Source organism: Streptomyces aculeolatus (assembly GCF_020400605.1).
GTDB lineage: Bacteria > Actinomycetota > Actinomycetes > Streptomycetales > Streptomycetaceae > Streptomyces > Streptomyces aculeolatus.
The window spans coordinates 1-57,120 of record NZ_JAINRD010000034.1 but is presented as its reverse complement, the minus strand read 5'-3'; the positions used below and the strand labels follow the sequence as shown (position 1 = coordinate 57,120).

Sequence of the window (57,120 nt, the reverse complement as noted above, 5' to 3'; positions counted from 1 at the left end):
TCCGGCGGCCGGACCTACTACGTCCCGTACGGCTTCTACGGACTGAGCCTGTTCTACCGCACCGACCTGATCGAGGAGGCCGGCTTCGACAAGCCGCCGGCCACGTGGGACGAGCTGCTGGAACAGGCATCGGCCGTCCACGACCCGGGCGAGCGACGGTACGGCTACGCCTTCCGCGGCGCCGCCAACGCCAACAGCAACGTCACCGCCGTGGTCGGAGCGTACGTCGCCGACAAGATCGACCCCGCCAACGCCTTCAAGGTGAAGGACGGCAGCACCATCTTCGCCGCCCCCGAGGCGCAGGACGCCGTCGAGACCTACTTCCGGCTGTACGAGCAGGCATCCCCCGACTCGTCGGTCTCCTGGGGCTATCCGGAGATGGTCGAGGGCTTCTCCAACGGTTCCACCGCCTTCCTGCTGCAGGACCCCGAAGTGATCGCCGCCGTCCGGGAGTCCCAGGCGATCTCGGAGGAGCAGTGGAGCACGGCCCCGCTGCTGACCGGCCCCAGCGGGAAGACGGTCCAGCCGCTGGCGACCGCCGGATGGGGCGTCGCGGACGCGGGCGAGCACAAGGCCGAGGCCGTGAAGCTGGTGAAGTTCCTCTCCCAGGGCGAGGCATCGCTGACCTTCACCAAGGAGAACAGCCTGGTGCCGACCCAGAAGTCGGCTGCCGAGGACGAGTTCTACACCAGCGGGCCGTGGGCGACCTACGTGACGATGACGGAGCACCCCGAGACGTACCTCAACGTCACCCAGCCGCGCGGGGTCGCCTGGTGGACCGAGTGGGAGCAGAAGGCCGACGCCGACGTGCAGAAGGTGCTTCTCGGCAAGATGACGCCGAAGGAGCTGCTCGCCGAGTGGGATGCGTACTGGACCGAGAAGTGGGCGAAGGAGAAGTAGCCATGCCCGCCGCCTCCCCGACGAAGCAGCCCCACGAGCCGAGAACGCGGCGCCCGTTTCGCACCGGGGGCGGTGGCCGACCCGCGCACCGCGGGGCCCCGCGCCGGGGCAGGCCGGTGTTCACCACCCGGCGCGGGCTGACCATCGCGGCCTTCATGGCGCCTGCCGCCCTGTTCGTCGCGGTCTTCACGTACTACCCGATGATCGCGGGCAGCCAGATGGCCTTCCGCAACTGGAAGCTGTCGGACCTCACCGACAAGTCGTTCGTCGGGTTGCAGAACTTCCGGGACGTCTTCGCCGACCCCGCCTGGGGCACCGTGCTGTCCAACACCGCCGTGTGGGTGGTCGCCTCGATCGTGCCCCAGCTCGTGATCGGCTTCGCCCTCGCCCTCTGGCTGCGCCGCCGTTTCCGCTTCCGGGGCCTCTACCAGGCGTTGATCTTCTTCCCGTGGGCCATCTCCGGGTTCCTCATCGGCATCCTCTTCCGCTGGATGTTCAACAGCGAGTTCGGCGTCGTCAACGACCTGCTGCAAAGGGCCGGGATCATCGACGAGCCGGTCACCTGGCTGGCCGACCCGGACACCGCGATGGCCGCCGTCATCGTCGCCAACGTGTGGTACGGAGTCACCTTCTTCGCGATCATGATCCTGGCGGCGCTGCAGTCCGTCCCGGACGAGCTGTACGAGGCGGCGGCCCTCGACGGCGCCGGGAAGGTGCGCACGCTCTTCCAGATCACGATCCCCTACATCCGCACCACGCTTGCGCTGACCGTACTCCTGCGGATCATCTGGATCTTCAACTTCCCCGATCTGATCTTCGGCATGACCGGCGGCGGCCCGAACAACGAGACGCACATCGTGACCACCTGGATGATCCAGATCACCCAGCAGGGCGACTACGGCCGGGCCTCCGCGATCGGCCTCCTCATCGTCGCCTCGCTGCTCGTGTTCGCGGTCTTCTTCCTCTTGGCGACGCGCGAGAAGAGCGAGAAGAAGAGCGCGAAGAAGGGGGAGAGGTCGTGACCGGCAAGGAGACCGCGGCCGGCCGGGCCGTGAAGTTCGCCTTCCTGGGGCTGTGGCTGGTCTTCACCGTCTTCCCGCTCTACTGGATCATCGTCACGTCGCTCAAGGCACCCGGCGACATCTTCGCCTTCCCGATCGCCTACTGGCCCGAGACGTTCTCGCTGGAGAACTACAGCGAGCTGTTCAGCAAGGCCGACTTCGGCACCTACCTCGCCAACAGCCTGATCGTCGCCACCGTCGCCGGCGCGACGGCCACGGCGATCTCGATGCTCTCGGCGTACGTCCTGGCCCGCTTCGAGTTCCGCACCAAGTCCGCGCTGCTGATGGCCGCGCTCGTCACCCAGATGATCCCGGCCTTCATCGCCCTGGGCCCGCTGTACCTGCTGATGACCGATCTGCGCCTGGTCGACAACCGGCTCGGGCTGATCCTGGTCTACGTCGCCGTCTGCATCCCGTTCTGCACGGTGATGCTCCGCGGGTTCTTCGAGAACGTACCGGACGCGCTGGAGGAGGCGGCGATGATCGACGGCCTGTCCCACTTCGGGGCGCTGTTCCGGGTGCTGCTGCCCGTGATGCGGCCGGGGATCGTGGCCGCGTTCATCTTCAACTTCGTCAACTGCTGGAACGAGCTGTTCCTGTCCGTGACGCTGATGAACAGCGACTCGAACAAGACCGTCCCGACGGCCCTGAACGGGTTCATCTCCAGCTTCAACATCGACTGGGGCTCCATGTCCGCGGCCGCCGTCCTCACCATTCTGCCCACGATGGTGCTCTTCGCCTTCGCCAGCAGGCACATCGTCCAGGGACTCACCTCGGGCGCGGTGAAGGGTTAGGCCGGGACTTGTCAGACAGGGCCGGGAGGGACAGCCGGTGCCGCGCACCCCGGCCACCGGGCGGGCGTCAGCGGGCGAGCGGCTTCTGGAACCAGGCCACGTCCCAGAACCTGCCGAACTTCCGCCCGACCTCCTCGTACACGCCCACGGACCGGAACCCGAAGCGCAGATGGAGCCGCTCCGACGCCGCGTTGGGCAGGGCCACACCGGCGAGGGCCAGGTGCACGTCCTCCTTTTCCAGCACCTCGAAGAGCGCCGTGTACAGCAGGCCCCCGAGACCTCGCCCCACGTGCTCGGGGGCCAGGTAGACGCTGGTCTCCACGGACGTCGAGTACGCCGGCTTCGGGCGGAACGGGCTGCTGGTCGCGTAGCCGAGGATCTTGCCGCCCTCCTCCGCCACGAGCAGCCGGTGCGGCCCCCGGTCCGGGTGGGACGTCAGCCACGGGCGGCGCTGCTCGACGGTGAGCGGCTCGATGTCGAAGGTGATCGGCGTCTCGACGACGTAGTGGTTGTAGATGCGGGTCAGCTCTTCCAGGTCGCCCTCGGTGCCCGACCGCACCCGCGTCTCCACGTCGCCTTCCCTGTTCACTCCGGTGCCCATGCGGCGATCGTAAGAAGCCCCCGTTACGCCGATGTTTCCTTGCCTGCTGCCTGCCGGCCGTCGAGCCGACGACACCCGCCGCCGGCCGGGGCCGACCCGGTCGGCGAAGGCCCCCGGCGCATCCGGTACAACGTTGTTCGCAGTGGAACGCGACGGCGCCACCGGGCGCGGTACTGAGGGGGCAGTGTGCGGGTCATCGCCGACAGGTACGAACTGGTGGCGTTCGTGGGCCGGGGCGGCATGGGGGAGGTCTGGGAGGGCCGGGACCGGGTCATCGGGCGCCGCGTCGCGGTCAAACTGCTGCCGGACCACCAACACGGGCCCAACGCCGACCTCTTCTTCCGCGAGGCGCGCACCGCGGGCGGCCTGAACCACCGCGGCGTCGTCACCGTCCACGACCTGGGGCGCGACCCGGGAGACGGCACGCTCTACCTCGTCATGGAGTTCGTGGCCGGGCGCGACGTCGCCGCCGTGCTGCGGGAGGACGGCCCGCCGCCGCCCGCGACGGGCGTCGAGTGGGCCGCCCAGACCACCGCCGCGCTGGCCGCCGCGCACGACGCGGGCGTGGTCCACCGGGATCTGAAACCCGCCAACCTCATGCTCACCGCCGGCGGCGAGGTGAAGATCCTCGATTTCGGCATCGCCCGCTTCATGGCCGCCACCGACAAGTCCAGCCAGGTCATGGGCACCCTCGCCTACATGCCCCCGGAGCGGTTCGCGCAGCACTCCGGCGATGCCCGCAGCGATCTCTACGCGATCGGCTGCATCCTGCACGAACTGCTCACCGGGCAGGTGCCGTTCGACGCGGACGACCCGGTGTCGCTGATGACCGCCCATCTGACCAGGGCGCCCGAGGCGCCGAGTGAGCGGCGCTCCGGGCTTCCGGTCGCCCTCGACGACCTGGTGCTGCGGCTGCTCGCGAAGGAACCGGCCGACCGCCCGCAGTCCGCGGCCTCGGTCCATGACGAACTGCGGGCTCTGGACCTGGCTTCGTTGCGGGCGAAGGACCCGGACCCGGCCCGGCCGAAGGCGACGTCCGCGCCCACCCCCACCCCCACCCCCACAGCCACGCCCACCGTCACGCCCACCGCCCCCGACGCACCCCCGGCCCCGGCCGACCGGCCCCCGCATGTGCCGCCGCCCCCCGGACAGCCGCCCGCGGCCCACCAGTTGCCGACGCGGACGGCCGCCCCTGCTGCACCCGGGAGCACCCGGGGTGCGGGGGGCGGTCCCGCCGCGCCGGGGCGCCGCCGTGCCCTGCTGTACGGCCTGGGCGGAGCGGTGGCGGTGGCGGCCGGCGGCACCGGGCTCGCACTCGCCCTGGCCACGGACGACGGTGACAAGGGGCCCGACGGGGGCGGCTCCGGCGCCACCGGGCCGGAGGCGGACGCCGCCCCGAAGCGCAAGGTCCGCCCGTGGCGCTACGACATCACCAGCGAGCCGCCGACCGCATGCGCGGTGGCCGACGGCGTCCTGTACGTCTCGGCCGACTTCAAGATCACCGCCCTGGACGCGCGCACCGGACAGAAGCGCTGGGAGGGCCCCAGGTTCTCCTTCCTCCCGGACCAGCCCGTGGCCGCCGACGGGACGGTGTACGTGGGCGGCGGCGAAGAACTGTGGGCGCTGGACGCGGACGGAAAGAAGAAGTGGACCTTCCCCACCGGTGACCGGATACGCAGCCGGCCGACCGTGGCCGGCGGAATCGCCGGAATCGTCTACTGCACGAGCATGGACACGAACGTGTACGCCGTGCACGCGGACGGAGGCCGGAAGGCCTGGAACTTTCCCTGTGGGGACGCGCTTTACTCCTCCCCGACGGTCGCCGACGGCACCGTGTACGTCGGCTGCGAAGGGAAGGACAACACCCTCTACGCGCTGGACGCGGCCAGCGGCGACCTGAAGTGGACCTTCCCCGCGGACAAGGGTTTCCCACAGGCGCCCGTCGTGTCCGGCGGCCTCGTGTACGCCGGTGCCGGCGACGGGAGGCTTTACGCGATCCACGCCGACGAAGGCACCGAGAAGTGGTCGGTCGAGGGGACCACCACGACGAACCAGACCCTCTACCTCGCGGACGACACGGTCTACGCAGCAGGTGACAACGGACGCGTCCATGCGTTCGACGCGTCGTCGGGTGACAAGAAGTGGACCAACGAGGGCATGCCGACGGTGAATCCCACGCAGCTCGCGGTGGCGGGGGGCCTCGTCTACTTCGGCGAGACCCTGAGCGACGTGGGCAGCATCCGGGCCCTCGACACCGGCGACGGCTCCGAGCGCTGGACCGCCTCGACCCTCTCCAGCCTGTCCCCGGGCAACCGGGAGAACGGCCCGGTCACGGCGTACGACTTCGTGTACATCACCAACGAGAAGGGCGTGGTGGCACTCGACGCGACCACGGGCGCGACCCCGGACCTGGGCCCGGCCTAGCGCCCGGGGAACTCCTCGCGCTTGACGGCGGCGACGAAGGCGTCCCAGGCGGCGGGGGTGAAGGCCAGGTGGGGCCCGTCGGGGTCCTTCGAGTCGCGCACGGGGACGGCGGTTGGGGTGGTGGCCACCTCGATGCAGTCGCCGCCGTTGTCGTGGCTGTAGCTGCTCTTACGCCAGGTCATGGCCATGCTGCCCGTATCCCTCCATGAACTCGCCGATCAGGGCGGCGGATTCGCGAGCCGACATGGCGTCAGCCCTGAGCACATCATAGGTCCGCAGGTGTTGCTCGAAGGCCGTTGGATTCCCGCTGAAGTACCCGCGGTCAAGCGCCTCTGCATAGGCCCATTTCTCGTCGTCGGGCAACGTGATCAGCGACATCGAGCCGCGCGGGCGGATGAGCTCCGGTCGGTCAGCGGGTGCCACCTGGATCAGGATGTTGGTCCGCTGACCTGCGGCGAGCAGGTGTTCGCACTGTTTGCGCATGACCTCCGGACCGCCGACGACGTTGCGCAGACAGCTCTCATCGATTACCGCGATGAACAACGGGCCCTCCGGCGAGAAAAACCTCTGCTGGCGGCTGAGCCTGGCTCGTACGCGTTCCTCGACCTTCTCCTCGTCTTCCGTGACGCGCGCGAACAGCGCGTGGGCGTACCGTTCGTTCTGGAGCAAGCCCGGCACGACGCCTTCCTGGTAGGCCCGTAACGCCACGCACTCCGCGTCCATCTGTGCTCGGCGTTCGAACCAATCCGGATGGGCGACGTCCGGGTACCAGTCGACCTTCAGCCACAGCCGCGCTAACAGTCCGTTACCACCCAGCACCTCGTCGCACTTCTCCGCGAACGTGTCCGGCGGGACGCTCGTCCCCGTCTCCACCCTCGCCACATACGACCGGTCGCACGGGATCTGCCTCGCCAGCTCCGCCTGCGTCATGCCTGCTGCCTCGCGCAGGTGCTTCAGCACGTCGCCGAACATCTCCGCCGTCGTACCGGTCGCGCGGTGGGTGGCGTTCCGTGGGGTCATGTCTGCCTCCCAGTTCAAGTCACGTCTGTCACGTGCCGGGCCTTGCTCTCGGCCGCTCCACTCCGAAAGCCTTTCACCACGCAGCGTAACCGAGCGCTACGACAATACAGCCGTAAATCCCAAAGTGTCACTGTAATTCTGGAGTTGGTGTGAATGGCCGAGCATGGAGCGTGCAGTACGGAGGGGATGGCGCGCGAGTGGTCGATGGGGTACGTGATGGGCTACCGGTCCGTGCCGATGGTCCGGGTGCACGTACGGCGGCAGTTGGCGCTCTGGGGGTGGCGCGGGGACGCGCACGACGCGGCGGTGGTGGTGTCGGAGCTGGTGACGAACGCGATCCAGTACGGACGGCGGATCGGGCGGCGGGTGTGGGTGCGGCTGGCCGTACGGGAGGACGGTTCGCTGGTGATCGACGTATCGGACCCGCAGGCGGCGCAGCCGCCGCGGATGCCGGATGGCTCGTTGCCGGGGCCGGAGGAGGAGCGGGGGAGGGGGTTGTTCCTGGCGCGGGGGCTGGGGGCAGAGCTGTCGTGGTTCCCGCGCGAGTTCGCGGGCAAGACGGTGCGGGCGACGCTGGAGCCGGGGCGGGGTCCGGTGGCGGGGGAGGCGGATGAAGTCGGGGGAACCCTGAGACTTCCGTAGGGGTGCGGCTGGCCCCTGGGTCGTAGATACGGGGCGGTGGGATTCCGCCCGCGGGCCGAGGCTTTCGGCAGGTGACCCGCGGCACGCTGGAAACATGAGCAGCGCTTCCATCGCCCCGCCGCGCGGGGCAGCAGACACCCGGCGGGCCACCGACGCCCCGCAGCCCGACAGCCCGCACATCGCGACGGTGGCCGCGCGTGCGACGAGGAACCACCTCAACACGGCGTGGCGGGCGGTCACCGCCTTCGGCGGCGCGGTGGTCTCGGTGGTCGTCCTGGGGGAGTACGCGGACCGCTGAGCGTGCACTGGAGCCTTTCACCGATCATCCTGCGGGACTACGGTGAGTGCCCGCATGCTTGCGGCGGCGGAGCGGAGGACCGGTGCGTTTCTGGAGACGACGCGAGTCCGAGCCGCCGGAGCGCTCGGATCCGCCTGGGCGTACGGACCGCCCGGGCCACCCGGACCCCGCCGCGCGGCCGGCTGTGGCCGAAGGCGACGACCCGGCCTGGCTCCGGCACTGCGCGGCCTGCGGCTCGCTCGCGGCAGGCGGGTACGTCTTCCACCTGCCGCACGGGCCGGAGGGGCTGTGCCACAGCAGCCGCGGTGTCGACTGCGCGAGGGAGCAGGTGACGGTACGCCGGGCCGTGGCCGAGACGGGCATGAGCGCCGAGGACCTCTTTACTGAGGTCTACGCGGCCATCGGCGATCCGGACAACGCCATGCGCGTCGAGGCCGCGAAGCGCCTGGGGATGGCGCCGCCGCTGCCCACGGGGGCGGAGTTCGACGAGGCGCGGACCGGGAGTGCGGCGGAGGCGCTGGAGACGGTCGTCGGGCAGGCGATCCCGGCGGTGCCGGTCATCGACGGGCCCAGGCTGAGGGCCGAATTCCGCAGCGTCGCGAGGGCGTGGTCGAGCAAGGGGCTGTGGAGCGGCACGGAGCAGGAGGCCGCCGGCATCCTCCGGGTCAATCTCGAACGGGACGTGCTCCGGGAGCGCTTCGAGTACTTCGCGATCGACGTGCTCGCGGATGCTTTCTGCGCGCAGGTGTCGACGGTCTACGACGGTGTGTTCTCGGGGTACCGGATCTGGCGGACCGCCGATCGCCTCCACCTCTGCGGAGGCGGGCAGGCGATCCTGGGCCACGGCTCGCCCGAGGCCCACGGCGGCCGGGCGGCGATGTGGCGGGAGCGGGGCCTGCTGCCCCGGCCGCACGCCGAGGCGGCGAGGGGGAAGAAGGCCCGTACCGGCCAGCTCCTGGACGAGCTGTTCGCCATCGGGGTCAGCCGCGGGTTCGTGCCGGGAGGCGAAGCGGACGCGCGGACGCGGGAGATCGGGGCCGAGCTGGACAGGATGGGCGGGCTGCGCAGCATGCTCGGGGCGCACGAGGTCGTGCGCGCGGAGCTGGACCGGACGCATGCCAGGCGCCTGGAGTTCGCCTGGGAGCGTATCGGACGGTGGCTCGGCTAGGTTCGCGCGTGCCGGCGAACGACGTCGATCGGTTTCGTCCGACTCCGGGGGAAGGTGACGGGGCGGCGTATCAACCCTGTGCGGCGCGCGCGAGGGCTGCGGCCGCCCGGCGGATGTTCTGCACGGTCCAGGGCGGGCAGTCCGCGGCGGCCTCGACCTCCGGCCGCGTACGCCACAGGACTTCGGACACCTCGGCGGGTGCGGCGGGGTGGGGGGTCGCGTCCGGCGGCAGGTGGGCGGCGAAGAGGACGTTGACGACGGGGTTGCCGGTGTCGGAGACGAAGAAGGTGCTCTCGGCGTAGTGCAGGGGGACGCCGGTGAGGTCGACGCCGACCTCCTCGGCCAGCTCGCGGCGGGCGGTCGCTTCCAGGATGTCGTCGGCGGAGGTGCCGGGGGCTGCTCCGGCGGGGGTTTCCGCCTTGCCGCCGGGTACGGCGAGGGTGCCGCCGGCGTGGCCGAGGTCGGGGTGGCGGACGATCAGGAGCCAGTGATCGCCGCGCAGAAGGGCGACACAGACGTTGACGACGTACATCTGCGAACTCTTTCCGCTATTGGACGGAAGGCTGGACGGGGGCGCGGCCGGCTGAGACCGACGGCGGTCTCCGGGTGGAGCCGACCGGCAGGAGCCCGGAGCGGGCACCGCGTCGGCGGGAAGACCCCCCGCTGCGACCGCAGCCCCCCAGCCCACGCCCCACAACACGCAACCCACAACCCGCAATTCGCCACCAGCACCCCACCTCCCCTCACACCCACCCAAGGGTAGGCGCCGGCTCTGACAACGCACCCGGGTCACCGGCGCGGTCGGCGGGCCTGTCGCCTACGCGGTCCGGATCGGAGGCCCGCGACGCCGGGCGGGTGGTCGGTACGTGCGGCGGGTCAGGCCCGGGTCACCGGCGCGGTTGGCGGGTCTGACGTGTGCGCGGGCCGGGTATGGGGGCCGGCTTCGGGCGGGCGGTGATACGTGGGGTGGCCCGGGTGCCGGGAGTTGCGGCGCGGGGAGGCGGCCCACCGGAGCCGGACCGGCCCGATCGCCGAGACGCCCCCCCCGCGCCGTGACGGGCCGGTGGAATGCGTGCCACCGGGAAAAGTTCGCGGCCTGCCGCCCTCGAAATCAGTGCAAATCGCCCATGGGGCCAGACTTTTGCCCCGTTGCGCCACCGTCCACCAGGTGCAGCCGTCGGCCCCCGGGCGGGCCGGACCGGCCGGAGGGCACGGTCGGGATCCCTGCGCGGGGGAGGGGCTCCCGGCGACCGGAGGACCGTGGGAGTCGAGGCCGGCCGCCGGGAGGTCTGCGGTGGGAGGGCAGGGCTCAGATCTGGCAGGCGCTGCTGCTGGTCTTGTGCGAGAGGATCACCTTGGCTTCGAAGAAGGTGGACTTGGATCCGTCGGCACCTCCGTCGGTGCAGCCGACGCGGTTGGAGTATCCGGCACGGCTGAAGTACGTCACCGACCCCATGGAGTTGGGCATGACGCGGACCGAGCGGACATTCGGAAGGTAGCTGGCCCACGAGCACTGCACGTCGCCGCCTTTCCAGTCTTTGTCGTCGGTCCGGGCCGGCCACGCGCACCGCTGGCCCTGGCCGCCGGTGCCGCTGTAGAAGCAGACGGAGTTCGACGGACAACTCCATGCCTTCGCGTCGGCGGCCGACGCCTGGGCCGGCACCGCCGGTCCGAGGGCGACGGCAAGGCCGACAGTGCCCAGGGCGGCAAGAATCTTTCGCATGACTTCTCCCGTTGTCGGATCCCGGTGTGCTCCCGTGCTGCTCAGGTGAGGTGGAAGGCGCCCGGGCGCGGTTGTTTCCCGTCGTGCTCGGTGGAGCAGTGGGCAGCCGCCTCGAAGCACACCGTTTCCGGGAAGACGTCGGTTTGCCGCGAATGCGAGGCGGATGGCTCGTATGCGAAGGACTCTAAGAGCACCGCGCACCGACTCGACAGTTGTCACCTTGCTCAGTGCGGCGCAGGTGACCGTGCACGGTGCTCATTGGGCGGAGCGCGGACCGCACGTGCCCGCGGGAACGGTGCCACGCGCTCACGGGCCCCGGGGTGTGTCGTCCATCCGCTGGTCTCCGTGGTCCACGGCGGTGTGTTCACGGGCTACCGGATCCGGCACGGCCCTCACGCGGTGGGATCCACGTTCCATTCCGCGGGCAGATCGCTGCCGCAGAAGACGCAGACGAAGTCGCCCTCACGCACGATGGCGCGCTCCTGGCAGCCGGGGCACCGCCGGAAGACGACCTCGTGGGTGAAGCCGGAAGGGTGCCGGAGCCCCGCGGCGTCCAGAGCACGGGCGACCTCCGCCCAGGAGCCGACGTCCGGACAGTACCCGGTGGACTGGTTGCTCACCTCGCTCACGGCCCACCCGTCCGCCTCGCGCACAAAGCTGATCTCACCGGCACCCAGCACCCTGTCCCCACCGGCACAGGCCACGTGCTCGCTCCGCCGCGGGGCCAGCCGCAGCACACCGTCCATACCGACGACGAAGGTGAACGGCTCGGCCGTCTCCGCCGGCGACTGCTCCACGATCCAGCCGCCGAAGTCAGCCGCCGAGCCGATACGACGCCCGCCCCCACCGGGCCGGACCGCGGCCTTCAGCTCCACGGGTCCGACGTACAGATAACCCCGCCCCGTCATGTCGGCCACGCAGAACCACCTCCGGCACGCGTTCTGAGGCCCTGACGGTAACGGGTGCCCGCGGGGCTCTCGGGCGGCGTACCCGACGCACATGGTGTGACTTCATGGTGGAAGATAGGGCGCCCCCCGACTTCCCGCCCCAGGAGTGGTCATGAGCGCCTTCACCCGTGAAATACGCAGATCCCGCCACAGAACCACCGGCTGTCTTGCCGCGGCCGTCTTAACCGTCGCCCTGGCCGGCTGCGGGACCAGGAGCAGCGCCGAGGAAATGCTCATCGACGAGGCGCTGGACGCCACCTTCGAAGAGGCGGACACACTGACGTCGACGAAGCGGATGTCGGCCGACGAGGTGGCCGTGATACGCACCGCCGTCACCGACGACACCGAGCGGTGCGATATGCGGATGGAGATGGGCGAGGTCCGCGCGGAGTTTCTGATAACCGACTCGGCAGCCTATTCACGCAGCAACAAGGTGGCCGTCCGGCTGGCTGCGTCCGAAGTCGAGGGTCTTCCGCCGGAGGCGATCGAGATGATGGGCGACCGCTGGGTGAAACGCAACCAGCTCACGTCCGACCTGGCGCGCAAGACCCTGTGCGATCGGACGGGGTTGCGAGACGAACTCGAAGACACCTTCCTCGCCCCGGAGAACCGCGGTGACGGGAAGGAGCAGGACGCGACCCTGAACGGGCGTCCGACCACCAAGATCACCTTTACGGGCGGACCGAAGCCGGTGGAGGTCCACGTCGCCGCCGAGGGCCCGCCGTACCTGCTGAAGATCACCGAACGCGGCGGTGTGGTGTGGACGTTCAGCGACTTCGACAAGCCGTACCGCACGAGCGCGCCCGCCGATGCGCTCGACGAGGAAGAGCTGCCGGAGAAGCTCCTGGCCGTCTTGATGTGACGTCCTCCTCTCCGTTCCAGCGACGGGGCCCGGAGGCTGCCTCGCCTCCGGGCCCCTGCCCTTGCGGGTCGCGTCGCGGTGATCGGAGGAGTATCACCCCCGTCGCGTCCCGCCGTCCGGCCTTACTCCGCGGCCTCCGCCGCCGTGCTGCGCTCCCGTACCTCGTCCGCGAACCTGCCCCGCTGGTTGCTCCTCGGGAACGGCTCGTCCGGGACCGGGACATCCAGGAAGTCGCACAGCGGCTCCCAGCCGTCGCTCACCCGGAACACCAGCAGCCGGTCCGCGGGGATCTCCTCCCGTACGGCCGCCTCGTGCTCCGCGAAGACCTTCAGCGCGTGCTCCTTGTCGGTGAACCGGCCGTCGAACACGCCGTCCCAGACGACCTCCAGCGACATGTCCCGCAGCCGCAGGAACCCCTCGCCCGCGTCGGGCGGGGGCGGGGCCACCGCGGTGGCGTGGATGCTGCCCGCCGCGCTCGCGTACCAGCTCTCCGGGGCGCGTACCGTCAGCACCACCTTCGCCTCCGGGAACGCCCCGGATATCTCCCGCCAGAAGCGGGCACCCGGCCAGTCCACCGTGGAGCGGTACTCCGCGTACACCCGGTGCCAGTCCACGGGCTCGCCGCGCGACGCCGCCTCCCACAGCGGGATCTGCTCCGGGTCCTCGAAGAGGCCCAGCATGTGGTGGCACGGGCCGAAGCCCAGCCGTTCCAGCGCCGTCTTGAGCGACAGCGTTCCCGTACGGCCGACTCCCGCGCCTATGACTTCCAGCATCGTCTTCTCCTTCCGGTCCCTGTTCCTACGTGCCGCGCAGCAGCAGCGCCCAGACCGTCGCGCCCGGTCCGCACGCCAGCACCACCCCGTGCTCCCCCCTCGCCAGCGGCTGCGTCTCCTGGAGCCGCCGCAGTACGCCCAGCACCGCCGGGGCCGCGGTGTTGCCGTACTCCCGCATCACTTCCCGTGCCGCCGCCATCGACTGCTCGGGCAGCTCCAGTGCCTCGTCCACGCGGTCGAGAATGCGCCGCCCGCCCGGGTGGACGGCCCACCACCCGACATCGGCCCAGCGCACCCGGTGCCGGGCGAGCAGGGCCCGCGCGGGTATCGCCACCGACGAGGCGACGACGTCCGGCATCGACGGCTTGAGCCTGATGCGCAACCCGCTGTCGCCCATGTGGACTTGCAGGTCCTCCGCGTACGCGGGCGCCGTGAGCTGTTCCGAGTCGACGACAGCGACACCCGGCCGAGCCGGGTCACCGCCCGGCCCCGGCCGCTCCTCCGGCAGCAGCACCACCGCCCCCGCCCCGTCCCCGAACAGCGTGAGGACCACGGCCTGTTCCTTGTCGTACGGCGGCGGCTGCACATGCGGCGAGAAGAGGTCCACCGCCAGCAGCACCGCCGGGCGCCGCTTGGCCGCGACCCAGTGCGCGCACGCGGACACCGCCGGCACCGCCGCGTAGCAGCCCATCGGGCCGAGCGACAGCATCTCCACGTCCGCGCGCAGCCCCAGTTCGGGGGCGAGAGCGTCGAGGCCGGGGGCGGAGTGGGTCGTGGTGGTGACGGTGGCGAACAGCCCCACCTCCTCGGGGCGCAGGCCGGCCTCGGCGAGCGCCGCGGTGACGGCGTCGCGGCCGAGGCGGCGGGCCTCGGCGAGGCTGCGGTCCATCCGCCGGCGCGTGGTCCAGCGGCGGGGGTCTTCCAGCAGGGCATTGACGGCCATGCCCTTGGTGGTGATCGCCGAGTTCCGGATGACCTGGGCGACCGTGTCGCCTCCGGGGTCGGCGGCGACGAGGTTGGCGAACTCTTCCATCTTGACCAGCGGTGGGGATCGGAAAGTGACAGCCACGATCCGCGCTTCGGACATGGTGTTCTCCTGACTCTGCAAGGCGTCGGCAGTCGGCAGTCGCGCAGCCTTCTGTCAGTGCTGGGCGGCCCCTTCTCAGGGGGCGGTGGCCTCGACGGCCTCGACCTCCGAGGACCCGATGACCCGCCCGCGCCCGTCGAGCGCCTGCACCTTCACGTACGCGATGTCCCGGGCCTCCGGCGGGAGTCGCACCTCGGTGTCGAGTCCGTCCCACCCCGCACGCGCTACGGGCCGCAGCCCCGACTCCGTCCCGCCGCCGAGGACGCGCCAGCCCCTGACCTCGGTGGCCCCGTTCCACACTGCGTCGACCGCGGTGACGGTGTCGTTCACCTCGACGTCGGGTGCGGTGTCCGGGGTGCTCTTCCAGGGGGCGCGATAGCCCCTGTAACTACTGATGTCCTTCGGCAGCGTGCCGTCGAAGACGAGCCGGCCCGAGGGCGCGAACTCCGAGATGCGGCCCGACGGCGAGCCCCAGCTCACGAACGTGTTGCCGTTGGGCAGCGCCTGGCTGTTGCCCTCCAGGCCGGTCGTCAGCCGGTCCGGGTGGACCTGCTGGCGTACCAGCTCCGCGGTCATCCGCCGCTCGTCGATACGCAGCCACGCGACCCGCGACTCGTAGCCGGGGCTGCCCATGTTCTGGTTGTCGAAGACGCGGTACGTGTCCTCGCCGGCCGGCTCGATGTTGTGCTGGCCGATCGTGCGGGCGCCGGCGCCCAGGCGGAAGTCGCTGCGCTTGCCGCCGAGCCGCCAGATGACCTCGCCGGTCTCGCGGTCGACCTTGTAGATGGTGCTGGTCTCGCGGCCGGAGAAGAGGAGGTTGCCGTCACTGTCGAGGCTGACTGCGTTGAGGTGCATGTACGGAAAGGGGCCCGGCATGCCGGCGTCGAAGCGGCGGTCGGAGTCGGTGATCGGGATGTGGTCGAGGCTGTGCCAGTCCATGACCTTCTCGCCGGTGGCGATGTCGATCTCCTGCACGACGTAGTCGAGGACTTGACCGTCTTTGGGGCCGCCGACCGGGGTGAGGTCGTACGGCTCGTCGCGGTAGCTGAGGATCAGGGCCGTGCCGTCGGGGGTGAGGCGGAACTCGTGGAAGTCGGTGCGCTCGCCGGCGTCGGGCGTGCTGACGGTGGCGATGATCTCGTAGTTCTCGTCGGCGATGTAGCCGGTGCCCGAGCCCGTGCCGGTGGGGGAGCTTTCGCCCTCCCACCAGGTGAGGACCTTCTGGCCGCGGTACTCCTGGACCTGGAAGTCGGCGGCGACGAAGCCCTCGGGGATCCGGTGGTACCAGACCGGGCGGCCGCGGTCGTCGACGATCTGAGGGCCGCGGGGCGTCTCGTGGCGGCCCTGCGGGGTGAGGAAGAGCAGGCCGGGGGCCATGCCCTGGCCGCGCTTGAGCACGTCGAGACCGGGCGGGGCCTCGCCGTCGACGGCGGCGGCCTGGTCGGCGTCGCCGCCGGGGGCCGCGTCGCTGCCGGGGGCCGCGGCGCCGCCCCGGGCAGTAGTGGCGCCCGGGGCACCGGTGGCCGGAGCAGCGGCGCCCGCGGTGGCCGGGGCCGCCGCCGTGAGCGTGGCCGCCGTTACTCCGCAGAGCACCATCGCGGTGTACGTACGCGCTAGGTGTGGACGGGTCATCCGTAGGTCTCCTGTCGGAGGTGGAGGGTCCGGAACACCGGCCGGCCGGCGTACGGCGACGTGGTGGGCCGCAGGGCCACTTGACCGGCGATCTTGCTCAAACGTTGTAACAAGCGTGCGGTTACAGCGTGGTGACGCCGGAAGGGCTTGCTGACCAGCGCCGTCGAGCAGTTGGACGCCGCGGCGGAACCTCCGGAAGACCGCACGATGCCGCCCTGCTCAGGGCGGACATCTCTTGTCACAGGTGTGCTGCAAACGGTCTTCTGGGTGTGCTGGTGTGGTGAGGAAACTCCCTATAGTGTCGGCGACTTGAGCACCCGTGAGCACGCCGCTCACTCGGGGAGCACGTTGCTCAACCCGGCGCACACACCCGACCTGGGACAGGCCACCTGCCCGGAGGAGCCCGTCGATGACCGCGCACCAGGATGCAGCCCCGCCCCGGGCCTCGCGTTCCCGACTGCCCGCACCCCTGTCGGCCCTGTTCGTCAGCGTGCCCGCGACCGCCGTCGCGGTACTGGCCGCGGCGGTCATGGGACCCGACGACCACACCAAGCAGATCGTCTACGGGGGTGGCGCCGCCGCCGTCCTGCTGTGCATAGCCGTCGCCGCCGCCGCCGGCTACCGAGCCAAGGCCGCCCGCGCCGACGAGCGCGCCGCCGCCGCGGCCGGCGCCGCCGCCGTCTTCGCCGACCGCGTCGTACCCGAGGTGCTGCGGAAGATCAGCGCGGGTGCGCCCGTCGACGAGGCGCTCGCCGCCGCCCCGCAGTTGGACAGCCAGGCGTACCGGCGAGTCGTCCAGCAGGTCGCCGAGGAGGCGCGGCGCAGCGAGAACCGCCGCGCCGCCGCCATGGCCTCCTGCGCCAACGCCGCCGGGCGGATGCAGGCCATCACCACCAGCATGCTCGCCGACCTGCGCGACATGGAGCACCGGCACGGCGACGCCGACGTCCTCGGCGACCTCCTCCACCTCGACCACCGCACCGCGCAGGCCGGCCGCGTCGCCGACAGCATCGCGGTGCTGAGCGGCGCCCGCTCCGGCCGCCGCTGGGCGAAGCCGATCGCGATGGAATCCATCCTGCGCGGCGCCATGGGCCGGATCGCCGGCTACCAGCGGGTGCGGCTGCGGGCCGTCTCCGAGGTGGCCGTCGCAGGACACGCCGCCGAGGGTGTCATGCACGCGCTCGCCGAACTCCTCGACAACGCCTGCAACTTCTCGCCGCCCACCACCGAGGTGCACGTCTACGTCTCGGAGGTGCCGGCCGGCGCCGTCGTCACCATCGAGGACAGCGGCCTGATGATGAGCGAGGCCGCGCAGCGGCGCGCGGAGCGCGCCGTCTCGGGCACCGCCACCGACCTGTCGACGCTGACCGGCACCCGGCTCGGCCTGCCCGTCGTCGGGCACCTGGCGCAGAAGCACGGGCTGACCGTCTCGTTCCGGCCCTCCGCCATCGGCGGTACGGGCGTGGTGCTGATGATCCCGCAGGAACTGATCTCCCGCGCCCGGCCGAGCGAGCCCGTGCGCCGCCCAGGCCTGCCGATGCCCGAGGAGGACACCGGCAGCACGCCGCTCCCGGCCCCGCTGCCGCGGCAGCGGGACGTGGCGTCCGGCGAGGACGCCGACCAGCGGGCCGCGGACGGGCAGGCGGGTGACGGCGAGCACGACCCGTTCGCGCTGGCTGCGCTGCCGCGGCGGCGCCGCGGACGCACACTCGCCGGGGCGCACCCGGGCGGAATGCCGGAGGACGGCGCGCCCTCCGGTACGGGCACGGGCGCCGCGGGTACGGGCACGGGCGGCCCCGGTGCCGCCGGTGCCGCCGGTGACGACACCGGGTCGCACCGCCGGCTCGAACCTGCCGGCTCCGCCGCCCGGTTCGGCGCCTTCCGGCGCGCGATGACCGGCCAGGAGCGCGGCACGGACCCCGCGGGCACCGCGGGTACCACCGACACCGCAGGCACCACCGACACCGCGGACGGCACGGGTACCGCGGGCACCACCACCGACGCCGCCGACGGCACGAGCACCGCGGACAGCACCGGCACCGGCACCGGCACCGCAGGCTCAGCCAAGAGCACCGCAAGCACCCCCGGCACCCGCGCCGCCGTCAACGGCCGCAAGCGCGGCGCCGGCCGGCCCGGCGGCGGACGGGACGCAGACCGCGTACCCGACCGGCCCGGCGCGTCCGTACAAGAAGAGCAACCCGCGGCAGAACGCGAGGAAACCGCGGCGCCCGACGACGGCCCCGACTCCTCCGCCGCACCGCCCGCACCCCCCGCACGCAATGCCGCATCACCTTCGGAGGACGACAGATGACCCAATCCCCCGCCGAGGCCACCGGGCTGACCTGGCTGCTGGAGGGGTTGCTGGAGCGCACGCCCGGCGCCAGGCACGCCCTCGTCCTCTCCCGCGACGGGCTCAAGCTCTGCCACACCCCCGAGCTCTCCGAGGACAGCGCCGACCAGCTCGCCGCCATCTCGGCCGGCATCCAGAGCCTGTCGCACGGCGCGTCCGTCGAGTTCGGGGACGGCAGCGGCGGCGTACGGCAGTCGATGACCGAGTTCTACGGCGGCATCCTGTTCATCGCCGAGGCCGGTTCCGGCAGCCATGTCGCCGTGATCGCCGCGGAGACGTCGGACCCCGGGCTCGTCGGGCACAACATGCTGGAGCTGGTCGAGCAGCTCGGCGACCACCTCAGTGCGCCGGCGCGCGGGCCGGTGCCCGCGGCCGAAGGGGCTGCGGCGGAATGAGCCGCGCCGGCCGGGACGACGATCCGGACCGGCTGTACACCCTGACAGGGGGGCGCAGCCGGCCCGCCACCGACGAGTTCGACCTCGTCACCCTGGTGGTCGCCGAGTGCGAGCCGACGCCGGGCATGCAGTCCGAGCACGCCGCGATCCTGCGCATCTGCCGGACCCCGACCGCCGTCGTGGAGCTGTCCGCCGACCTCGGACTGCCCGTCGGGATCACGAAGATCCTGCTGTCCGACCTGCTGGCCGCCGGCCGGATCACCGCGCGCCATCCGCGGTACGCGCCCCCGCGCACGCCGGGCGGCGTCCGGTTCGCCGATCCCGAGACTCTGGAGAAGGTGCTCGTTGGACTCCGCCACCTCTGACACGCGCGCGACCTCCGCGCCGCCGGCCGGCGCGGCCGAGCGGGTGCCCCTGGCCCGTACGGCCGACAACGGGCTGAAGATCGTCGTCGTCGGCGGCTTCGGCGTCGGCAAGACCACCATGGTCCGCTCCGTCAGCGACATCCGGCCGCTGAACACCGAGGAGACCATGACCCTGGCCGGCCGCGGCATCGACGACCGCAGCGCCGTGCCCGGCAAGACCGCCACGACCGTCGCCTTCGACTTCGGGCGGATCAGCCTCGACGCGCACACCGTGCTGTATCTCTTCGGGGCGCCGGGCCAGGAGCGGTTCTGGTTCCTGTGGGACCGGCTGTTCTCCGGGACGCTCGGCGCGATCGTGCTCGTCGACCACCGCAGGCTCGCCGACTCCTGGTACGCCATCGACCGGCTGGAGCACCACGGCACCCCGTTCATCGTCGCCCGCAACGACTTCGGCGGCCCGCCGTACACCAGCGCCGAGGTGCGCGACGCGCTCGACCTCGACCCGCACGTCCCGCTGGTCGACTGCGACGCGCGGTCCCGCGAGTCCAGCAAGGGCGTGCTGATCGCCCTCGTCGAGCACTTGCAGCGCCTCGCCGCCGCCACCGCCCCCACCGCACCGGAGACCGCGACATGACCCCGACTCCCGACGACCAGGCCGTACATGAGGGGAGCGGCGCGGAGGCGCCGGGCGACGCCGCAACGCCCCCCGCCGGCTGCCCCGCGCACGCCGGTGCCGCCGGGGCCGTACCGCTCAGCGGCCCCCGCTTCCACACCGACCCGCGCGACCTCTACCGCGAGATGCGCCGCGACCACGGGCCCGTCGTCCCCGTCGAGCTGCCCGGCGACATCCCCGCCTGGCTCGTCATCGGCTACCGCGAGCTGCACCAGGTCACGTCCGACCCCGACCTGTTCCCGCGGGATCGCGGGCTGTGGAACCAGTGGGAGAAGATCCCGCCCGACTGGCCGCTGCTGCCGATGGTCGGCCAGGTCATGCCGTCCATCCACTTCACCGCCACCGCCGCCGACCACCGCCGGCACGCCGTCATGGTCGGCGCCGCGCTGGAGAGCGTCGACCCCTTCGACCTGCGCCGGCACTGCGAGCAGCTCGCCGACCGGCTCATCGACTCCTTCTGCTCCCGCGGCAGCGCCGAACTCGTCGGCGACTACGCCGCCCCCCTGCCCGTGCTCGTACTCGCCCGGCTCATCGGCTTCCCCGACGCCGAGGGGCGGCAGCTCGCGCAGGTGCTCAACGAGCTGGCGGACGGCGGGCCCGGGGCGCTCAAGGCGTACGAGACGTTCGTCGACCACATGACGCGGCTGGTGGCCGAGAAGCGGCTCGCGCCGGGCCAGGACGTCGCCTCGCGGATGCTGGCCGACCCCATGCACTTCACCGACGAAGAGGTCATGCTCGACCTCAAGGACACCACCGCAGCCGGCTTCCTGCCCACCGCCGACTGGATCGGCAACTCCATCCGGCTCATGCTCACCGACGACCGCTTCGCCGCCGCCCTCGGCGGCGGGCGGCACAGCGTCGGCCAGGCCATGAACGAGGTGCTGTGGGAGGACACCCCGACGCAGATCCTCGTCGGCCGCTGGGCCGCCCGCGACACCCAGCTCGGCGGGCGCCCCGTCGGCGCCGGCGACCTGCTGCTCCTCGGCCTCGCCGCCGCCAACGACGACCCGCAGATCCAGCAGGCGCTGGGGGGCACGGACGGCATGGGCGGCGGGTACGCGTACGGCGGGGGCGTACCGGCGCAGGCGGGCAACAGCGCCCACTTCGCCTTCAGCTACGGCGACTTCCGCTGCCCCTTCCCGGCCCAGGAGATCGCCGAGATCATCGCCAGGACCGGCCTTGAGGTGCTCCTCGACCGGCTGCCCGACCTGGACCTCTCCGTGCCGGCCCACACGCTGGTGCGGCGGCCGTCCGCGTTCCTGCGCGGCATGACGGCCCTGCCGGTCACCTTCACCCCCGTACGTGCCGCAGGAGGCCACCCGTGAACTGCCCGCACGCCGCCGGCTCCGCCGCCGCCCCGACCGGCCCCGGGGGCGCCCTCCCCGAGCCGCTGGCCATCGACCCGCTCGTACGCGACCTCGCGGGCGAGACCGCGCACCTGTGCGCCGCCGCCCCGCTCACCCGGATCGAGCTGCTGGGCGCGCCCGCGTGGACCGTCACGCGGCACGCGGAGGCGCGGCAGCTGCTCACCGACGCCCGGCTGGTCAAGGACATCGGCGCCTGGCGGCTGTGGCAGAGCGGCGAGGTCACCGCGGAGTGGCCGCTGATCGGGATGGTCAACCCGGGCCGGTCGATGTTCACGGTCGACGGCGCCGAGCACCGGCGGCTGCGTACCAAGACCGCGCAGGCCATCACCCCGCGGCGGCTCGACGCGCTGCGGCCGGTGGTCGAGCGGGTGACGGCCGAGCTGCTGGACTCCCTGGCGGCCGCGGCGGCCGGGGGCGACGGGGTCGTCGACCTCAAGGAGGTCTTCGCGCAGCCGCTGCCGATGCGGGTGGTGTGCGCGCTCATGGGCGTCGCGGAATCGGAGATACCGCGGCAGATGCGGCTGTGGAAGGCCTTCTTCTCCATGCTCACGCCGCAGGACGAGCGGCTCGCGGTGATGGCGGAGCTGGACCGCGTGTTCACGGACATGGTGCGGCACAAGACCGCCGAGCCCACCGACGACCTCACGAGCGCGCTGATCCTCGCCGACGAGGGCGGTGAGCCGCTGACCGAGGAAGAGGTCGTCGGCAACCTGAAGTCGATGATCGCCGCCGGGCACGAGACCACGATCACCCTCCTGCTCACCACCGTGCGCGGCCTGCTCACCCACCCCGAGCAGCTCGCCATGGTGCGCGAGGGCCAGGTGACGTGGGAGACCGCGATCGAGGAGGCGCTGCGCTACGACCCGCCCGTGACGCACCTGCTGATGCGGTTCGCCACGGAGGACATCGAGATCGCCGGCACGGTGATCGAGAAGGGCGAGGGCGTCGTCATCTCGTACCGCGCGATCGGGCGGGACGCCGGGCACCACGGGGCGGACGTGGACGCCTTCGACGTGGCCCGGCCGACGCCGATCCGGCACATGACCTTCGGGCACGGGCCGCACATCTGCCCCGGCGCGGCGCTGTCGCGGCTGGAGGCGGCGGTGGCGCTGCCGGCGCTGTTCGCCCGGTTCCCGGGGCTGCGGCCGGCGGTGCCGGTGGCGGAGATCCGCAACCTGCCGGTGCTGACGCAGAACGACCTGGAGTCCTTCCCGGTACGGCTCACCTGACGACCGGTGCCGGAGTTGCCGGGGCGCTGTCCCGCGCCCCTCCGGCCGCCTGCCCGCTGCCGCAACCGCAACCGCCGCCGCCGCCGCTGCCGGGACGCAGGCTGCGGCATCGGCCGCGGGGCTGCCTGTAACGCCGCCCCGGCGCTGCCCGTAACCCGCCCGGGCCCCGCCCGGTCGCCGTCCCGCCCTGGACAGGGAACCCTGAAGGACGACGGCAAGGCCCGCATGTCGGCCGCAGAGGGAGGACAGCGCAGGAAGGGCAGCGTGCAGGAGAGGGCAGGTGCAGCCGGTGCGGGAGGACGGCACGCGAGGCGCGGGGCAGGACGGGAGACGGAACGGGCACGGGCAGGCCCCGTACGGCAACGGGCGCGCCTATCGCGTGGGCAGCCATGCGCTTGAACCGGCCGCCGGGGGTCGCCGCGCCGACGTGGCCAACGCCGGCGAGCGGCGCGTCGGGTGGGCCCTGCGGTGGCTTCCGGCGACGCTGATCGTCGTCGGGGCGCTGTTCTACTGGGCCACGCCGGAGGGCCTGACCTCGTCGCCGTTCTTCGAATCGGCACCGCTGGTCGCCGCCGGGCTGCTGTCGCTGCGCGCGACCGTGGTCACCGCCGTCACCGCGGTCGTCGTCGACGTCCTCCTGGAGGTCGGCAACGGCACCGCGGACTACTCCGAATCCATCATCGAGATGATCTCGCAGTGCGTCATCGGCGGGCTGGCGATCGGCATGAACGTCCTCATCCAGCGCAACTACCGCCGGCTGACCTCCGCCCGCCACGTGGCCGTCGCCGCGCAGCGCGCGGTGCTGCCGAACCCGCCGGACGGCTTCGGCACCCTGCGGGTCGCCGCCCGCTACCAGGCCGCCGACGCCGACGCCCGGATCGGCGGCGACCTCTACGCCGTGCAGGAGGGCCCGCACGGCGTGCGCTGCATCGTCGGCGACGTACGCGGCAAGGGGCTGGAGGCGGTGGAGTCCGTGGCGGTCGTCATCGGCGCCTTCCGGGAGGCGGCCGAGGAGGAGGCGGGGCTCGCCGGGTTGGCGCGGCGGCTGGAACGCGCGCTGCAGCGCCAGGAGACGGGGCGCAGCGGCCTCGACCGCGTGGAGGGGTTCACGACGGCGGTCCTCGCGGAGGTGGACCGCGAGGGCGGCGCGCTGCGGCTGCTCAACCGCGGCCATCCGGCGCCCGTGCTGCTGGGCCCGGACGGCGCGGGGCGCACGCTGCAGCCGCACGAGCACGCGCTGCCGCTGGGCATGGGCGACCTGGGCACGTGGCCGGACGAGGTGATGGAGGTGGCGTTCCCGCCGGGCGCGGTGCTGGTCCTGTTCACGGACGGCGTGACGGAGGCGCGGAACAAGGCGGGCGTCTTCTACGACCCGCTGACCCGGCTGGACGGGCAGGTCTTCGACGGCCCGCACGAGGTGCTGGACACGCTCCTGGCCGACGTGACCCGCTATACGGGCGGACGGGTCGCCGACGACATGGCGCTGTTCGCCCTCGCCCGCTCGCGCGCACCGCTCGGGGTGCCGCCGGCCCCGCCCACGTCCGAACACGCTCCGTAGCGGAACAGCGCCCCTCCGCATAACAACTGATGCACGATCAGCTAACGACCGGACCTCACGCCGCGTAGTCGAGGCGTCAACTTGTCCGTTTCCGCTGGTGCATGCCCGGATCGTCCGCGGCGAAGCACAACTGAATAACGGGAACGACTTGGAATCGAACGCCGTCGTCCGCTAGCGTGCGGTAACGCAGCGCGGTCGTAACTGCCGCCGCAAGAGGCGGCACCGTGCGCCGTCGCCGAATCCCGCACGCGAAACAACTGCAGCAACGGCAACACCTAGGGAACCGGGGAACCACCACCTTGGGGTGAATCGGGCCAACCTCCGCCAGGAGGCGGCCCGTAGGAGACCTTCCTGCTCCGAACCCGTCAGCTAACCCGGTAGGCGAGAAGGAAGGAAAGGAGTACGCCTTCGTGGCGTCCTACAGGTCTGGGCCTGGCTACGGCCATGGCTACGACGATTACGGCTACGACGGCTATGCGTCCGGCGGCAACGCCCCCGAGGGGTATGCGCCGACCGGCTACGCCGCCGAAGAGCCGGTCGACGAAGTCTTCCCCGAAGACGACCTTCCCTCCCGCGGCCGCCGGCGCCTCGCGAAGCAGCGCGGCGGCAGCATGGCGCGCAGCGGTGCCGTACTGGGCGTCGGCGTCTTCGCCGCCGTCGGCGCGGGCAGCATGGCCACGGCGCAGGAGAAGCCGCCGGTCGCGATATCCATGCCCGACCAGGTCGATGCCGTCGCGAACCAGATAAGCGCCCAACTCCCGGACGCGGAGAGCCTGCCGGGCGTCGGCGACCTGATGCCGAGCGAGGAGCCCGCCTCCGACTCGGTCGTCACGACGGCCCCGCTCACCCAGGTCAGCTACGCCAGTGACGCCGGGACCGAAGCCCCGGCCACCGACTCCGGCGAGGCCCTGCGGGCCCGCATCCTGGAGCAGGCGGAGCAGCAGCAGGCCGAGGCCGACGCCTCCGCCCGCGCGGCCGCCGAGGCCGAGGCCGCCAAGCAGGCGGCCGACGAGGCCGCCGAGGCGAAGGCCGAGGAAGAGGAGCGCCAGCGCCGCCTGGAGGAGGAGCGCCGCCGCAAGGCGGAGGAGGAGGCCCGCCGCAAGGCGGAGGAGGAGCGCCTCGCCAAGCTCGCCGCCAGCTACGTCGCGCCGCTCGCCAACTACACGCTCACCTCGATGTTCGGCGAGTCCGGCGACATGTGGGCCGCGGGCCACACGGGCCAGGACTTCGCCGCCTCCACCGGCACCCCGGTCAAGGCCGTGCACGGCGGCACGATCACCGAGGCCGGCTGGGCCGGCTCGTACGGCTACCGCATCGTCCTCACGCTCGAGGACGGCACCGAAGTCTGGTACTGCCACCTGTCCTCCATCATCCAGTCCTCCGGCGAGGTCACGACCGGCGACGTCATCGGGCGCGTGGGCGCCACGGGCAACGTCACCGGCCCGCACCTGCACCTCGAAGTACGACCCGGCGGCGGGGACGCGATAGACCCCCTCGCCTGGCTGCGCAACAACGGCGCCCCGGTCTGACCGACGCGGCGGGCCCGGTGCCCCGGCCCCTGGCGGCCAGGACGTCCGCGCCCGCCGACCCGGCGACCGCAAGCCCCCATAAACCCCTTCCCCACGTCTCCGGCGTGCCCGGACGCACCTTCCCCCGTGGCGTCCGAGCGCGCAACGAGACCGCCGGCGGCCCTGGTGGCCGACCCCCCGACACCAGGGCCGTCGGCTTTTTCCCGGAACCTACTCCCCGGGCCCGCAGAGGCAGAACGGATGCCCGGCCGGATCCGCGAACACCGGACAGGTGCCACCCGCCTCGGAGAGCCGCGTGGCCCCGAGGCGCAGCGCCAGATCCCCGGCCGCGACGGAATCCTCGACGCCGAAGCAGATGTGCATCTGCTGGGGATAGGTGCGGTCGAGGTCGGGCCAGAGCGGCGGCCGATAGTCGGCGACTTCCTCGAATGCCAGTCGGGGAAAGCTGTCTTCGTCCTTGGCGATCACCATCCAGTCGTCGCGGATGACCCGCATGCCGAGCAACCGCGTGTAGAAGTCGGCGAGCTCGCGGGCGTCGGCGCAGTCGAGCACGATGTTCCTGACGTAGGCGTCCATGGCGGCCACCCTGCCACGCACCGGGACGCTCAAGCAGCCGCGGTAGCGGAGGCGGACGCAGCGGCACTGGCAGCGGCACCAGCACCAGCACCGGCACTGGCAGCGGCACCGGCGGAAGAGCCGGCACAGGCACTGGCGGCGGCACCAGCCCGGGCCCGGGCACCCGCCTCTGCCGCCGCAGCAGCGGCGGAGCGGGAACCCTCGGCGGCGATCTCACCCAGGGCGGCGCGGATGGTGTGGAGCATCCGCTGGGGTCGCTCGAAGACGTCGGCCGCGGCGAACCGCAGTATGCGCCGGACCTCGGGACAGCGCCCCAGATCGTTGAAGCGCTCGACGTCGGCGAGATGAGCGGCCCGGCTGCCGTGGAAGCCGTAGCCCTCGATCTCCACGACGAGCCCCGCGACCGGGAAGAAGAAATCCACTCGTATCCGCCGGCCGTTGGGCGCGGTGAACGGCACTTGGCTGAGCGGCCGCAGCCCGGCGTCGTGCATCCGCAGCCGCGCCACCGTCTCCGCGGGCGACCCGGAACGCGGATCGACGAGCGCGAGCCGCTGCCGCGCGGCGACCACACCCCGCCGCTGCCCGGCCCCGGCGACGGCTTCGGAAACCGCATGCAGATCCGTCACCTGCTCCCGCCACCGCCGCGGGCGCTCACCCGCGGGCCCCAACGGCCGTCGGCTCAACGCCGACTCCACGGCCACGAGCGCCGCGTCCCGGTCGGCGGTACGCAGCAGATCGACAAGAGTCCGCACCGCACCGGTCACCCGCAACCCGGCAACGCTGACAACTTCCCCGTCACCCAACGGGGTCCGATGCAACACGCACCCGTCCGGCGCCCGCCCCCGCCCACGCACGTGGGTGAACTCGGGCCGCACGGCCGGCACTTCGATCCCCAGCAGATGGGCGGCCGCGCTGTGACTCACGACCAACCCGGGCCGCCCGGCCTGCGCCACCCGCAACCGCAGTCGAAGATCGTCAACCCGCCCCGGCTCCACCCAGACCCCGGCCCGAACCTTCCGCCACCCCTCCTTCCGCAACCGCCGCACCAACACCCCGGACGACCACCCGGCCCCCAAAGCCTCGGCACACACCAACACCCCACCGTTCACCGCCGCCAACGCACCCAGCGACTGCCGTTCCCCCGTCATGCCCCAAGCTTCCCCCGGACCCCCACCCTCCGCTTCCCCCTGTGGATAACTCCCGCCCGCTCGGCCTTCTCGCAGGTCAGAGGTGCACGGGGAACTCCCCGGCTTTGAAACCCGCGACGAACGCCCGCCAGCCCGCGGCAGAGATCGCCAGCGCTGGCCCGTCAGGATCCTTGCTGTCCCGCACGGGAACAACGCCGGACACGGTAAGCATCGGCGCCCACTCGACGCACCCGCCGCCATCACCGTTGCTGTAGCTGGACGTGACCCAGTGGATGGTGCTCATGGGGCGAGCGCCTCCTTCATCGACTGGATGAGCTCCGCGGAATCCTTGGGTGACAGTGCGTAGGCCCTGAGTAGATCGTAGGCGCGACGGCGCGCGTCGACTAGCTCCGGATCCTCCAGGAGCTGCCCTGTCCCGATGCTCTCTTCGTACGCGACGAAGATCCCGCGCTCCAAGGTGAACAGTGCTAACGAGCCACCCAGCAAGGCGTGTTCTTCGTGCGCGGACGGAAGCACCTGCACCACCGTGGCTCCGTGGGCGTCAACTCGCGCAGCCGGTCCAGTTGCTGGCGCATCACTCTGTTCCCACCAACGGGACGCCGCAGCACTGCTTCGTCCAGAACGGCCGAGAACTCGGGTGGCCGATCGGATGTCAGCAACGTCTGCCGCCCCATGCGGGCGGTGACCATTTCCTCGACCTGGTCTTCCGTGGCCCGGGACTTCTGCGCCCGGAAAATGGCCCGCGCGTAGTCCGCGGTTTGGACGATCCCCGGCACGAGAATCCCCGCGTACTCCCCGATGGCACGCGCCTGAGCCTCCAGTTCCATCCTTCGCCGGTACTTGTCCGGGTGCACCTCGTGCCTAGCCAGCGCGTAAAGCCGCTGGAAGATGCCATCCGTCCCGAAGGCCGCGTCCAGCGCCCAGCCAGGTCCGGCGGCGGCATGTACTCGGCCACCTCGATCCGCGCCAAATGGCTACGGCTGTACTTCACCACCTCGGCCAGCCCTTCGAGGCTCATGCCCGCCAGCTCGCGTCTGCGGCGCATTTCGAAGCCGAAGAAGTGTCGTGCCGAACGGTCGGGAGTCAACTCGCGTAGTCGTTGTGCCATGGGAGGTCCTCGTCTCTCAACGGTGGTCTTGGGACACCCATCCCCTTCAGACCGTACGCACGTTGGGCGACTGCGCAGATGCGGAGAGCGACGATCGAAGGAACGTGACCGGAGGCCCACAAGACCGACCACCCCGACCACACCGTGTGCGGCAGGTGCCTGCTGCGCGCCGGGAACTGGACTTTCCCGCCTATCCCGAGGAGGTCGCCGTACTGCGCCGCGTTCTCCAACGCCATCTGCGGCTCTGGGGCTTGCCGCACGTGGTCGACGCAGCCCAACTCTGCGCGACCGAACTCGTCACCAACGTCATCTGCCATGTCGGCACCGGCGGCCCGGTCACACTGGCAACCTCGTTGCGAGACACCCAGCTCCGGCTCGAACTCCGCGACCCTGCCATGGACTCGGTCCCGATCCCGGCCAAACCCACCCCCGACGACGAGACCGGTCGCGGCCTCCTCCGCGTCGCCGCCACGGCCGCCAACTGGGGCGTGGACCTCCGCGACAACGGCAAGACCACATGGGTGGAGCTGGCCACGGGCCTCGACTCCGCCACCGCCCACGCCGGAGGGGGCCGCGTCACCGCCGCCGAAGCCCTCCTGATCCTCTACCGCCAGCAGCAGCATCGCACCCTCCACGTCGACTCTCCGCTGAGTGTCGCCATGCTCGAAGACGTCGCCACCCACCTGATCCATGACGTGCTGCACTGGCTGGAATCCCACGGCTTCGACCGGGACACGATGCTGGCTCGGGCGGAGGCTTGCCTCGAAGACGAGGTGGCTGCCACGCCACGCTGATGGCAGGCGTCGGTCACCACCTCGGGGCGGCGGGGGCAGCAATCCGCCAGATCGGAGGGCGCGGCGCCGAGCGGCGTAAGACACGTCGAACGTCATGTGCGAGAACGGAGACGGACGAGGGTTCCCTCGGTACACTGGCCCTCACCCACTACCTTGAGACGTGCGCCGAAGCAAGAGCGATGGCGCCCTGAGAATTTATGACCGCAGACCGCAGCGAAGACGCCGTTTCGTGGGCATCGTCACCCGCCAATCGGCGAAGCATGCAGGCCAATAAAGGGCGAGATACAGAGCCTGAGCTAGCGCTACGCCGTGCAGTGCACGCTTTGGGGCTTCGCTACAGGGTTTCGGTCCGGCCCTTGCCCAAGGTCAGACGCACCGCTGATTTGGTTTTTACAAGGGCGCATCTCGCCGTCTTCCTGGATGGCTGCTTTTGGCACGGTTGCCCCGAACATCACACATTGTCGCAAACGAACACGAGGTACTGGGTAGACAAACTTGAAACCAATCGCCGGCGAGATCGTCAGACAGACGAATGGCTCAACGAGGCAGGCTGGGAAGTGCTCCGTGTGTGGGAGCACGAGAACCCCTACTACGCAGCATTGCGAGTGCGCGAGGCCTATAGGAGGCGGCTGGGTGACTCATAGAGCGCAGTCCCGATGTCCTGCGGAGTGAGCACTCGTTGAGGACCGCCGGTGCCACGTTCCGTGATCGAGCATGGGCATGACGGACTGAGGTCGCTCGGGAGCGCGGTGATAGATCACCGCAGTCGCTGAGGGCCCGGCGGACCTGAACCGATGAGACGGGGCGTGCGCGGAGGAACCGCCTGCGCGACCGTGGACCGGTCCGCTCGTGAGGGCTGGTGCGGGCGGCAATCCGCTGAGGGGCGTCTGCGTCGACCGGGCGTCGAAACAAGCGCACCACGGTGGCTAGCCACCACCCGAACGAGTTAGTCTCTCGGTCGACGAGGGTGAACCCTGGAAGCAGAGCCGCTGTGGGTCGTGGCATCTTACTAGACCGCCCCGCGGTCTCCTTACAACCTGGAGATTTCGTGCACGACGGCCAGATCGTGGATCTCTTCGCCGGGCCGGGCGGACTGGACGTCGCTGCAAGCTGGTTGGATGTACCCGCGATCGGTGTCGAACTGGACGCGAGCGCTTGTGCCACACGTGACGCAGCAGGGCTGGCGACTAAACAAGGTGACGTCAGCTCATTCGGTCCTGCCGATTTTCCGGATGCCACCATCCTTGCGGGCGGGCCCCCTTGCCAGACGTATGCCGTAGCGGGTGCGGGTGCCGGGCGCCGAGCTCTTGCGAAGGTATTGGATTTGGCCGAACTCATGGTCAAGGGTGAGGACGAGCAGGTCGAAGCGAAACTCGCCCGTCTGGCGAAGACGCCAGGTGACAACGGTAGGACGGGATTGGTCCTGCAACCCTTGCGGTGGGCGTTGGAGGCGGTGAAGGCGGACCGCCCTTATGACGTGATCGTGCTTGAGCAGGTTACGACTGTACTGCCGGTGTGGCAGGCCTTCGGCAGGATTCTCAGACGGGTGGGCTACTCGGCGGTCACGAAGGTGCTGCATGCCGAGGAGTACGGGGTGCCGCAGACCCGGCGCAGGGCTGTCCTGATCGCGCGACTGCAGAAGGACGGCAGAGGAGCCACGCTTCCGATTGAGACTCACCGGCCGTTTCGGAAGCGTCTCACGGTCGAGGAGACGCACCGACAGGAATGGGTCGCCATGGGTGACGTGCTCAGCCGCGAGCAGCCGTTCGAAGTCGTATCCAACTATGGAACCGGGGGGGACCCTAAGGTGCGTGGCAAGCGTCGACATGACGAGCCGGCGTTCACGGTCACAGGCAAGATCAGCCGCAACCGCGTGGGGCCGCCGGGGCTTCCCGATTCGCGGTTCACCAACTCCGAAGCAGGTCAGCTGCAGAGCTTCCCCGCTGACTATCCCTGGCGGGGTCGTGACGTCTCGCAGCAGATCGGCAACGCGATCCCTCCGGTTCTCGCCGTCCACGTGCTCGCCGCGGCGCTCAAGTTGGGGGACGAAGCCCGGGATGCCGCTGTGGAGAAGGCGATCACCGTCCGAGCCGCCGCGCCCGAGGCGCTGCCGTCGGTAGAGCGGCGTACGACGGGCTCCACAGTCCAAGGCGCACTAGCCATCTAGACGCCTTCTGAGCGCGTTTCACGTCATGTGTACCCCTTCTTTTCCCATCACCCGTCGATGTCAGCGAGTAGCGTGATATTCGTACCTCATCGACACATCGAATCACGACGTGGCGCGCGAATCGATCATGATATTACAGTGAGGCGTGATGGGCGATCCGAGGACGGAAGCGGCTTGGAAGCAGTTCCAAGCCATGATCGATGGCAGGCTGCCCCACGAGGCCACGCAGGCCTTACGCGACCTCTCGGTGCCCGGTGAGCTCATCGAGGAGTTGCTCCGGCGGCATGAGTCCGAGACCACTAAGATCGCTGGCCTACGGTCGCCGCTCGCCCTGGGCCGTGAGGACATGCCGCGGTGGTACTCGGGAGTGCGCGAGGATGACAAGAACTGGCCGGCCTACGAGAAGCGGCTTCTCCGCTCGCTCGGTCCGGAGGCGGTCAAGAAGATCGACGATGCTTCGGACCGTGTCGTCGCCATGCTCGATCACCCGGCGAACTACAGCTTCCGCTCGCGCGGACTCGTCCTCGGCCACGTTCAGTCCGGGAAGACGAGTAACTTCACCGCGGTGATCTGCAAGGCCGCAGACCGTGGATACCGGATGTTCATCATCCTGTCAGGGGTGACCAACTCCCTACGGCGGCAGACGCAAACGCGACTGATACGTGACGTCGTGAACCTCAACCCGCCGTTGTGGCACCAGATCACCAAGCCGGAGCATGACTTCGTCCCGCCTGCCAACGCGCAATCCCTGATCGCATCCAGGAGTCAGTGGCTGCTACTGGTCGTCAAAAAGAATGGACCTGTGCTCCGGAAGCTACGGGACTGGCTCGAGGAAGCTCGCGAGCAGCTTGGACACTGCCCTACGTTGATCATCGACGACGAGGCGGATCAAGCGACCACGGCGACACGTAAGATCAACCCTCTGATCCGAGACGTCATGGGCCGGCTTCCCAGGGCCTGCTACATCGGATACACGGCGACGCCGTTCGCGAACCTTCTCATCGACCCGTCGGACGATGAGGATTTCTATCCACAAGATTTCATTCTCAGCCTTGAGCGTGGCAACGACTATCAAGGGCCGGAAGCCCTGTTCGGCCGCAATCCGTTGGACGGAGAGGATCCTGCCGACGTCCCGGGCGGACTCGACATGATCAGAACGGTGCCGGTGCACGAACTCGACTGCCTTAGGCCGGCGACCAGAGCCAGCGCATCCGAGTTCGCCCCATCGGCGACCGTTTCGCTGCGTCGGGCTGTGATGTGGTTCTGGCTCGCCACCGCGACTCGTCACCACCGTGGTCAGGGAGATCAGCATTCTTCTATGCTTGTGCATGCGCATTCCGACACGCGCGTTCACGAGGCCTACCGCCCTGTACTTGAGTCCCTACGCGCCGAGTTCGACGCCGGATTGCGTGCCAATGACCGGACCATCGACGACTTGCGCGATCTGTGGGAGGAGGAGACGCGACGGGTCGATGCCGGGGAATGGGGCAAAGAAACACCGGCTTTCACCGAAATTCTTGAGTGCTTGCCTCAGGTCGTTTCGGATACGAAGATCGTAATGGACCACTACCGGAGCAGCGAACGGCTCGACTACGACTCCGGACCGGTAAACGTCATCGCCGTCGGTGGCAACACCCTTTCCAGAGGGTTGACCTTGGAAGGGTTGGTGGTCAGCTATTTCGTGCGCTCCTCCAATATGTACGACACTCTCCTGCAGATGGGCCGCTGGTTCGGTTATCGCTCCGGGTATGAAGACCTTCCCCGCATCTACATGCCCGAGGAGACCCGTCAGTGGTTCACCCACTTGGCAACCGTCGAGGCCGAGATGCGGGTCGAGATCGATCGATACCTCATCGAACATCACACGCCCCTTGAACTGGCCGTTCGCATCCGCTGTCATCCGAAGATGAGGGTGACGGCGCCGACGAAGTCCAGGAACGCCGTGCGGGCTTCAGCATCATACGGTGGGCAGCTTGTGGAAACTCGATACTTCCCGTGTGAGCCTGAAGACACGGTATGGCACGCAGGGAACGAGACTGCGGTGACGAGCCTGCTACAGCAGGCTCACGGCGACGGGCGGCTTGACAGCTCGGTGGCCGATGGACGTGTGTTGTGGCGCGATGTCTCCCTGGAGCACGTTCTCGCGTTCATCGATTCCTATAGGTTTCACTCCAAGTCCGTTGACGCGCCGCGAGAGTTGATGCGTCAGTACATCGAGAGTCGGAGCAAGAAGGGCGCGCTGACACGCTGGAACATCGGCGTCGTGGGCAAGGCGGTCGAGGAGGGGAAGCGCAACGTCGTGCTGCCGAGCGGCGACGCAGTGGCCCCGGTGACCCGTACTCGCCTATCCACCAGCCACCGCGCACCCGTAGCGGACATCAAGACACTCACGGGTTCTCGTGACGAGGCGTTGGATCTGCACATCCCTCCAGGTGAAAAGGAGATCAATCGTTCCAAGCTCAAGAAGTGGCGGGTTCAGCAAGAGCCGGAACGTGGCCTTCTCCTGTTGTATCCGATCGACGCGGTTTCGCCCGTGCCTCTGCGTCGGACGGGCGGTGTCGAGATCCCACTGCAGGGCCGCGCACCGCTTGATGCCCCGGGTGAGATCGTTTGGGGTGCGGCGATGGTCTTCCCGGAGCCGACCGGTGGCAGGGACCTCGCAGTCGAGTACGACTTCGTTCAGGCAGACCTATCAACGGTCTTTCCCGCGGCTGCGGAAGACGACGAGGAAGACGACATCGGTGTCCTCGATCAGGATCAAGATGTCGAAACGTGACCACTTCATGACTTACCTTAAGCAAACCGATGAAGGGCGACCAACGATGACGGTCGCCCTCGCTGAAGGTGACTGCATTGCCGTACGTGGAGGACACCCCACGCTAGTCGCTCGCGGAGCTGTCCTGAACAAGATCGGAGGCGATGTGTGAAGCAACCTGGTTGGTATGCCCAGCCGTTTCGGGCGGACGGGGGCATCACTGCTGACGGCCTTTTAGATCAGCTCGGTCGGCCACGTCTCAGCCGTCTCACAATGCTCGTCCGAGAAGCAGCGCAGAACTCCTGGGATGCCCGCCGGCCGGATCGATCCCTCGTCAGCTTCGATCTCAACCTGGGGACGGTTTCTGCGGGTCACGTGAATGCTTGGCGTTCGCTCTTCGCCGACGGCGGAAAACGTGGAGCCGACCGCGACGGATCTTTCCGTCGGCTCGCACGTGCCCGATCGATGCGGTACCTGGCGATCGAAGACCGAGGGACTGTCGGTCTCGGCGGTCCCACACGCTCGGACGCAGGTCACAGTGAACGACGTGAATGGTTGCGCTTCGTCCTGAACAGCGGAGATCGTGAAGGGATTACGGCCGCCGGTCCGCGGGGAGGAACGTTCGGCTACGGCAAGGGCGCGCTCTACCAACTCTCCCGTGCTCACAGCGTCCTCGTGTACACCCGCTTCGAAAATGAGAGCGGGAGACTGGAGTCGAGGTTCATCGGCGTGGGGGTTCGTGAAGCGTTCTGGGAGGGTGGGAGGCGCTACACAGGACGCCAGTGGTGGGGTATGCCGGAGACGGATCACTGTGAGCCCCTTCGCAACGAACAGGCGGATACGGTTGCGCACAGCCTGGGCCTGCGAGGTTTTCACGGAGACGAGACCGGAACCACTCTGATCGTAGTAGATCCTGACCTAACCGATCCGACGTTGCCGGTTGCTGATCACGCCGAGGAGTTGACGGTCGCTGACGCGAGCCAATATCTGGCCGACTCTATCGCGTGGAACCTTTGGCCCATCATGCTGACGGAGCGGTCGGTCCGAATGACAGCGACTGTGATCGGCAACGGAGTTTCCATCCCTGTTCCGTCGCCTACCCAGGACGCTGCTCTGGCGTATTACGCTGCTGCTTACCGCAAGTCTATCGACGGGCCCGGCGAGATGTTGGCATGTGGTAAGCCACGTAAGGATCTCGGCACCTTCTCCTACGAATACACCTTTGGCGCACGAGTCACGTCACCGGCCGCCCGTGAGTTGGGGATCGACGGTTCCCCCCACCATGTGTGCCTGCTGCGCGGTCCTGAGCTTGTCACGCAGTACTTCGAAGGCCCTCCTCGCTCTAACCCTGACGCAGGGTACGCTGGAGTTTTCAAGATTGTTCCAGATCTTGATGATACGTTCGCGCGCGCGGAGCCTCCGACCCATGATGGCTGGGAGTATCAGCAACTGAAGGGTAGGGAGGCCACCTTTGTTCGCACTGCTGGGAGACGGTTGCGGGAACGATGCGACACATTGAGCGGTGCGGAGGCCCGGCGCGGTCTCAAGGTCGGTGAGTTTGCGATCGGGTCCGTGGCACAGCGTCTCGGGCACCTGCTCGCCGGACCCGGTGGCACAGGTACCGCGGTACCCGATGCCCCGTCGACTCCGGGAACTTCACGTGCAGTGTCCGGCGATGGCCTGGCAGGTGTTCTGCGGGAGGACGCGACGAATCGAGCGGCGGCCGGTGCGGAACAGTCCGCTTCGGGGGCAGAGAAGCGGACTCGCAACCCGGTCCTCATATCGATACCGAGGTTCGATGTTCTCGCCGGTCGTCCGGTGCTGCTTCAGCAGGTACAGGTAGACGGCCCGGATGTGCTTGAGGGCGTAGTGAAGGTCCTGACGGGGGAGGGGCGTGCGGAAGACGGAGTCCCCCTAGGGGCACCGGCCCCTGAGATACTGGGTTGGCGACTCCCAGGTGGGGTGACCGTTCGCGGGGCCACCCTCCGGCACACCGATGGGCCCGCAGAAGTAGAGCTGATCGTGTCGGCCTTAGCCGACGTTCTCGTCGAGATCAGTGTGGTGAGGCCCAGATGATCGTCCGCGCATGGCCGTACCGTCGACCACAGGAGCGCGTCTACGCGGAAGCGTGGCGACTCGGCAGCGATGCTATGGGAGATTTGCTGCCGCATGGCCTCCCCCACTGGGACTGCAACACCGACGTGACGATGTCGCGCCTCATCCAGATCGATGTGAACGGCGTCGAGGAGGACTGTGGACTTCCTGCAGATGTTCTCTTCCGACTCAGCGTCCGATGCTGGCCTTCGACGTCCCTGATCCGTCGGACGCTGTTCAGTGAGCGATTTCGGGCATGCGGCGGGAAGACCGCTGTCGAACTCACCGTCACCGCAACGGGTGAGGAACTCGGCGGAAGATTGATCGTCGAGACGCTTCTTGAACTCGGGGAGCAACTTCCTTACACGGATCCGTTTGTCGCGTGGCGTCCGGGGTCTGTTCTCTGGAGCGACCAGGTCGGTGTTCACTTGGAAGGCGCGGCCGGTCTGCTCCCCGTCGCGCCTGTCTCCTTCCGTGAGGCCGGATTGCCGGAGCGTTCTGCGTGGTACGTGAGTATGGACGGCGGAGACTGGCAGCAAGCCGCCATGGGCAGTCTGCTCGTTTTGCTCAACACCGACAACGCTGCCGTGAGAAAGGCCATGGAAGCGGAGAGGACGGGATCGATTGCGCCGACTCCGCTGTGGGCTTTCTTGGAGGTCGACATCGTCACCGACCTGGTGGGGAGGGCGTTGGACGACGATGCCTTCGCAGAAAGCGAAATTGCAGACGGCGACGTCGACGGTGGGGAAGAACTGACGATGGCAGGCCTCGTAAGGGCACTGATCCGGACGTATCTCGCCAGGCCGGCTGAAAGCCTCGATGACTCGATCAATCGGTTGCGTGATGAGCGGCGGCGGGATCCCTCACGATTCCGCGCCTACGTCCATGCCGGCATAGGTTTTCCGCGAGAGGTGCTGACATGAGCGTTCTATATCCGAGGCTGCTGCCCGCCGAGACCGATCGCCTCTTCCGCATGCTGCACAAGGTTCCTCCCGGGGCCCACGAAAATGTGGCTGCAACCCATTCACAGCGGGCGGTGTTCGCCGCCAGCGGCGGCCAGCGTGTTTCACGTGGCGATCTCGAGCGACTGCGCCGGTCGATCCTTTCCGTAGCCGCAGAACACAATTTTCCGAACACTCCGAACATCGCGCAACGAAACGAGTTCGACCGCCGCACGGCGCGGGTACTCTACGAACAAAGTCGGATGGCGCCCGGGGAGGCCGCCCAGCGGCAGGTCTGGGCGTTTCTTTCCTTGGTCCTTCTGCCCGATGTGAGTGTGTGGAGATGGCCTGCCCGTTCCGATGGGCGGTACGTGGCCGACCGTTTCAAGGGTACGGACCTCACGCGCCACGTGTTCGCGCGGCTGTGGACCCGCGCACATGTTCTGCGCGACCCGGAACAAGAGGACCCGTATGAGTTGCTCCCGGTGCTGGGCGAGGCCGACCTAGACCACATCATGGCCCGACGGGTCGGCCTCGCGGGATCACCAGCCCTTGTGCGTGCGCTCGTCCGCGCTCATCGCGATGACTCCGTCGCCGAGGACGGTCAAACGTCACGTGAGATGTTGCGTCAGATGCTCGCGCGTGTCCTTCGACTGACCGCATTCGTCGACGTCGATGCGGCGTCCGAGGCGGAACTCGTCCAGCTCGTACGGGGTGTGCGCGCTGATGTCCGCCGAGCACTGAGTAGCTAGAGCAAGGCTGGCTACCAGCCTATTCACCCTCGTCGAGGCGCGCGTAATCCTCAGACGATTCGTCGGCGAGCCGCATCATGCGGGCATCGCCAGGTGCTCGCCGATACAGAATGTCGAAGTAGTCCTTCCACTGACTGCGCGCGCCACGGAGGAGGCCTGCCCAATCTTTGGCATCCATGTCATCCGACCGCAGGGCATGAACTTTGGTCATAACGTCCGCGTTCCTGTCGATCTTATCGGCGACGAGGAGTCCTGAAACCATGGTGAACCGGGAATCGCCGGCGGTGATAGCGTTGCGTAGCCTCGTGACGTACCGCTCATAGCGGTTCAGATGATCCCAGTCGATTTTGAGCCCCGGTCGCATGAGCTCGATGACCAGCAGTTGGTTTCCGGAGGACAGCGCAAGGTCGACGCGTGCGTTCCATGAATCTCCGTACGCGATTCGAGCCACCTCCTCGGAAAGGCCGTCGATACTGCGCTCGACCTGGAACGTCTCCCACTGTGGTGAGACGAGCCATGGGTGCTGTGCGATGTAGTCGCGCACCTTGAGCTCTAGCTCTTGTCGCCTTATGCGTTCTTCCAGTCCCGAGATCAGGTTGAGCTGACCCTTGACGCGCTCTGCCGCGTGAAGGGCGCTCATTACCTGAGAGTCGCTCAGAATCTGCACCAACTTGTCCGCGTCCATCGACTCTGTCTGCGCGAGGTCGTCGATAAGATTTTTGAGACGGCCTCCTTCCCACGCCGTCAATATGCCCTCGGCTAGGTCGGAGAATTGGTCCTGAGTGAGTGATGGCACCTTAGCGAGAGAATGCAGCGCATTGTCGACGATTCTTCGCTCGGGTCGTTCAAGCTGAGCGAGCCGCTGGGAAAATGGCCTCACGCGCCCACGGATGGCGTCAACCTTGCCTTGAGCGCGTAGGTCCTTCCATGTGCGAAGAAGTTCCTGGACCCGTTTCTGGCCCCATTCGAGAAGCGGCTTTGACTGCTCGACATCCCAGTTGACACGCTGTCTCTCAGTCGAGATCAAGTCCTTTTTTTGCTCATCCAGATAATCTGCTTCGACCCGACCGGACAGGTAGTGGGTTCCTTGTTGGCCTCCGAGTCCACCGGTCAGATTGAAGAGAAACGGTCGCTGGGCGAGCTTGTAATGACTGAAGACCGAGACGCCAGCCAGCTCCTCGTCACCGATTGGTTCCTTATAGAAGACGAACCTCCAGCGGATTTTGTTGCCGTCGTGGAGTTGCTCAACGCCCCAGCCGTTCTCGATGGTAAGGCCGGCCGGAGCGTTCAAGCCGTGTTTCTCGTAGTCCTGTGGGAAAGAGAACTCGATTTTCTCAACGTCGTCTATCTCCGAAATGCGCTCGCCGTTGACCCGTACTGTGAATTGGTCAGCTCGTTCTAGCAGGAGGAATCGGCGAGCCATGCTCGTTCGGAAACGATCTGCATTCGGCGTTGCCTTGAGGCTCAGATCGCTCAGAGTGACGGTCGTGCCATGCTTCGCGCGTCGGTCGTCGCGCGGTGCATCATGGGACTTGACGTGGACTTTCAGCGGCTCACTGTCGACGTAACCATCCCCTTCGTCGATCAACTGTCGTGCGTCGAGTCGGAAGACAGTGCGCTCTCCCGTCTCCTTACTCGTCGTGTCGACCTCAACGAAACGCGCTATGCCGAAACCGGCGAACTTGCCTATACCTTTGCGCCCCATCATGGGACGTCCCGACGGGGTCGAGATGGAGGACCTATCCTTCCGGCGGTCGTAACCGACGTTGAGGAAGCGGTCTTGGCACTGCTGGAGCGTCATCCCCTCTCCGTCGTCGCCGATAGTGATCACTGCGTCGGGGGCTGAGGCCCTGTCCGGTAAAGTGATGTTCACGATGGTCGCGTCCGCATCCCATGCATTCGAGACCAACTCGGCGATCGCAGCCACTGGTGACTGGTACATGTCTATACCGAGGTGCTCGATCACCCGGCCCCGAAAGCGAATCTCCAACTGCGGGGCATCGACGGTCATGGCTACTCCCTGATGTCAACCTGTGAGATATCACCATATCGAAGGGTCAGAAAGGGAGCAGACGGTTCGGGGCATTGATATCCGTCGGTTACATCGCTTCCGGTGCAGGGAGAATTTTTGGCCACCGTGGCTAGCGATCACCTGGTGAGGAAGGCGGCGGTGACGACCGCCAGGGTGCCCACGGTGAGGAGGGTGCCGAGGGTGGTGAAGAGGTAGTCGGCGCCTGCGCCGTCGTAGCCGGCTATGGCTGCGCGGGTGGGGTTCTTCGGGTCGTAGTGGATGTGGACCTGCGTGCCTGGGCGGAAGTTGAGGATGGTGCTCTTGCCGATGCGGGAGGTGTGTTCGTGGGCTGCGCCGTCCGGCGTGTGCCAGCGGGCCACCGGGTGGTAGAGGGTGCCGTTGTTGCCCGAGCTGGTGGCGAGGCGGATGACCTGGCCCTCCGCGGTGGCGCCGGTGCGGCGCAGGGTGCGGGCGCGGCGGATGCCCGTGTAGCCGATGGCGAAGAAGACCGCCCCGAGGAGTAGCGGGATGAGTGCGAACAGCCAGCCGGTACCCATGTCCCCTTCGACGCCGGGGTGCCGCCGGTGGTTGCGGGGGCGTCAGGCTTGCGGGGACTTTGCCAGGTGGGGGGTGCCCTGGGGGTGAGGGAGGGGCCAGGGGTGGGGGAGGGGTGGGGTTGTGGTGTAGGCGGCTCTGGTGAGGGCCGGCTGGGCTATCGCCTTGTTCTGCCACATCGTCGTCAGCAGTGCCCTTTCGCGGGCCGCGTAGTCCTTCGCCGGGCGGCCCCGCGTCGCCTGCTCGCGGAGCAGGGCCAGCGTCGTCGCCGACCGGGTGTAGTCCGCCACCGCCCGGCCGGCCTCGTCGCCTTGCGCGTGGCGGGCCAGGGTGCGCGCCAGCTTGCGGGTGCGGAGTGACGAGAGGGCCACCGGTTCCGCCGGGACCAGCCAGCCGGCGTGGACGTAGGCCGGGAGCTGGTCCCGTATCGTGCGGAGCTTGCCGCCGCGGGACCAGACCGCCAGCCACACCAGCAGCCCGAACACCGGCGCCATCACGACGGCGTACGCGCCGAGGAAGGCCAGGCCGTTCATCACCGCCGAGCCGTTCCACAGCGAGTGCAGCGCCATCGCCAGCAGCAGTCCCGCCACCGGGAACAGCACGCGGCGTACCCGCTGGCGGGCGAGGGTCATGGCCGCGAGGCCGAAGCCTATGCCCGCCATCGCCGTGAACAGCGGGTGCGCGAACGGGGAGAAGACCACCCGGGCCACGAACGTCACGGTCACCGTCGCCATCGGGCCGGCGTCGCCGAAGGCCTGGTCATCCTCGTACGCCCGGCCCAGGTACAGGATGTTCTCGGTGAACGCGAAGCCCGTGCCGATGATCCCCGCCAGCACCAGGCCGTCGACCAGGCCGGCGAACAGGTGCCTGCGGAAGAGGAACAGCAGCAGTATCGCCGCCGCCTTCGCCGTCTCCTCCACCACCGGCGCCACCACGGCCATCCCCCACAGGTCCGCCTCGCGCGACGACTCCGTGGGCAGGCCGGTGGCGATCCAGCGGGCGGCGAAGGTGTTCGCCAGCATCGCGACCAGCGTCGAGGCGAAGGCGCCCCACGCGAACGCGAAGATCCGGTAGCGCCACGGGCCGGGCGCCACCCGGTCCAGCCACAGGAAGCCCGCGATCAGCAGCGGCACCGGCAGCAGCGCCAGCCCGCCGCCCACAAGCATCCCGTGCGTGCCGGTCTCCGACCACACCAGCCCCAGGATGGCCAGCCCCGCCAGCGCGAGGAGCGTCGCCACCGTGGCTATTCGCACGCCCCGCCGGCGCCAGAACCGCTTCCGGGCGGGGGCCGCGGCCGGGGCCGCGGCCCCGGCCGCGGGGTCCGGCGGCTCCGGGCGGCGCGCATCCTCGTACACCGGCCGCGGGCCGAATTCCTCGGGCTCCCGCGGTCGGGCCATGAGCTGAGCGCCTTCTTGCTGCACCCCTCGACCCTAGCCAGTCCCCACCGCCGCGCGCGACGGGCTATTCCTCACCGATGCGCCGGAAGAGCAGATCGTTCACGATGTGGCCCTTTCCGAGCCCCTGCCCCTCGAAGCGCGTACGCGGGCGGAAGTCCGGCCGCGGCGCGTAGCCGCCGGGGTGGGCGTTCTCGAAGTGCGGCGACGCCTCCAGCGTCTCCAGCATCCACTCCGCGTACGGCTCCCAGTCCGTCGCGCAGTGCAGCACGGCGCCCGGCGCCATCCGCGAGGCCGCCAGCGCCAGGAACTCCGGCTGGATGAGCCGGCGCTTGTTGTGCCGCTTCTTGGGCCACGGGTCCGGGAAGTAGATCCGCATCCCCGCGAGCGCCGCAGGGGCCAGCATCTCGCGCAGCAGGATGACGGCGTCGCCGTTCCCGATGCGTACGTTCGTCAGCCCCCGCTGCTCCATGAGCCGCAGCAGGTTGCCCTGGCCGGGGGTGTGGACGTCGACGGCGAGGATGCCCGTGGCCGGGTCGGCGGCGGCCATGTCCGCGGTCGCCTCGCCCATGCCGAAGCCGATTTCGAGGACGACCGGCAGGCCGTCGAAGAGGTCGTCGAGATCGAGGACGGACGCGCCGTCGATGTCGAATCCCCACTTCGGCCAGAGCCGTCTGAGGGCCTCGCCCTGCGCGAGCGTCACGCGGCTGCGGCGCGGGACGAAGGAGCGGATACGGCGCTCGTTGTGCGGCCCGGCGGGCGCCGGGGCGGGGCCGTCGGGGAACCGGGGCTGGGAACGATCGTGCTGATCGGGGTGGTCGGACACAGTGCCCCCTATTTTACGGAGGCTCCCGAACCGTCGTAGGGCGGTCCCCCGCTGGTCACAGTAAGGCGAGCACCCTGCGCGCGATCTCCCTGCCGATCGGCAGCGACGCGGTCGCGGCCGGGGACGGCGCGTTCAGTACGTGGACCGTGCGCGGCCCCGACGCGAAGCGGAAGTCGTCCACCAGCGCCCCGTCCGGCAGCACCGCCTGGGCCCGCACCCCCGCCTGCGCCGGACGCAGGTCCGCCTCGTCGACCGCCGGCAGCAGCCGCCGCACCGCCTGCGTGAACGCCCTGCGGGAGAGGGAGCGGCGGAGTTCGCCGGCGCCGTAGCGCCAGTGGCGGCGGGCGATGCGCCAGCTGCCGGGGTACGTGAGCGTGGCCGCGGCGTCGCGGGGGCTCAGGCTCGTACGGGTGTAGCCCTCCCGGGCCAGCGCGGGGACGGCGTTCGGGCCGAGGTGGACGGCGCCGTCGATGCCGCGGGTGAGGTGGACGCCGAGGAACGGGAACGCGGGGTCCGGAACGGGGTAGACGAGGCCGCGCACGAGGTCGGCGGCGTCCGGCGCCAGCTCGTAGTACTCGCCGCGGAACGGGACGATCCGCAGCCCGGGGCGGTCGCCGGCGAGGCGGGCGATGCGGTCGGAGTGCAGGCCGGCGCAGTTGACGAGCGCCCGGGCGCGTACCACCTCGCCGGCGGCGGTGCGGACGGCGATGCCCGGGCGGGTGCCGGTGTCGGTGCGGGGGGTGATGCCGGTCGCTTCTTCCGGGGCGGCCTCGCCTGCCTCGCCTGTCCCGTCTGCTTCGTCGTTCGTACGGGCCCGGCCGTCGCCCGGCCGCCTCGCGATCACCCGCACCTCCGCCCCGTACCGGACCTCCGCTCCCCCCTCCCGCGCCAGCTCCGCCAGCCGCCGCGCCACCGCCCGGAAGTCGCACACCCCCGTCGTCGCCACGTGCAGCGCGGCCAGCCCGCGCACATGCGGCTCGTACTCCCTGATCTGCGCCGGCCCCAGCTCCCGCACCGGGATGCCGTTCTCGCGCCCGCGCTGCGCCAGGGCGTGCAGGCGCGGCAGCTCGTCCCGGCCGGTCGCGACGACGATCTTGCCGGTGACCGCGTGCGGCAGTCCGTTTTCGGTGCAGAACTCGACCATCTCCGCGGCGCCCTGCACCGCGTAGCGCGCCTTGAGCGAGCCCGGCCGGTAGTACAGCCCGCTGTGGATCACGCCGCTGTTGCGCCCGGTCTGGTGCTGCGCCGGGCCGGGCTCCTTCTCCAGGACGACGACGCGGACGCCGGGGGCGGCGCGCGTGAGCGCGTACGCCGTGGAGAGGCCGACGATGCCGGCGCCGATCACGAGTACGTCGCAGTCGTCGGCCATGTCACCTCCGGCAGGGGCCCCGCCCCATCATCTCAAGGCCGGACGGGCCACCGCCAAGCCCGGGGAAAAAGCCCGGGGGCCGAGCCCGCCGCCGAACCGCGGGCCCGCCTGGCCGCGCCCGCCGCCCAGCCCTCGCTACAGCGGCAGCCGCGGCGGCACCCCGCCCGCCACCGCCCGCTGCCGCGGCGCCGCGTCGCCCGTCCAGCACGACCCGCGCCGCATCAGCAGCCGCTGCAGCCACAGCTCCGTCGAGACCAGCTCCGCAAGCCCGCCCAGCGGCAGCGGCTCGCCGTCCGCCGCCGCGCGCAGCGCCTTGCGTACGACCCGGCCCTCCACCAGCCCCGCGTCCGCCAGCAGCGGCCGGTGGAAGAGGTCGGCCAGCTCCGTCGAGGCGCGGCGCAGGCCGATGCGCTCCGCCGACGCCGCTGCCGCCGCGGGTCCTGTGGTCGCGCCCCAGCCCGGCGGCAGGCCGCGGATGCCCGCGCCGTCGAGCACGGCGCCGAGCACCGCCGCCCGCGCGCCCGGCTGGACGCGCAGCGTCTCGGGCAGGGCCCGGCAGGCCCGTACGACCTGGTTGTCGAGGAACGGCGCGTGCAACCGCTGGAACCTGACCTCCGCCGCCTGCTCGAAGACGCGGTAGTCCGCGCCCAGTTGCGCCAGCGCGGCGGCGGCGCGGCGCTCGCCGGGGCGGCCGCTGCCGTCCCCGTTCGCCGTACCGGCGTAGCCCCGGAGCCGTACCGCCACCTCGGCCAGCGCCTCACCCGTCAGCCACCGCGCCGCCGGCCCGGGCCGGCACCAGCTCAGCGCGGCGAGCGACGCGTCGAGCGCGCCCCGGCCGCGCCCGGGCCCGCCGAGCCCGCCCGCGGGGTCGTCGAGGAGCGCCTCTGCGCCTTCGTTGATGCCTTCCCAGTACGTCGTACGGGCCAGCCGGCGGGCCGCGCGGTAGACCGTCAGCGGCGCCAGCACCGACCCCTCCGCGCGCGCCAGCGCCGTGACGGGCCGGAACAGCGAGCGGCGCCGGCGGTCCAGCAGCAGGTCGGCGAGCCGGGCCGGGTGGGCGTCGAGGACCTCGCGGGCGCCGACGCCCACGAGGTGGTCGGCGCTGCCCGCGGTCAGCCGGCGGCGGTGCCGGGCGGCGGCGACCAGGGAGGGCCCCGGCTCGTCGGTCAGCGGCATGCTCTCCAGGTCCGCGTACGGCAGCGCCGCCTCGCCGGCGGCCACCACGACGTGGTGCAGCCGCGGGTTGGCGGCGATGGTGCGGGCCCGCTCCAGCTCGGCTTCGTCGGCCCGTGCCGTCAGGTCGTTGAACGTCACGGCCACCAGCCGCTCGCCCTGCCCCGGTCCCAGCCCCGGCGGCGTACCGGGCGCGCCGGGCAGGCCGGCGGCGAGCAGCGCGAGGGTGCCGGAGGCGATGCCGCCGGACAGGTCGGCGCCGATGCCGGGGGCCGGGCCGCGGGCGGCGCGCCGGTCGGCCGGGCCCATGCCGGGTACGGGGCCGGGGTCGAGGCCGCCGTAGCCGGGTTCCGGCGCGTGGCGCGGGGCGGCCAGCCGGGCGCGTACGGACTCCACGAGCGCCTCGCGTACGCCCGCCACCGCCGGTTCGGCGTCGAGCGACGGGGCGGCGACGGCGAGGGAGGCGCGCGGCTCGTAGCCGGTGATCTCCTTCGCGCCCTCGCGGAGGATGAGCGCGTGGCCGGGGGGTGCGCGGTGCACGCCGGAGTACGGCGTGCCGTCGCCGAGGGCCTCCGGTACGTCGGGGCAGGCGAGTTGGGCGGCGAGGTGGGAGACGTCCAGCTCGGCTTCGATGAGGTCGGCGAGCGGCAGTGCGGCGGTCGCGTACGCCGTGCCGCCGTCCCAGGCGGCGTGGAAGACGGGGCGCGCGCCGGCGAGGTCGCCGAGGACGGTGGTGCGGCGGCCGACCTGCGCGACGGCGGTGTACCCGCCGGACCAGGCGGTCAGGTGCCGTACGGCACCGCCGCGCGCGGACAGCAGGCCCACGCGGAGCTGGTCGTCGCTCGCGCCGCAGGTGCCGAAGACCGCGAGGCGGATCAGCGGGGCGACGTCGACGACCCGGATCTCGTCCGGCCGCCAGTCGCCGACCGCCCACAGCGGATCCGGGCCGCCCCAGACGAGTTGGGCGCCGACGGGATGGAGGTCGTAGTCGTCGGCGGACTGGGCGCCGTCGAGGAACGAGGGCGCGGCGGCGGAACTGCTCCACCCCACCAACCACCGCATGCGCGCCTCCTCGTGGGCAACTGGGGACGTATCGGCATATGCCAAGCGAGCCAGGCGAGCCGGGCGATCGGCATCAACTCCGCCACGCTCAGGGCGTACTGCCGCTTCGTCAGGACCAATGCTGCCACGAGAGGGGCGCATGTGAGTGGATGCGGTCGCGCGGGAGTCTGCCTGTCACGGCCGGAAGCGCCCCCGGGTGTCGTCGAGGCAAGCAAGCGGAAGGCAGGCGACCCGCGGAGGGGAGGGATCGAACGGACCGCGGGCGGAGGGCGAACAGACCCGAGTCAGAAGATCGAACGGGCGCCGCGGGCCCGCCCCCGTGCGCCGTCCGGAACCCGGTACGCGCGCCCGATCGGTGCCCGGACTCCGGTGCGACCGTCCCGTACGCCCGGATCTACACCCGTCGTGAAGGGCGTCATTCAGCCATTCTGTACACGGCGCAATCCCGGCCAACCAAGGCCGCCGTACGGGCTTGTGCGGTCCGGGAAGCGTCCCGCGCTCCCCGGACCGTGAGCCGCCGCCCGCGGGGATGAATGACGGCGGAGTTCCCCAGGCCCGCCGCTTTCCCAGGCGCGGCGAGCCGACCCACGGACAACCAGCCAAGCGTGCGGGGCCCTTTGCGGCGAGAGCGCACGTACGGCGCACCGCCACACGACCCCGGAGCACGCGCGCTGCAATCCCGCCATCCGGAAACATTCCTCTTAACGGTCGGGATCCGGCGAACTACGCTGGGTGCATATGCGACCCGGCCGGATCCCCACCTGCCGGACGGGAGCCGTCGGTGGTCGAGGGGTGTGCATGTCCAGGACGCCACGCGGGCCTAACGAGAAGCTGGGCCACATGCTCGCGCTCGCCGGGATCAGCAACGCCGGACTCGCCCGCCGGGTCAATGACCTCGGCGCGCAGCGCGGCATGACGCTTCGGTACGACAAGACGTCCGTCGCCCGGTGGGTGACGAAGGGGATGGTGCCGCAGGGCGCCGCGCCCCACCTCATCGCCACCGCCATCGCCGGCAAGCTCGGCCGCCCCGTGCCGCTGCACGAGATAGGGCTCGCCGACACGGACCCGGCGCCCGAAGTCGGCCTCGCGTTCCCGCGCGACGTCGGCGAGGCGGTGCGCTCGGCCACCGAGCTGTACCGGCTCGACCTCGCCGGGCGGCGCGCCGGCAGCGGCGGCATATGGCAGAGCCTCGCCGGTTCCTTCGCCGTCAGTGCGTACGCGACGCCCGCCTCCCGCTGGCTGATCACGCCGGCCGACGGCTCGGTCGCCCGCGGCCTCGACGGCGCCGACGCGCAGCACGCGCCCGCGGCCGAAGGGGCCGATCCGCGGCGCGTGGGGCACAGCGACGTCGCCAAGCTGCGCGACGCGGCGGAGGAGGCGCGGCGCTGGGACTCCAAGTACGGCGGCGGCGACTGGCGGGCGTCGATGGTGCCGGAGTGCCTGCGGGTCGACGCGACGCCGCTGCTGCTCGGCGCGTACACCGACGAGGTCGGGCGCTCGCTCTTCGGCGCGACGGCGGAACTGACGCGGCTCGCCGGGTGGATGGCCTTCGACACCGGCCAGCAGGAGGCCGCCCAGCGGTACTACATCCAGGCGCTGCGGCTGGCGCGGGCGGCGGCGGACGTGCCGCTCGGGGGGTACGTCCTGGCGTCGATGTCGCTCCAGGCGACGTACCGCGGCTTCGCCGACGAGGGCGTGGATCTCGCCCAGGCCGCGATCGAGCGCAACAGGGGGTTGGCGACGGCGCGTGCGATGAGCTTCTTCCACCTCGTCGAGGCGCGGGCGCACGCCCGCGCACAGGACGAGCCGTCCTGCGGCACGGCCCTGGCGGCGGCGGAGAGCTGGCTGGAGCGCGCCCGCGAAGGCGACCCGGACCCGGCCTGGCTCGACTTCTACGCCTACGACCGGCTGGCCGCCGACGCCGCCGAGTGCTACCGCGACCTGCGGGTACCGCGCCAGGTGCGGTACTTCACGGAACAGGCGCTGGCGCGGCCGACGGAGGCGTTCGTACGCTCGCACGGGCTGCGGCTGATCGTCGCCGCGGTCGCGGAGCTGGAGTCGGGCAACCTGGACGCGGCGTGCGCGCAGGGCACACGGGCGGTGGAGGTCGCGGGCCGGATCTCCTCGGCGCGGACGACCGAGTACGTGAAGGACCTCCTGGCCCGGCTGGAGCCCTACGGCGACGAGCCGATCGTCGCGGAACTCCGCGAGCGCGCCCGGCCGTTGCTGGTCGCCCCGGCGTAGGGGCGTACGCGCCGGGCGCTCGGCGGCGTCGCGTGTCGAACGTCGTGCGCGGGGAGGGCCAGGGCCGAGGCGCCACGCCCCCCGCCCCCCGGCCAGGTGTCGGACGGCGGGCTCAGCGGCAGTCGATGACCGAATCGGCCCAGTCCGTCAGCACAGGGGTGTGCGCGGGGTGCTGCGGTTCGGCCTCCAGCCGGATCGTCTCCGTCCCGGCCGGCAGGCCCACGTCGACCACGGCCGCCTCCTCGCCCGCCGCGACCCAGTCCGAGCGCCACAGCCGCGCGTCGTCGCCGTAGACGCTGAACCTGGCCGCGCCCAGGCGGTACATCATGTCGTCGATGCCGGCCGCCGCCCGGTAGCGGGTGCAGGCGCGGTTCAGCTCGATCGTCAGCGACGACTCCGCCTGCACCGTCACGCCGTGGGCGTACGTCCGGCCGCCGACGTCCAACTCCTCGCGCTGCCACCACCAGCCGCTGCGGTCCGCGACGATCTCCGGCTCCGTGCCGTCGCCGAAGACGTCGGACGCGAGCCCGGCCACGCGGTACGGCTCGGCGGGGGGAGGCGGCGGCGGTGGGGGAGGCGTGCTCGGCGGCGGGGTGGGCGTCGGGGTCGGCGTGGGCGTGGGCGTCGGGGTGGGGGAGGGGGAGGGCTCCTCCGGGGGCGGGGGCGGGGGCGGGGTGGGGGGCGGCGTCGGCGTGGGCTCCGCCGGCTCCGGGGCGGGGGGCGGGGGAGTGGGCTCCGGGCTCTTCGCGGGCGGGGGCTCAGGGGGCGGCGCGGGGGCCGAGGTGGCGGGCGGGTTGGCGACCGGCTCCTTCTCGCCGCCGCCGCCCGACAGCACGAGCGCCAGCGCCGCTGCCGCGGCCGCCACGACGATGCCCGCCGCCGCCGCGACCTTGACCGGCGCACCGACTCCCTCGCCCGCCACGGCACCGGCGCCGCCGGCCGCGCCCGCACCGCCCCCGCCGCCGGCCCCGACGCCGCTCGCCGCCGCCGCGGCGCCCGCGCCGGTGGCGCCCGCCGCCCCCGCGCCGGCGCCGACACCCGCGAACCCGGCGGCCTTCGCCGCCGCGGCCGACGCGAACCAGCCGACCACCGCGACCGGAAGCAGCGTGCTGAGCCGGGAGTTGACGTCCGCGACCTCCACGGCCGCCATGCGGCACCGGGCGCAGTCGTCCAGGTGCTTGCGCAGCCCCCGCTCGGCGCGCATCCGCAGCCCGCCGCGCGCGTACGCGCCGAGCCGGTCCGCGTACCGGGCGCAGTCGCCGCCCGCGGTGAGCGCGGTGGAGACGTGCGCCTGGAGGTACGCCTGCTTGAGGCCCTCGCGGGCGCGATGCGCGAGCACGGCGGTGGCGTTGGCGGTGAGCCCGAGCAGCGGCGCGACCTGGCTGGGCGACTCGTCTTCCACCGTCGTGTGCCAGAGCACCGTCTGCCAGCGCTCGGGCAGGCTGCGGAACGCCTGCACCGCCATCGACTGCTCGGCCTCGTGCATGGCGCGCACGTCGGCGCCGAGGTCGAGGGTGTCGTCGTCGGAGGCCGGGCGCGCGGCCTGGGTCGCGAAGAGGGCGAAGTCGTCGACGAGCTGCTCGCGCTTGGCGGTCTTCGCCCAGGCGGCGGCGACCCGCCGCACGGTGGTCAGCAGATACGCCCGTACCGCGGTCTCCGGTCCGGCGCCGCCGCGGACCGCCTGCAGCGTGCGTGCGAACACCTCGGCGGTGAGGTCGTCGGCGGTGTGCGAGTCGCGGCAGCAGGTACGCGCGTACCGGCGGACCGCCGGGGCGTGCCGCTCATACAGCTCCTCGTACGCGCTGTCGTCGCCCGTACGCATCCGGGCGACCAACTCCGTGTCGGAGGGCAGGGGGCCGGTGACCCCCTCGTCCCGCCGCTCACGCTGCTTCGGGATGGCCCCCACGGCCTCGCCGGACGCCGCCTCGCCGGCCCCGTCGGGTGCAGCACCCTCACCACCGGCGGCACGCCCGCGATCGTCCGGATCGTCAACTGCCATGCCGCAAGCTCCCGTAGACGCTCGTCCCACCCGTCATTTCGGGTGAGCGTGTCACAACGGGCCCTGCCTGCCGCCGCGTTGAACGGCCAACCACCCGTTGGGGGGTTTTCCGCGCCGCGACGCACTAGCGGTCACGCTTTCGGGGTAGACATCGGCCTCGCTTGACGAGGGGCTGCCGCGGTGGCCACGCCGGCCACGGCCGCCGGCCGCCGTCGACAGGCACCCTCACGGGCGACCCCGTCAACACGGGCCACCGCCGACGGGGCCACCCGTCAAGGGGAACCCCCCGCCGGGGCCGCCAGGGCACGCCGGGAAACCCCGGCGCACCCCCGTCGAGGCGACCTGCCCGCTCAGCTCTCCGCGTGCGGCCGCAGCCCGTCCAGCAGGATGTCCAGCAGCCGCGCGGACGCGACCGCCTGCTGCTCCGGGTCCGGCAGGGACGGCGCCGCGGTGGCTATGACCAGCAGCACGTCCGACACCGACACGTCCGCGCGCAGCGACCCCGCGTCCCGGGCACGCGCCACCAACTGCCCGACCACGTCGAGCAGCGCCGCCGCGTCCGTACCGCCGACGCTCGCGCTCTCCGCACCCGCGCCCTCGGCCGCACCCGCGACCGCCTCACCGGGCCCGCCGGGCTGCGGCGCCGAGCCGTCCGGCGAGGGCCGCTGCTGCGGCACCCGCGGCTCTTCCTCCGGCGCCTTCGCCGTCACGCCGAGCACCTGCGGCGGCAGCAGCCGCCCGGCCCCGGAGTCGACGGAGGCGCGCAGGAAGCGGGCCAGTGCGGCCCACGGCTCGTCCTCCTGCTGAAGTGCCGCGCGGGCCTGCTCGGTCAGCCGCGCGGTCTCCGCCTCGGCGATGCGCTTGACCAGCACTTCCTTGCTCGGGAAGCGGCGGTACACCGTGCCTACGCCGACCCTGGCGCGACGGGCGACGTCCTCCATCGGAGCGCCGTAGCCCAGCTCCCCGAAGACCTCGCGCGCGGCGCGCAGGACGTGCTCCAGATTGCGCTGCGCGTCGACCCGCAGCGCCGATCGGCCATTCGTCGACAGCCCGCCCGAAGTGTCCGATCCCGTCATGTTTGCCGACAGACGACTGCTCTGAACCTGCATCTCTGTTTCCCCCGGTTATGACAGTCTCCCCCCGGAGACTCCCCACCCTGCTTACCGGAGTGCATCTGGTCGGGCCACTCCGGCTCGTACGAACATAGTTCAGCAGAAGTCAAGAGAGAAGGGGCTGTGGATAAGGATCGGCCGCGGGTCGGACACCTCGGGCGCCGGAAATCCTTCCCCTGCCTGTGGACAAAAGTCCGAACGCGGTGCGTCATGGGTGTTCCGAGGTCGCCGTGCGCGGCCTCCCCCCGGGCCCGCACCGCCGCCGGCGGCGCGCGGCGAGGCCGGGCCCCAGGCGGGACCCCAGGCAGGAGGTTGCCCATGACGGATCCGACGCGCGTGCTCGTCGTCGGCGGCGGCAACGTCGGGATGGCCGTGGCGCTACGGCTGCAGAAGCAGCTCGGCAGGCAGCTCAAGAGCGGCGCGGCGCAGATCACCGTGGTCGCACCCGACCCGTACATGACCTACCAGCCCTTCCTCGCCGAGGCCGCCGCCGGCTCCGTCCAGCCGCGCCACGTCGTGGTGCCGCTGCGTCGCGTGCTGCCCCGCTGCCGCGTGCTCGCCGGGCGCGTGACCTCCGTCGACCACCCCGAGCGCACCGCCTGCGTCGCGACGCTCGCCACCGAGGAGACCGGCGAGCCGCCCCTGGAGCTGGCGTACGACCAGATCGTGCTGGTGCCCGGGTCCGTCTCGCGGGTGCTGCCGGTGCCCGGGCTCGCCGAGCACGGCATCGGCTTCACCTCGATCGAGGAGGCCATCGGCCTGCGCAACCACGTCCTCGAACAACTGGACATCGCCTCCTCCACCCGCGACGCGGCCGTCCGCGAGGCCGCTCTGACGTTCGTGTTCGTGGGGGGCGGCTACGCCGGCGTGGAAGCACTCGCCGAGCTCGAAGACATGGCGCGCTACGCCACCCGCTACTACACCGGCGTACGCCCCCAGGACATGCGCTGGGTACTCGTCGAGGCCGGCGACCGCATCCTGCCGGAGGTCGGCGAGCGACTCGGCGAGTACGCCGTACGCCGGCTGCGCGAACGCGGCATCGACGTACGCCTGGAGACCCGCCTGTCGAGCTGCACGGACCGCGTCGCCCGCCTCGGCGACGGCGCCCGCTTCCCCACCCGCACGCTCGTATGGACCGCCGGCGTCCGCCCCCACCCCGTCCTCGCCGCCACCGGCCTGCCCCGCAACGAACGCGGGCGCCTGCGCTGCACCGCCGACCTCCGCGTCGAGGGCGAGGACGCCGCCTGGTCCGCCGGCGACGCCGCCGCCGTACCGGACCTCACCACCGACGGGCCCGGCGCGCTCTGCGCCCCCAACGCCCAGCACGCCGTCCGCCAGGCCCGCGTCCTCGCCGACAACCTGGCCGCCTCCCTGCGCGGCGCACCCCTGCGCGACTACCGGCACCGCTACGCCGGCTCCGTCGCCTCCCTCGGCCTCCACAAAGGCATTGCCCATGTGTACGGCCGCCGACTGAAGGGCTACCCTGCCTGGCTCATGCACCGTGCGTACCACCTGGGCAAGCTCCCGACCGTGGGCCGCAAGGCCCACGTGCTCGCCGAGTGGACGCTCGCCGGACTGTTCAAACGGGAGGTCGTCGCCCTCGGCTCGCTGGAACATCCGCGGGCGGAATTCGAACTCGCCACCCGGTCGGGCCGCGGCCCTGACCACGACTGAGGCGGGCATGTGACCATGGACGGGCACGAAGCGGCACGGAGCGAAACGAACGACCAACGAGTGGACCTGGGACTGGCACGCTTGAACTTCACGCGCTGGAGCCCCCGGCTCCCCGGATCCCCGCGCCGCACCGCCGCCGCGCGGGGGTTCCGCGGTGCCGTCCCCTCCGCCCGCGCCGGGCGGCCGGGCCGCCGGGGCGCGGCGGAACCGAACCCCGGCATCGAGCCGGACGCCGACCCCGGCGGTACGGCGAGCGGCGGCGGCGACGCGGCACCACCGGAACCCGAGGCGAGGCTCGACGCCGACCCCGGCATCGAGCTGCCGGTCAGCGCCACCCTCGGCCGGCTGCCGGCACCCGTCGCGGTCGTCCACGGCCCCGACCACCGCATCGCGTACGTCAACGACGCCTACGCGGCCGTCTTCGGTGCCCGTTCCCCGGGCCGCCCCGCCCGCGACGCGCTGCCCGAACTCGCCGAGCTGGGGCTGCTGCCGCTGATGGACCAGGTGCTGCGCAGCGGCACCCGGCGCACCGTCAAGGCCCGCCGCGCCCCCGACGCCCGCTCGTACACGTTCACCTGCAGCCCCATCGACGTCGGCGAGAGCGGCGGCGTCCTCGTCTCCGCCGCCGACGTCACCGACCAGGTGGAGGCCGCGGAGCGGCTGCGCGCCGGCGAGCGCATGCAGCGCGAGGCCGCGGTCGCCCTGCAGCGCAGCCTGCTGCCGGAGGAGCTGGAGCAGCCGGACGACCTGCGGGTCGCGGCCAAGTACCAGCCCGGCGGCACCGACGCAGCCGTCGGCGGCGACTGGTACGACGTCATCACCCTCGGCGCCGGCCGCACGGCGATGGTCATCGGCGACGTCATGGGCCGCGGCGTCCGCGCCGCCGCCGTCATGGGCCAGCTGCGCACCGCGGTACGCGCGTACGCGCGCCTGGACCTCCCGCCGCACGAGGTGCTGCAACTCCTCGACGGCCTCGCCGCGGAGATCGACCCGAACCAGATCGCCACGTGCGCGTACGCCGTCCACGACCCGCACGAGGGCCGCCTGGTGCACGCCTCCGCGGGCCACGTGCCGATCCTCATCCGCGACGCCGACGGCACCGTGCGCCGCGTCGACGAGCCCACCGGCCCGCCGCTCGGCACCGGCGGCTGGGTGCACAGCTCCGCCGAGCTGCCCTTCCCGCCGGGATCGACCGCCGTCCTCTACACCGACGGCCTCATCGAGCGCCGCGGGCAGGACATCGAGGAGGGCGTGAACGCGCTCGTGAGCGCGTTCGCGGGCGCCACCGGCGCACCGAGCGTCGTCTGCGACCGCCTCATCCGCGCCCTCGGCGTCACCGCGGAGCACGACGACGACGTCGCCGTGCTGGTGCTGGAGCACCCGCTGCGCGACGGCGGCGAGGCCGAGCTGTTCCGCAGCGCGGCGCTGGACCTCCTCGGCGGCGTCGAGGCGGCACCGCGCGCCCGCGCCTTCGCGGACGGCGTCCTGGCGAGCTGGCGCTTCCCGGCGGAGCTGCGCGAGCTGGGCGTGCTGGCGGCCAGCGAACTGGTCGCCAACTCCCTGCAGCACGGCTCCCCGCCGATGCGGCTGCGCCTGCGGCGTACGGACCGGCGGCTCATCGTCGAGGTCACCGACGGCGACGACCGCCTGCCCCGCCGCCGCCAGGCCGAGCCCGGCGACGAGAACGGCCGCGGCATCTCCATCGTCGCCACGATCGCCACGAGCTGGGGCTCACGCCGCACGCTGGGCGGCGGCAAGGCGGTGTGGTGCGAGTTCGCCCTGCCGGGCGGGCACCGCCACTGAAGCCGCGTACGCGGCAGGAACGCCCGCGCGGGCACACGCCCCGCGCGGGCACGCCCGCTACGCCGCCTGCACAGGCGCCGGCTCCACTCCGGCCGCGGCCGGCTTGTGGGACGCCACCTGCACGGTGCCCGCGAGCCGGGGGCAGTCCTGCACCGGCGTCAGCCGCTTGCCCAGCCGCAGCCCCATCACCGTGATGCCCAGCGAGGCCACGACGAGCATCGAGATGTACACCCCGTACGCCCCGGCCCCGGCGAGCAGCCCGCCGACCGCCGGCCCGATCGCCAACGCCAGCTGCTTGACCAGTGCGAACACCGAGTTGTACTGCCCGATGTGGGAACTCGGCGCCAGATCGGCCACCAGCGGCGCCACGGTCGGCGACAGCATCGCCTCACCGAGCCCGAAGAGCGCGTACGTGGAGATGATCGCCGCCGTCGCCATCGCCTGCCCGCCGGCCACCCACCCCGAGGCCCCGGCCATCAGCCACGCGAACGTCCAGATGAGCCCGACCGCCGCGATGACCCGGCTGCGTCGCCGCCGCTCCACGAGCCGCAGCACGGCGAACTGCGCCACGACGATCACCGCGGTGTTCGCCGCCAGCGCCAACCCGAGCGTCGACGGGGATATCCCCGACACCTCGACCGCGAAGGCCGACAGCCCCGACTCGAACTGCCCGTAGCAGGCGAAGAACATCACGAAGCCCAGCACGCACAGCCACACCATCGCCCGGTCGGCGAGCAGCACCCGCCACCGCCCCCGGGCACCCTCGCCCGCGGGCCCCGCTGCCGCCCGCGCCGCGCGCGGCAGCCGCACCGTGGCGACCACGGCACCGAGCACCAGGAACATCACCGACTCGATGGCGAAGAGCCGCACGAACGACCCCGCGTGCTCCTCGTCCACGAGCAGCCCGCCGAGCAGCCCGCCGAGGCCGATGCCGAGGTTGTTCAGGAAGAACTGCGTCGCGAACGCCCGCGACCGGGTCGCCGGCGTCGAGCACCATACGATCATCGTCGCCAGCGCCGGCTGGATGACCGCCATCCCGGCGCCCATGACCAGGGTCGACGCGAGCACTATGGGCGCCGTCGAGGCCAGCCCCAGCGACAGCGCCCCGGCCGCGGCGGCGACCGTGCCGACGAGCGCCACCGGCAGGGGACCGCGCCGGTCGATCAACCGCCCGGTGAAGGGCAGCACGAGCAGCGCCGCCATGGCGAACCCGGCGAGCGCGACGCCCGCCGTGGTGGAGCCCAGGTCCCGCACACGCGAGACGTACAAGAACGTGTACGGCACCGTGAAGCCGTTGCCGAAGGCGCTCAGCGCGTTGCCCACCTGGATCCGGCGGAGGGCCGTCGTGCCGGACTCGCGTGTCACTACTCACCACCCATACACACGTCTGACCCGGCGCCCGCGAGCTACCAGGTCAAAGACTTCGATGCTAAAGTTCAGAGCTAAAGAGTACACGCCTGAGAACTTCGACGCGAACGAGATTGGTGGAATACTGCGCGCCATGTCCGACAGCGACGCCCCGGCCACCGATGCAGACCGGACGCCCACGCAGGAGCTGCGCTCGCTCGACGAGCAGATCGCGCTCTACCAGCGGGAGTTCCAGGACCTCGACCCCCAGGTCGAGCAGATCGTCTCCGCACTGAGCCGCCTCAACCGCCGCATGACCGTCGCCTACGGCCGCCACCTCTCCGACATCGGCGTCAACGGCGCCGAGTGGGAGGTGCTCAAGGCCCTCGTCCTCGCCGGCGCCCCCTACCAGCTCGGCCCGGGCGAGCTGGCGAAGCGCCTCGGCCTCACCCCCGCAGCGATGACCCACCGCATCGACCGCATGGTCACCGAGGGCCTGGTCACCCGCGAACGCGACGAGACCAACCGCGTCCGCGTCATCGTCGGCATCACGGAGCTGGGCCGGGACAAGTGGTTCGCGGTCATGCGCATGGGCACCGACTGGGAGGGGGACCTCCTCCAGGACCTCACCCCGACCGAACGCACCCTGCTCGGCGAGCTGCTCACCCGCCTCCTCCGCCGGGTGGAGGACGCCCAGCCCGACGCGAGCGGACGACTGTCCGATCTGGACTAGCCAAGATCGCGCTTGACACGGAGCACCTCGCTCCGTAATGTTCTTCGGGTTGCCACGGGGCCGGTTCGGTTCCGGAGTGCGACGG

General features: G+C 70.9%; 50 protein-coding genes and 1 riboswitch (1 of these 51 only partly in view). Of the genes, 27 read left to right on the top strand and 23 right to left on the bottom strand.

The features are described from left to right. The 3 genes from LG396_RS36100 to LG396_RS36090 form a co-directional block, all read left to right on the top strand. Positions 1–900: the 3' portion of an ABC transporter substrate-binding protein gene (locus LG396_RS36100; RefSeq protein ID WP_100300689.1), read on the top strand. The gene continues 402 nt to the left of window position 1, outside the view; only the last 900 of its 1,302 coding nucleotides appear in the window; its start codon lies beyond the left edge, outside the window; its stop codon occupies positions 898–900. Positions 901–1,016: 116 nt separating this feature from the next. Beyond that, positions 1,017–1,922, top strand: coding sequence for a carbohydrate ABC transporter permease (locus tag LG396_RS36095; protein ID WP_225797946.1), 906 nt, complete (start codon positions 1,017–1,019; stop codon positions 1,920–1,922). Continuing rightward, on the top strand, positions 1,919–2,755 hold the full coding sequence (locus LG396_RS36090) for a carbohydrate ABC transporter permease (protein WP_037744056.1): 837 nt from the start codon (positions 1,919–1,921) through the stop codon (positions 2,753–2,755). Before LG396_RS36095 ends, LG396_RS36090 begins: the two co-directional genes overlap by 4 nt. A 67-nt stretch (positions 2,756–2,822) precedes the next feature. On the opposite strand, the gene LG396_RS36085 is transcribed toward LG396_RS36090, so the two are convergent. Further along, positions 2,823–3,356 carry a GNAT family N-acetyltransferase gene (locus tag LG396_RS36085; protein WP_130457884.1) on the bottom strand — a complete coding sequence of 178 codons (534 nt, stop codon included), beginning with the start codon at positions 3,354–3,356 and terminating at the stop codon, positions 2,823–2,825. Positions 3,357–3,542: 186 nt separating this feature from the next. Between LG396_RS36085 and LG396_RS36080 the strand changes: the two genes are divergently transcribed. Next, entirely contained in the window at positions 3,543–5,780 is a 2,238-nt protein-coding gene (locus LG396_RS36080) for a protein kinase domain-containing protein (protein WP_225797945.1), read from the top strand. On the opposite strand, the gene LG396_RS36075 is transcribed toward LG396_RS36080, so the two are convergent. Continuing rightward, positions 5,777–5,968 carry a DUF397 domain-containing protein gene (locus tag LG396_RS36075; RefSeq protein ID WP_225797944.1) on the bottom strand — a complete coding sequence of 64 codons (192 nt, stop codon included), beginning with the start codon at positions 5,966–5,968 and terminating at the stop codon, positions 5,777–5,779. The two genes, LG396_RS36080 and LG396_RS36075, sit on opposite strands and share 4 nt — an antisense overlap. Continuing rightward, entirely contained in the window at positions 5,949–6,800 is an 852-nt protein-coding gene (locus tag LG396_RS36070) for a helix-turn-helix domain-containing protein (protein ID WP_372483631.1), read from the bottom strand. Before LG396_RS36070 ends, LG396_RS36075 begins: the two co-directional genes overlap by 20 nt. 153 nt (positions 6,801–6,953) lie before the next feature. Between LG396_RS36070 and LG396_RS39515 the strand changes: the two genes are divergently transcribed. The 3 genes from LG396_RS39515 (at position 6,954) to LG396_RS36050 (ending at position 8,908) form a co-directional block, all read left to right on the top strand. Next, positions 6,954–7,442 (top strand): ATP-binding protein, encoded by a 489-nt coding sequence (locus LG396_RS39515; protein WP_263980014.1) that lies wholly within the window; start codon positions 6,954–6,956, stop codon positions 7,440–7,442. Positions 7,443–7,536: 94 nt separating this feature from the next. Further along, the gene (locus LG396_RS36055) at positions 7,537–7,740 is read left to right on the top strand and encodes a hypothetical protein (RefSeq protein ID WP_037744068.1); all 204 of its coding nucleotides are present in this window, start codon (positions 7,537–7,539) and stop codon (positions 7,738–7,740) included. An 82-nt stretch (positions 7,741–7,822) separates the two neighbouring features. Further along, positions 7,823–8,908: a hypothetical protein gene (locus LG396_RS36050; protein ID WP_225797943.1), complete on the top strand. Its 1,086-nt coding sequence runs from the start codon at positions 7,823–7,825 to the stop codon at positions 8,906–8,908. 70 nt (positions 8,909–8,978) lie between these two features. Here LG396_RS36050 and LG396_RS36045 read toward each other — a convergent pair whose 3' ends face one another. The 3 genes from LG396_RS36045 to LG396_RS36035 all read right to left on the bottom strand — a co-directional run bounded on the left by LG396_RS36045 (position 8,979) and on the right by LG396_RS36035 (position 11,539). Beyond that, the gene (locus LG396_RS36045) at positions 8,979–9,440 is read right to left on the bottom strand and encodes an NUDIX hydrolase (protein WP_225797942.1); all 462 of its coding nucleotides are present in this window, start codon (positions 9,438–9,440) and stop codon (positions 8,979–8,981) included. Between the two features lie 777 nt (positions 9,441–10,217). Continuing rightward, complete coding sequence (locus tag LG396_RS36040) at positions 10,218–10,631, bottom strand: peptidase inhibitor family I36 protein (RefSeq protein WP_225797941.1); 414 nt, start codon at positions 10,629–10,631, stop codon at positions 10,218–10,220. A 392-nt stretch (positions 10,632–11,023) separates the two neighbouring features. Further along, entirely contained in the window at positions 11,024–11,539 is a 516-nt protein-coding gene (locus LG396_RS36035; RefSeq protein ID WP_225797957.1) for a hypothetical protein, read from the bottom strand. Between the two features lie 151 nt (positions 11,540–11,690). Here LG396_RS36035 and LG396_RS36030 point away from each other — a divergent pair, with 151 nt between their 5' ends. After that, positions 11,691–12,440: a hypothetical protein gene (locus tag LG396_RS36030; RefSeq protein ID WP_225797940.1), complete on the top strand. Its 750-nt coding sequence runs from the start codon at positions 11,691–11,693 to the stop codon at positions 12,438–12,440. Between the two features lie 122 nt (positions 12,441–12,562). On the opposite strand, the gene LG396_RS36025 is transcribed toward LG396_RS36030, so the two are convergent. The 3 genes from LG396_RS36025 to LG396_RS36015 all read right to left on the bottom strand — a co-directional run bounded on the left by LG396_RS36025 (position 12,563) and on the right by LG396_RS36015 (position 15,932). Then, on the bottom strand, positions 12,563–13,213 hold the full coding sequence (locus LG396_RS36025) for a sulfotransferase family protein (protein WP_225797939.1): 651 nt from the start codon (positions 13,211–13,213) through the stop codon (positions 12,563–12,565). A gap of 25 nt (positions 13,214–13,238) precedes the next feature. Then, positions 13,239–14,300, bottom strand: a complete 1,062-nt coding sequence (locus LG396_RS36020; RefSeq protein WP_225797938.1) for a type III polyketide synthase — start codon at positions 14,298–14,300, stop codon at positions 13,239–13,241. 75 nt (positions 14,301–14,375) lie between these two features. Then, positions 14,376–15,932 (bottom strand): arylsulfotransferase family protein, encoded by a 1,557-nt coding sequence (locus LG396_RS36015; protein ID WP_225797937.1) that lies wholly within the window; start codon positions 15,930–15,932, stop codon positions 14,376–14,378. Between the two features lie 409 nt (positions 15,933–16,341). Between LG396_RS36015 and LG396_RS36010 the strand changes: the two genes are divergently transcribed. The 8 genes from LG396_RS36010 (at position 16,342) to LG396_RS35975 (ending at position 25,398) form a co-directional block, all read left to right on the top strand. Then, positions 16,342–18,243, top strand: coding sequence for an ATP-binding protein (locus LG396_RS36010; RefSeq protein ID WP_225797936.1), 1,902 nt, complete (start codon positions 16,342–16,344; stop codon positions 18,241–18,243). Continuing rightward, positions 18,240–18,677 (top strand): roadblock/LC7 domain-containing protein, encoded by a 438-nt coding sequence (locus LG396_RS36005; protein WP_037744083.1) that lies wholly within the window; start codon positions 18,240–18,242, stop codon positions 18,675–18,677. The genes LG396_RS36010 and LG396_RS36005 overlap by 4 nt, the downstream gene beginning before the upstream one ends. Continuing rightward, positions 18,674–19,042: a DUF742 domain-containing protein gene (locus LG396_RS36000; RefSeq protein ID WP_018839691.1), complete on the top strand. Its 369-nt coding sequence runs from the start codon at positions 18,674–18,676 to the stop codon at positions 19,040–19,042. Before LG396_RS36005 ends, LG396_RS36000 begins: the two co-directional genes overlap by 4 nt. Then, positions 19,023–19,676, top strand: coding sequence for a GTP-binding protein (locus LG396_RS35995; RefSeq protein ID WP_225797935.1), 654 nt, complete (start codon positions 19,023–19,025; stop codon positions 19,674–19,676). The genes LG396_RS36000 and LG396_RS35995 overlap by 20 nt, the downstream gene beginning before the upstream one ends. Then, positions 19,673–21,040, top strand: coding sequence for a cytochrome P450 family protein (locus LG396_RS35990; protein WP_225797934.1), 1,368 nt, complete (start codon positions 19,673–19,675; stop codon positions 21,038–21,040). The genes LG396_RS35995 and LG396_RS35990 overlap by 4 nt, the downstream gene beginning before the upstream one ends. Next, positions 21,037–22,311, top strand: a complete 1,275-nt coding sequence (locus LG396_RS35985) for a cytochrome P450 family protein (protein WP_225797933.1) — start codon at positions 21,037–21,039, stop codon at positions 22,309–22,311. Before LG396_RS35990 ends, LG396_RS35985 begins: the two co-directional genes overlap by 4 nt. A gap of 280 nt (positions 22,312–22,591) precedes the next feature. Further along, complete coding sequence (locus tag LG396_RS35980) at positions 22,592–23,869, top strand: PP2C family protein-serine/threonine phosphatase (RefSeq protein WP_225797932.1); 1,278 nt, start codon at positions 22,592–22,594, stop codon at positions 23,867–23,869. A gap of 256 nt (positions 23,870–24,125) precedes the next feature. Further along, a riboswitch (cyclic di-AMP (ydaO/yuaA leader) is annotated at positions 24,126–24,268 on the top strand. Between the two features lie 11 nt (positions 24,269–24,279). Further along, a complete protein-coding gene (locus LG396_RS35975) occupies positions 24,280–25,398 on the top strand; it encodes a M23 family metallopeptidase (protein ID WP_225797931.1) in 1,119 nt (372 codons plus the stop codon). Between the two features lie 210 nt (positions 25,399–25,608). Here the strand turns inward: LG396_RS35975 and LG396_RS35970 are convergent, their stop codons facing one another. The 5 genes from LG396_RS35970 to LG396_RS39865 form a co-directional block, all read right to left on the bottom strand. Further along, positions 25,609–25,974 (bottom strand): VOC family protein, encoded by a 366-nt coding sequence (locus LG396_RS35970; protein WP_225797930.1) that lies wholly within the window; start codon positions 25,972–25,974, stop codon positions 25,609–25,611. 29 nt (positions 25,975–26,003) lie between these two features. Beyond that, complete coding sequence (locus LG396_RS35965; RefSeq protein ID WP_225797929.1) at positions 26,004–27,122, bottom strand: putative endonuclease domain-containing protein; 1,119 nt, start codon at positions 27,120–27,122, stop codon at positions 26,004–26,006. 76 nt (positions 27,123–27,198) lie between these two features. Continuing rightward, positions 27,199–27,405 carry a DUF397 domain-containing protein gene (locus LG396_RS35960; protein WP_225797928.1) on the bottom strand — a complete coding sequence of 69 codons (207 nt, stop codon included), beginning with the start codon at positions 27,403–27,405 and terminating at the stop codon, positions 27,199–27,201. Continuing rightward, positions 27,402–27,647, bottom strand: coding sequence for a Scr1 family TA system antitoxin-like transcriptional regulator (locus LG396_RS39870; protein WP_308190155.1), 246 nt, complete (start codon positions 27,645–27,647; stop codon positions 27,402–27,404). Before LG396_RS39870 ends, LG396_RS35960 begins: the two co-directional genes overlap by 4 nt. Further along, positions 27,590–27,949, bottom strand: a complete 360-nt coding sequence (locus LG396_RS39865) for a DUF5753 domain-containing protein (RefSeq protein ID WP_308190154.1) — start codon at positions 27,947–27,949, stop codon at positions 27,590–27,592. Before LG396_RS39865 ends, LG396_RS39870 begins: the two co-directional genes overlap by 58 nt. Before the next feature lie 436 nt (positions 27,950–28,385). Between LG396_RS39865 and LG396_RS35950 the strand changes: the two genes are divergently transcribed. From LG396_RS35950 to LG396_RS35920, 7 genes are all read left to right on the top strand, one after another. Further along, complete coding sequence (locus LG396_RS35950) at positions 28,386–29,024, top strand: ATP-binding protein (RefSeq protein WP_225797927.1); 639 nt, start codon at positions 28,386–28,388, stop codon at positions 29,022–29,024. Between the two features lie 197 nt (positions 29,025–29,221). After that, positions 29,222–29,668, top strand: a complete 447-nt coding sequence (locus LG396_RS35945) for a very short patch repair endonuclease (protein WP_225797926.1) — start codon at positions 29,222–29,224, stop codon at positions 29,666–29,668. Positions 29,669–30,072: 404 nt separating this feature from the next. Further along, positions 30,073–31,191 carry a DNA cytosine methyltransferase gene (locus tag LG396_RS35940; RefSeq protein ID WP_225797925.1) on the top strand — a complete coding sequence of 373 codons (1,119 nt, stop codon included), beginning with the start codon at positions 30,073–30,075 and terminating at the stop codon, positions 31,189–31,191. A 148-nt stretch (positions 31,192–31,339) separates the two neighbouring features. Further along, positions 31,340–33,967, top strand: a complete 2,628-nt coding sequence (locus LG396_RS35935; protein ID WP_225797924.1) for a Z1 domain-containing protein — start codon at positions 31,340–31,342, stop codon at positions 33,965–33,967. Positions 33,968–34,501: 534 nt separating this feature from the next. Then, complete coding sequence (locus LG396_RS35930) at positions 34,502–36,022, top strand: hypothetical protein (RefSeq protein WP_225797923.1); 1,521 nt, start codon at positions 34,502–34,504, stop codon at positions 36,020–36,022. Then, positions 36,019–36,963, top strand: coding sequence for a hypothetical protein (locus LG396_RS35925; protein WP_225797922.1), 945 nt, complete (start codon positions 36,019–36,021; stop codon positions 36,961–36,963). Before LG396_RS35930 ends, LG396_RS35925 begins: the two co-directional genes overlap by 4 nt. After that, positions 36,960–37,733 carry a DUF6339 family protein gene (locus LG396_RS35920; protein ID WP_225797921.1) on the top strand — a complete coding sequence of 258 codons (774 nt, stop codon included), beginning with the start codon at positions 36,960–36,962 and terminating at the stop codon, positions 37,731–37,733. The genes LG396_RS35925 and LG396_RS35920 overlap by 4 nt, the downstream gene beginning before the upstream one ends. Positions 37,734–37,752: 19 nt before the next feature. On the opposite strand, the gene LG396_RS35915 is transcribed toward LG396_RS35920, so the two are convergent. The 6 genes from LG396_RS35915 to LG396_RS35890 form a co-directional block, all read right to left on the bottom strand. Then, positions 37,753–39,744 (bottom strand): ATP-binding protein, encoded by a 1,992-nt coding sequence (locus LG396_RS35915; protein WP_225797920.1) that lies wholly within the window; start codon positions 39,742–39,744, stop codon positions 37,753–37,755. Between the two features lie 137 nt (positions 39,745–39,881). Then, positions 39,882–40,301 carry a DUF3592 domain-containing protein gene (locus tag LG396_RS35910; protein ID WP_225797919.1) on the bottom strand — a complete coding sequence of 140 codons (420 nt, stop codon included), beginning with the start codon at positions 40,299–40,301 and terminating at the stop codon, positions 39,882–39,884. 42 nt (positions 40,302–40,343) lie between these two features. Then, on the bottom strand, positions 40,344–41,696 hold the full coding sequence (locus LG396_RS35905; protein ID WP_225797918.1) for a PrsW family intramembrane metalloprotease: 1,353 nt from the start codon (positions 41,694–41,696) through the stop codon (positions 40,344–40,346). A 64-nt stretch (positions 41,697–41,760) separates the two neighbouring features. Then, positions 41,761–42,519, bottom strand: a complete 759-nt coding sequence (gene trmB, locus LG396_RS35900; RefSeq protein ID WP_027743746.1) for a tRNA (guanosine(46)-N7)-methyltransferase TrmB — start codon at positions 42,517–42,519, stop codon at positions 41,761–41,763. A 55-nt stretch (positions 42,520–42,574) separates the two neighbouring features. Then, entirely contained in the window at positions 42,575–43,888 is a 1,314-nt protein-coding gene (gene lhgD / locus LG396_RS35895; RefSeq protein ID WP_225797917.1) for an L-2-hydroxyglutarate dehydrogenase, read from the bottom strand. A 135-nt stretch (positions 43,889–44,023) separates the two neighbouring features. Next, the gene (locus LG396_RS35890; RefSeq protein WP_225797916.1) at positions 44,024–46,123 is read right to left on the bottom strand and encodes an asparagine synthase-related protein; all 2,100 of its coding nucleotides are present in this window, start codon (positions 46,121–46,123) and stop codon (positions 44,024–44,026) included. 798 nt (positions 46,124–46,921) lie between these two features. Between LG396_RS35890 and LG396_RS35885 the strand changes: the two genes are divergently transcribed. After that, the gene (locus tag LG396_RS35885) at positions 46,922–48,367 is read left to right on the top strand and encodes an NsdA family TPR-like regulatory protein (RefSeq protein WP_026276611.1); all 1,446 of its coding nucleotides are present in this window, start codon (positions 46,922–46,924) and stop codon (positions 48,365–48,367) included. Between the two features lie 112 nt (positions 48,368–48,479). Here the strand turns inward: LG396_RS35885 and LG396_RS35880 are convergent, their stop codons facing one another. Further along, a complete protein-coding gene (locus tag LG396_RS35880) occupies positions 48,480–50,366 on the bottom strand; it encodes a sigma-70 family RNA polymerase sigma factor (protein ID WP_225797915.1) in 1,887 nt (628 codons plus the stop codon). A 350-nt stretch (positions 50,367–50,716) separates the two neighbouring features. Next, a complete protein-coding gene (locus LG396_RS35875) occupies positions 50,717–51,442 on the bottom strand; it encodes a TetR/AcrR family transcriptional regulator (RefSeq protein ID WP_225797914.1) in 726 nt (241 codons plus the stop codon). A 354-nt stretch (positions 51,443–51,796) separates the two neighbouring features. Here LG396_RS35875 and LG396_RS35870 point away from each other — a divergent pair, with 354 nt between their 5' ends. Then, entirely contained in the window at positions 51,797–53,152 is a 1,356-nt protein-coding gene (locus LG396_RS35870; protein WP_225797913.1) for an NAD(P)/FAD-dependent oxidoreductase, read from the top strand. 81 nt (positions 53,153–53,233) lie between these two features. Then, entirely contained in the window at positions 53,234–54,955 is a 1,722-nt protein-coding gene (locus tag LG396_RS35865; RefSeq protein ID WP_225797912.1) for an ATP-binding SpoIIE family protein phosphatase, read from the top strand. A gap of 57 nt (positions 54,956–55,012) precedes the next feature. Here LG396_RS35865 and LG396_RS35860 read toward each other — a convergent pair whose 3' ends face one another. Beyond that, positions 55,013–56,320, bottom strand: coding sequence for an MFS transporter (locus LG396_RS35860; protein ID WP_225797911.1), 1,308 nt, complete (start codon positions 56,318–56,320; stop codon positions 55,013–55,015). 136 nt (positions 56,321–56,456) lie between these two features. On the opposite strand from LG396_RS35860, the gene LG396_RS35855 reads away from it, so the two are divergent. Beyond that, the gene (locus tag LG396_RS35855; RefSeq protein ID WP_225797910.1) at positions 56,457–57,035 is read left to right on the top strand and encodes a MarR family winged helix-turn-helix transcriptional regulator; all 579 of its coding nucleotides are present in this window, start codon (positions 56,457–56,459) and stop codon (positions 57,033–57,035) included. Positions 57,036–57,120 lie beyond the last annotated feature (85 nt).

What these genes read in the sequence shown, in the direction of transcription:
- LG396_RS35945 (WP_225797926.1), top strand. Translation starts at nt 29,222, where the DNA reads ATGACCGCAGACCGCAGCGAAGACGCCGTTTCGTGGGCATCGTCACCC.
- LG396_RS35970 (WP_225797930.1), bottom strand. Translation starts at nt 25,974, where the DNA reads ATGGACGCCTACGTCAGGAACATCGTGCTCGACTGCGCCGACGCCCGC.
- LG396_RS39865 (WP_308190154.1), bottom strand. Translation starts at nt 27,949, where the DNA reads ATGGAACTGGAGGCTCAGGCGCGTGCCATCGGGGAGTACGCGGGGATT.
- LG396_RS35870 (WP_225797913.1), top strand. Translation starts at nt 51,797, where the DNA reads ATGACGGATCCGACGCGCGTGCTCGTCGTCGGCGGCGGCAACGTCGGG.
- LG396_RS35925 (WP_225797922.1), top strand. Translation starts at nt 36,019, where the DNA reads ATGATCGTCCGCGCATGGCCGTACCGTCGACCACAGGAGCGCGTCTAC.
- LG396_RS36070 (WP_372483631.1), bottom strand. Translation starts at nt 6,800, where the DNA reads ATGACCCCACGGAACGCCACCCACCGCGCGACCGGTACGACGGCGGAG.
- LG396_RS35960 (WP_225797928.1), bottom strand. Translation starts at nt 27,405, where the DNA reads ATGAGCACCATCCACTGGGTCACGTCCAGCTACAGCAACGGTGATGGC.
- LG396_RS36025 (WP_225797939.1), bottom strand. Translation starts at nt 13,213, where the DNA reads ATGCTGGAAGTCATAGGCGCGGGAGTCGGCCGTACGGGAACGCTGTCG.
- LG396_RS35910 (WP_225797919.1), bottom strand. Translation starts at nt 40,301, where the DNA reads ATGGGTACCGGCTGGCTGTTCGCACTCATCCCGCTACTCCTCGGGGCG.
- LG396_RS35890 (WP_225797916.1), bottom strand. Translation starts at nt 46,123, where the DNA reads ATGCGGTGGTTGGTGGGGTGGAGCAGTTCCGCCGCCGCGCCCTCGTTC.
- LG396_RS35905 (WP_225797918.1), bottom strand. Translation starts at nt 41,696, where the DNA reads ATGGCCCGACCGCGGGAGCCCGAGGAATTCGGCCCGCGGCCGGTGTAC.
- LG396_RS35880 (WP_225797915.1), bottom strand. Translation starts at nt 50,366, where the DNA reads ATGGCAGTTGACGATCCGGACGATCGCGGGCGTGCCGCCGGTGGTGAG.
- LG396_RS36015 (WP_225797937.1), bottom strand. Translation starts at nt 15,932, where the DNA reads ATGACCCGTCCACACCTAGCGCGTACGTACACCGCGATGGTGCTCTGC.
- LG396_RS35990 (WP_225797934.1), top strand. Translation starts at nt 19,673, where the DNA reads ATGACCCCGACTCCCGACGACCAGGCCGTACATGAGGGGAGCGGCGCG.
- LG396_RS35885 (WP_026276611.1), top strand. Translation starts at nt 46,922, where the DNA reads ATGTCCAGGACGCCACGCGGGCCTAACGAGAAGCTGGGCCACATGCTC.
- LG396_RS35965 (WP_225797929.1), bottom strand. Translation starts at nt 27,122, where the DNA reads ATGACGGGGGAACGGCAGTCGCTGGGTGCGTTGGCGGCGGTGAACGGT.
- LG396_RS39515 (WP_263980014.1), top strand. Translation starts at nt 6,954, where the DNA reads ATGGCCGAGCATGGAGCGTGCAGTACGGAGGGGATGGCGCGCGAGTGG.
- LG396_RS36020 (WP_225797938.1), bottom strand. Translation starts at nt 14,300, where the DNA reads ATGTCCGAAGCGCGGATCGTGGCTGTCACTTTCCGATCCCCACCGCTG.
- LG396_RS36000 (WP_018839691.1), top strand. Translation starts at nt 18,674, where the DNA reads ATGAGCCGCGCCGGCCGGGACGACGATCCGGACCGGCTGTACACCCTG.
- LG396_RS36075 (WP_225797944.1), bottom strand. Translation starts at nt 5,968, where the DNA reads ATGGCCATGACCTGGCGTAAGAGCAGCTACAGCCACGACAACGGCGGC.
- LG396_RS36030 (WP_225797940.1), top strand. Translation starts at nt 11,691, where the DNA reads ATGAGCGCCTTCACCCGTGAAATACGCAGATCCCGCCACAGAACCACC.
- LG396_RS36055 (WP_037744068.1), top strand. Translation starts at nt 7,537, where the DNA reads ATGAGCAGCGCTTCCATCGCCCCGCCGCGCGGGGCAGCAGACACCCGG.
- lhgD (WP_225797917.1), bottom strand. Translation starts at nt 43,888, where the DNA reads ATGGCCGACGACTGCGACGTACTCGTGATCGGCGCCGGCATCGTCGGC.
- LG396_RS36045 (WP_225797942.1), bottom strand. Translation starts at nt 9,440, where the DNA reads ATGTACGTCGTCAACGTCTGTGTCGCCCTTCTGCGCGGCGATCACTGG.
- LG396_RS36005 (WP_037744083.1), top strand. Translation starts at nt 18,240, where the DNA reads ATGACCCAATCCCCCGCCGAGGCCACCGGGCTGACCTGGCTGCTGGAG.
- LG396_RS36010 (WP_225797936.1), top strand. Translation starts at nt 16,342, where the DNA reads ATGACCGCGCACCAGGATGCAGCCCCGCCCCGGGCCTCGCGTTCCCGA.
- LG396_RS35935 (WP_225797924.1), top strand. Translation starts at nt 31,340, where the DNA reads ATGGGCGATCCGAGGACGGAAGCGGCTTGGAAGCAGTTCCAAGCCATG.
- LG396_RS35855 (WP_225797910.1), top strand. Translation starts at nt 56,457, where the DNA reads ATGTCCGACAGCGACGCCCCGGCCACCGATGCAGACCGGACGCCCACG.
- LG396_RS35875 (WP_225797914.1), bottom strand. Translation starts at nt 51,442, where the DNA reads ATGACGGGATCGGACACTTCGGGCGGGCTGTCGACGAATGGCCGATCG.
- LG396_RS35915 (WP_225797920.1), bottom strand. Translation starts at nt 39,744, where the DNA reads ATGACCGTCGATGCCCCGCAGTTGGAGATTCGCTTTCGGGGCCGGGTG.
- LG396_RS36085 (WP_130457884.1), bottom strand. Translation starts at nt 3,356, where the DNA reads ATGGGCACCGGAGTGAACAGGGAAGGCGACGTGGAGACGCGGGTGCGG.
- LG396_RS36035 (WP_225797957.1), bottom strand. Translation starts at nt 11,539, where the DNA reads ATGACGGGGCGGGGTTATCTGTACGTCGGACCCGTGGAGCTGAAGGCC.
- LG396_RS35920 (WP_225797921.1), top strand. Translation starts at nt 36,960, where the DNA reads ATGAGCGTTCTATATCCGAGGCTGCTGCCCGCCGAGACCGATCGCCTC.
- LG396_RS36040 (WP_225797941.1), bottom strand. Translation starts at nt 10,631, where the DNA reads ATGCGAAAGATTCTTGCCGCCCTGGGCACTGTCGGCCTTGCCGTCGCC.